This window comes from Arcticibacter svalbardensis MN12-7, from assembly GCF_000403135.1.
Taxonomy (GTDB): domain Bacteria; phylum Bacteroidota; class Bacteroidia; order Sphingobacteriales; family Sphingobacteriaceae; genus Arcticibacter; species Arcticibacter svalbardensis.
The window spans coordinates 1-57,671 of the sequence record NZ_AQPN01000125.1; the positions used below are offsets into that span (position 1 = coordinate 1).

Annotated in this window: 63 protein-coding genes (1 of these 63 running past the window's edge); 19 read left to right on the plus strand and 44 right to left on the minus strand. The window is 38.7% G+C overall.

Annotated features, from left to right (window positions below; translation table 11 throughout):
• Positions 1-53: 53 nt before the first annotated feature.
• Complete coding sequence (locus tag ADIARSV_RS16735) at positions 54-482, plus strand: CBS domain-containing protein (RefSeq protein WP_040300463.1); 429 nt, start codon at positions 54-56, stop codon at positions 480-482.
• A 1-nt stretch (position 483) separates the two neighbouring features.
• On the opposite strand, the gene ADIARSV_RS16740 is transcribed toward ADIARSV_RS16735, so the two are convergent.
• Positions 484-816 carry a (2Fe-2S) ferredoxin domain-containing protein gene (locus ADIARSV_RS16740; RefSeq protein ID WP_016196823.1) on the minus strand — a complete coding sequence of 111 codons (333 nt, stop codon included), beginning with the start codon at positions 814-816 and terminating at the stop codon, positions 484-486.
• Between the two features lie 38 nt (positions 817-854).
• Between ADIARSV_RS16740 and ADIARSV_RS16745 the strand changes: the two genes are divergently transcribed.
• The 3 genes from ADIARSV_RS16745 to ADIARSV_RS16755 all read left to right on the plus strand — a co-directional run bounded on the left by ADIARSV_RS16745 (position 855) and on the right by ADIARSV_RS16755 (position 4,050).
• Positions 855-1,769: a TIGR01777 family oxidoreductase gene (locus tag ADIARSV_RS16745; RefSeq protein ID WP_016196824.1), complete on the plus strand. Its 915-nt coding sequence runs from the start codon at positions 855-857 to the stop codon at positions 1,767-1,769.
• A complete protein-coding gene (locus tag ADIARSV_RS16750; protein ID WP_016196825.1) occupies positions 1,759-3,075 on the plus strand; it encodes a cryptochrome/photolyase family protein in 1,317 nt (438 codons plus the stop codon). The genes ADIARSV_RS16745 and ADIARSV_RS16750 overlap by 11 nt, the downstream gene beginning before the upstream one ends.
• A 75-nt stretch (positions 3,076-3,150) precedes the next feature.
• Positions 3,151-4,050 carry a nucleotidyltransferase family protein gene (locus ADIARSV_RS16755; RefSeq protein ID WP_016196826.1) on the plus strand — a complete coding sequence of 300 codons (900 nt, stop codon included), beginning with the start codon at positions 3,151-3,153 and terminating at the stop codon, positions 4,048-4,050.
• Positions 4,051-4,313: 263 nt separating this feature from the next.
• Here the strand turns inward: ADIARSV_RS16755 and rplQ are convergent, their stop codons facing one another.
• The 29 genes from rplQ to rplC all read right to left on the minus strand — a co-directional run bounded on the left by rplQ (position 4,314) and on the right by rplC (position 19,265).
• The gene (gene rplQ / locus ADIARSV_RS16760; RefSeq protein ID WP_016196827.1) at positions 4,314-4,841 is read right to left on the minus strand and encodes a 50S ribosomal protein L17; all 528 of its coding nucleotides are present in this window, start codon (positions 4,839-4,841) and stop codon (positions 4,314-4,316) included.
• Between the two features lie 79 nt (positions 4,842-4,920).
• Positions 4,921-5,913 (minus strand): DNA-directed RNA polymerase subunit alpha, encoded by a 993-nt coding sequence (locus ADIARSV_RS16765; RefSeq protein ID WP_016196828.1) that lies wholly within the window; start codon positions 5,911-5,913, stop codon positions 4,921-4,923.
• A 68-nt stretch (positions 5,914-5,981) separates the two neighbouring features.
• Positions 5,982-6,590: a 30S ribosomal protein S4 gene (rpsD, locus tag ADIARSV_RS16770; RefSeq protein WP_016196829.1), complete on the minus strand. Its 609-nt coding sequence runs from the start codon at positions 6,588-6,590 to the stop codon at positions 5,982-5,984.
• Between the two features lie 64 nt (positions 6,591-6,654).
• A complete protein-coding gene (gene rpsK / locus ADIARSV_RS16775) occupies positions 6,655-7,044 on the minus strand; it encodes a 30S ribosomal protein S11 (RefSeq protein WP_016196830.1) in 390 nt (129 codons plus the stop codon).
• A 12-nt stretch (positions 7,045-7,056) separates the two neighbouring features.
• A complete protein-coding gene (gene rpsM / locus ADIARSV_RS16780) occupies positions 7,057-7,434 on the minus strand; it encodes a 30S ribosomal protein S13 (RefSeq protein ID WP_016196831.1) in 378 nt (125 codons plus the stop codon).
• A gap of 95 nt (positions 7,435-7,529) precedes the next feature.
• The gene (gene rpmJ / locus ADIARSV_RS21295; protein WP_008506259.1) at positions 7,530-7,646 is read right to left on the minus strand and encodes a 50S ribosomal protein L36; all 117 of its coding nucleotides are present in this window, start codon (positions 7,644-7,646) and stop codon (positions 7,530-7,532) included.
• Between the two features lies 1 nt (position 7,647).
• Positions 7,648-7,866 carry a translation initiation factor IF-1 gene (gene infA, locus ADIARSV_RS16785; RefSeq protein ID WP_016196832.1) on the minus strand — a complete coding sequence of 73 codons (219 nt, stop codon included), beginning with the start codon at positions 7,864-7,866 and terminating at the stop codon, positions 7,648-7,650.
• A 91-nt stretch (positions 7,867-7,957) separates the two neighbouring features.
• On the minus strand, positions 7,958-8,743 hold the full coding sequence (gene map / locus ADIARSV_RS16790; protein ID WP_016196833.1) for a type I methionyl aminopeptidase: 786 nt from the start codon (positions 8,741-8,743) through the stop codon (positions 7,958-7,960).
• Between the two features lie 7 nt (positions 8,744-8,750).
• Entirely contained in the window at positions 8,751-10,091 is a 1,341-nt protein-coding gene (gene secY, locus ADIARSV_RS16795; RefSeq protein ID WP_016196834.1) for a preprotein translocase subunit SecY, read from the minus strand.
• 7 nt (positions 10,092-10,098) lie between these two features.
• Positions 10,099-10,545: a 50S ribosomal protein L15 gene (gene rplO, locus ADIARSV_RS16800; protein ID WP_016196835.1), complete on the minus strand. Its 447-nt coding sequence runs from the start codon at positions 10,543-10,545 to the stop codon at positions 10,099-10,101.
• A 2-nt stretch (positions 10,546-10,547) separates the two neighbouring features.
• A complete protein-coding gene (gene rpmD, locus ADIARSV_RS16805) occupies positions 10,548-10,727 on the minus strand; it encodes a 50S ribosomal protein L30 (protein WP_016196836.1) in 180 nt (59 codons plus the stop codon).
• A 4-nt stretch (positions 10,728-10,731) separates the two neighbouring features.
• Positions 10,732-11,250: a 30S ribosomal protein S5 gene (rpsE, locus tag ADIARSV_RS16810; protein ID WP_016196837.1), complete on the minus strand. Its 519-nt coding sequence runs from the start codon at positions 11,248-11,250 to the stop codon at positions 10,732-10,734.
• An 11-nt stretch (positions 11,251-11,261) separates the two neighbouring features.
• Complete coding sequence (gene rplR / locus ADIARSV_RS16815; RefSeq protein ID WP_016196838.1) at positions 11,262-11,615, minus strand: 50S ribosomal protein L18; 354 nt, start codon at positions 11,613-11,615, stop codon at positions 11,262-11,264.
• 4 nt (positions 11,616-11,619) lie between these two features.
• Positions 11,620-12,177: a 50S ribosomal protein L6 gene (gene rplF / locus ADIARSV_RS16820; RefSeq protein WP_016196839.1), complete on the minus strand. Its 558-nt coding sequence runs from the start codon at positions 12,175-12,177 to the stop codon at positions 11,620-11,622.
• A 17-nt stretch (positions 12,178-12,194) separates the two neighbouring features.
• Positions 12,195-12,593 (minus strand): 30S ribosomal protein S8, encoded by a 399-nt coding sequence (rpsH, locus tag ADIARSV_RS16825; protein ID WP_016196840.1) that lies wholly within the window; start codon positions 12,591-12,593, stop codon positions 12,195-12,197.
• 102 nt (positions 12,594-12,695) lie between these two features.
• Positions 12,696-12,965 carry a 30S ribosomal protein S14 gene (gene rpsN, locus ADIARSV_RS16830; protein WP_016196841.1) on the minus strand — a complete coding sequence of 90 codons (270 nt, stop codon included), beginning with the start codon at positions 12,963-12,965 and terminating at the stop codon, positions 12,696-12,698.
• Positions 12,958-13,527 (minus strand): 50S ribosomal protein L5, encoded by a 570-nt coding sequence (rplE, locus tag ADIARSV_RS16835; protein ID WP_016196842.1) that lies wholly within the window; start codon positions 13,525-13,527, stop codon positions 12,958-12,960. Before rplE ends, rpsN begins: the two co-directional genes overlap by 8 nt.
• Positions 13,524-13,868 (minus strand): 50S ribosomal protein L24, encoded by a 345-nt coding sequence (gene rplX, locus ADIARSV_RS16840; protein ID WP_016196843.1) that lies wholly within the window; start codon positions 13,866-13,868, stop codon positions 13,524-13,526. The genes rplE and rplX overlap by 4 nt, the downstream gene beginning before the upstream one ends.
• Before the next feature lies 1 nt (position 13,869).
• Positions 13,870-14,238, minus strand: a complete 369-nt coding sequence (rplN, locus tag ADIARSV_RS16845; RefSeq protein ID WP_016196844.1) for a 50S ribosomal protein L14 — start codon at positions 14,236-14,238, stop codon at positions 13,870-13,872.
• On the minus strand, positions 14,238-14,495 hold the full coding sequence (rpsQ, locus tag ADIARSV_RS16850; RefSeq protein WP_016196845.1) for a 30S ribosomal protein S17: 258 nt from the start codon (positions 14,493-14,495) through the stop codon (positions 14,238-14,240). Before rpsQ ends, rplN begins: the two co-directional genes overlap by 1 nt.
• A gap of 13 nt (positions 14,496-14,508) precedes the next feature.
• Positions 14,509-14,736: a 50S ribosomal protein L29 gene (rpmC, locus tag ADIARSV_RS16855; protein WP_040300468.1), complete on the minus strand. Its 228-nt coding sequence runs from the start codon at positions 14,734-14,736 to the stop codon at positions 14,509-14,511.
• Positions 14,737-14,817: 81 nt separating this feature from the next.
• The gene (rplP, locus tag ADIARSV_RS16860) at positions 14,818-15,240 is read right to left on the minus strand and encodes a 50S ribosomal protein L16 (protein WP_016196847.1); all 423 of its coding nucleotides are present in this window, start codon (positions 15,238-15,240) and stop codon (positions 14,818-14,820) included.
• 34 nt (positions 15,241-15,274) lie between these two features.
• On the minus strand, positions 15,275-16,234 hold the full coding sequence (rpsC, locus tag ADIARSV_RS16865) for a 30S ribosomal protein S3 (RefSeq protein ID WP_016196848.1): 960 nt from the start codon (positions 16,232-16,234) through the stop codon (positions 15,275-15,277).
• A 5-nt stretch (positions 16,235-16,239) separates the two neighbouring features.
• Positions 16,240-16,623: a 50S ribosomal protein L22 gene (gene rplV, locus ADIARSV_RS21650; protein WP_016196849.1), complete on the minus strand. Its 384-nt coding sequence runs from the start codon at positions 16,621-16,623 to the stop codon at positions 16,240-16,242.
• A gap of 3 nt (positions 16,624-16,626) precedes the next feature.
• The gene (rpsS, locus tag ADIARSV_RS21655; protein ID WP_016196850.1) at positions 16,627-16,893 is read right to left on the minus strand and encodes a 30S ribosomal protein S19; all 267 of its coding nucleotides are present in this window, start codon (positions 16,891-16,893) and stop codon (positions 16,627-16,629) included.
• Complete coding sequence (gene rplB, locus ADIARSV_RS16880) at positions 16,893-17,717, minus strand: 50S ribosomal protein L2 (protein WP_016196851.1); 825 nt, start codon at positions 17,715-17,717, stop codon at positions 16,893-16,895. Before rplB ends, rpsS begins: the two co-directional genes overlap by 1 nt.
• A 7-nt stretch (positions 17,718-17,724) precedes the next feature.
• Entirely contained in the window at positions 17,725-18,015 is a 291-nt protein-coding gene (gene rplW / locus ADIARSV_RS16885) for a 50S ribosomal protein L23 (protein ID WP_016196852.1), read from the minus strand.
• Between the two features lies 1 nt (position 18,016).
• A complete protein-coding gene (gene rplD / locus ADIARSV_RS16890) occupies positions 18,017-18,646 on the minus strand; it encodes a 50S ribosomal protein L4 (protein ID WP_016196853.1) in 630 nt (209 codons plus the stop codon).
• A 1-nt stretch (position 18,647) separates the two neighbouring features.
• Positions 18,648-19,265, minus strand: a complete 618-nt coding sequence (gene rplC / locus ADIARSV_RS16895; RefSeq protein WP_016196854.1) for a 50S ribosomal protein L3 — start codon at positions 19,263-19,265, stop codon at positions 18,648-18,650.
• Between the two features lie 473 nt (positions 19,266-19,738).
• Here rplC and purN point away from each other — a divergent pair, with 473 nt between their 5' ends.
• The gene (gene purN, locus ADIARSV_RS16900) at positions 19,739-20,326 is read left to right on the plus strand and encodes a phosphoribosylglycinamide formyltransferase (RefSeq protein WP_016196855.1); all 588 of its coding nucleotides are present in this window, start codon (positions 19,739-19,741) and stop codon (positions 20,324-20,326) included.
• Between the two features lie 147 nt (positions 20,327-20,473).
• Here purN and ADIARSV_RS16905 read toward each other — a convergent pair whose 3' ends face one another.
• Complete coding sequence (locus ADIARSV_RS16905) at positions 20,474-20,752, minus strand: Txe/YoeB family addiction module toxin (RefSeq protein WP_040300471.1); 279 nt, start codon at positions 20,750-20,752, stop codon at positions 20,474-20,476.
• A gap of 3 nt (positions 20,753-20,755) precedes the next feature.
• Positions 20,756-21,031 (minus strand): type II toxin-antitoxin system Phd/YefM family antitoxin, encoded by a 276-nt coding sequence (locus ADIARSV_RS16910; RefSeq protein WP_016196857.1) that lies wholly within the window; start codon positions 21,029-21,031, stop codon positions 20,756-20,758.
• A gap of 264 nt (positions 21,032-21,295) precedes the next feature.
• On the opposite strand from ADIARSV_RS16910, the gene ADIARSV_RS16915 reads away from it, so the two are divergent.
• The 9 genes from ADIARSV_RS16915 (at position 21,296) to rodA (ending at position 31,904) form a co-directional block, all read left to right on the plus strand.
• Complete coding sequence (locus ADIARSV_RS16915; RefSeq protein ID WP_016196858.1) at positions 21,296-22,111, plus strand: SDR family oxidoreductase; 816 nt, start codon at positions 21,296-21,298, stop codon at positions 22,109-22,111.
• 17 nt (positions 22,112-22,128) lie between these two features.
• Positions 22,129-23,103: a helix-turn-helix domain-containing protein gene (locus ADIARSV_RS16920; protein WP_016196859.1), complete on the plus strand. Its 975-nt coding sequence runs from the start codon at positions 22,129-22,131 to the stop codon at positions 23,101-23,103.
• A gap of 496 nt (positions 23,104-23,599) precedes the next feature.
• Positions 23,600-24,583, plus strand: coding sequence for a hypothetical protein (locus ADIARSV_RS16925; RefSeq protein WP_016196860.1), 984 nt, complete (start codon positions 23,600-23,602; stop codon positions 24,581-24,583).
• 103 nt (positions 24,584-24,686) lie between these two features.
• The gene (purH, locus tag ADIARSV_RS16930) at positions 24,687-26,213 is read left to right on the plus strand and encodes a bifunctional phosphoribosylaminoimidazolecarboxamide formyltransferase/IMP cyclohydrolase (protein ID WP_016196861.1); all 1,527 of its coding nucleotides are present in this window, start codon (positions 24,687-24,689) and stop codon (positions 26,211-26,213) included.
• 57 nt (positions 26,214-26,270) lie between these two features.
• Positions 26,271-27,293, plus strand: a complete 1,023-nt coding sequence (locus ADIARSV_RS16935) for a rod shape-determining protein (protein ID WP_016196862.1) — start codon at positions 26,271-26,273, stop codon at positions 27,291-27,293.
• 77 nt (positions 27,294-27,370) lie between these two features.
• A complete protein-coding gene (mreC, locus tag ADIARSV_RS16940; protein ID WP_016196863.1) occupies positions 27,371-28,210 on the plus strand; it encodes a rod shape-determining protein MreC in 840 nt (279 codons plus the stop codon).
• Complete coding sequence (locus ADIARSV_RS16945; protein ID WP_016196864.1) at positions 28,203-28,718, plus strand: hypothetical protein; 516 nt, start codon at positions 28,203-28,205, stop codon at positions 28,716-28,718. The genes mreC and ADIARSV_RS16945 overlap by 8 nt, the downstream gene beginning before the upstream one ends.
• On the plus strand, positions 28,718-30,661 hold the full coding sequence (mrdA, locus tag ADIARSV_RS16950; protein ID WP_016196865.1) for a penicillin-binding protein 2: 1,944 nt from the start codon (positions 28,718-28,720) through the stop codon (positions 30,659-30,661). Before ADIARSV_RS16945 ends, mrdA begins: the two co-directional genes overlap by 1 nt.
• Positions 30,645-31,904 carry a rod shape-determining protein RodA gene (gene rodA, locus ADIARSV_RS16955; protein ID WP_016196866.1) on the plus strand — a complete coding sequence of 420 codons (1,260 nt, stop codon included), beginning with the start codon at positions 30,645-30,647 and terminating at the stop codon, positions 31,902-31,904. The genes mrdA and rodA overlap by 17 nt, the downstream gene beginning before the upstream one ends.
• 1 nt (position 31,905) lies before the next feature.
• Here the strand turns inward: rodA and ADIARSV_RS16960 are convergent, their stop codons facing one another.
• Complete coding sequence (locus ADIARSV_RS16960) at positions 31,906-32,790, minus strand: prolipoprotein diacylglyceryl transferase (RefSeq protein ID WP_016196867.1); 885 nt, start codon at positions 32,788-32,790, stop codon at positions 31,906-31,908.
• A 93-nt stretch (positions 32,791-32,883) separates the two neighbouring features.
• Between ADIARSV_RS16960 and ADIARSV_RS16965 the strand changes: the two genes are divergently transcribed.
• Positions 32,884-33,462 carry a thymidine kinase gene (locus ADIARSV_RS16965; protein WP_040300474.1) on the plus strand — a complete coding sequence of 193 codons (579 nt, stop codon included), beginning with the start codon at positions 32,884-32,886 and terminating at the stop codon, positions 33,460-33,462.
• Here ADIARSV_RS16965 and ADIARSV_RS16970 read toward each other — a convergent pair whose 3' ends face one another.
• The 3 genes from ADIARSV_RS16970 to ADIARSV_RS16980 all read right to left on the minus strand — a co-directional run bounded on the left by ADIARSV_RS16970 (position 33,463) and on the right by ADIARSV_RS16980 (position 38,805).
• Positions 33,463-36,240 (minus strand): S8 family peptidase, encoded by a 2,778-nt coding sequence (locus ADIARSV_RS16970; RefSeq protein ID WP_016196869.1) that lies wholly within the window; start codon positions 36,238-36,240, stop codon positions 33,463-33,465. It abuts the gene before it with no gap.
• Positions 36,241-36,268: 28 nt separating this feature from the next.
• Complete coding sequence (dacB, locus tag ADIARSV_RS16975; RefSeq protein WP_016196870.1) at positions 36,269-37,678, minus strand: D-alanyl-D-alanine carboxypeptidase/D-alanyl-D-alanine endopeptidase; 1,410 nt, start codon at positions 37,676-37,678, stop codon at positions 36,269-36,271.
• Positions 37,679-37,809: 131 nt separating this feature from the next.
• Entirely contained in the window at positions 37,810-38,805 is a 996-nt protein-coding gene (locus ADIARSV_RS16980) for an aspartate-semialdehyde dehydrogenase (RefSeq protein ID WP_016196871.1), read from the minus strand.
• 48 nt (positions 38,806-38,853) lie between these two features.
• On the opposite strand from ADIARSV_RS16980, the gene ADIARSV_RS16985 reads away from it, so the two are divergent.
• The 4 genes from ADIARSV_RS16985 (at position 38,854) to ADIARSV_RS22950 (ending at position 42,244) form a co-directional block, all read left to right on the plus strand.
• On the plus strand, positions 38,854-40,434 hold the full coding sequence (locus ADIARSV_RS16985; protein ID WP_016196872.1) for a T9SS type B sorting domain-containing protein: 1,581 nt from the start codon (positions 38,854-38,856) through the stop codon (positions 40,432-40,434).
• A 127-nt stretch (positions 40,435-40,561) separates the two neighbouring features.
• A complete protein-coding gene (locus ADIARSV_RS16990; protein WP_016196873.1) occupies positions 40,562-41,287 on the plus strand; it encodes a YebC/PmpR family DNA-binding transcriptional regulator in 726 nt (241 codons plus the stop codon).
• 13 nt (positions 41,288-41,300) lie between these two features.
• Positions 41,301-42,110, plus strand: a complete 810-nt coding sequence (locus ADIARSV_RS16995) for a hypothetical protein (RefSeq protein ID WP_016196874.1) — start codon at positions 41,301-41,303, stop codon at positions 42,108-42,110.
• An 8-nt stretch (positions 42,111-42,118) separates the two neighbouring features.
• Positions 42,119-42,244: a hypothetical protein gene (locus tag ADIARSV_RS22950; protein ID WP_016196875.1), complete on the plus strand. Its 126-nt coding sequence runs from the start codon at positions 42,119-42,121 to the stop codon at positions 42,242-42,244.
• 4 nt (positions 42,245-42,248) lie between these two features.
• Here the strand turns inward: ADIARSV_RS22950 and bglX are convergent, their stop codons facing one another.
• The 8 genes from bglX to ADIARSV_RS17035 all read right to left on the minus strand — a co-directional run.
• Positions 42,249-44,498, minus strand: a complete 2,250-nt coding sequence (gene bglX, locus ADIARSV_RS17000; protein ID WP_235048439.1) for a beta-glucosidase BglX — start codon at positions 44,496-44,498, stop codon at positions 42,249-42,251.
• Positions 44,499-44,576: 78 nt separating this feature from the next.
• Positions 44,577-46,355 (minus strand): family 43 glycosylhydrolase, encoded by a 1,779-nt coding sequence (locus ADIARSV_RS17005; protein ID WP_016196877.1) that lies wholly within the window; start codon positions 46,353-46,355, stop codon positions 44,577-44,579.
• A 1-nt stretch (position 46,356) separates the two neighbouring features.
• On the minus strand, positions 46,357-47,703 hold the full coding sequence (locus tag ADIARSV_RS17010) for a glucoamylase family protein (protein ID WP_016196878.1): 1,347 nt from the start codon (positions 47,701-47,703) through the stop codon (positions 46,357-46,359).
• A gap of 50 nt (positions 47,704-47,753) precedes the next feature.
• A complete protein-coding gene (locus ADIARSV_RS17015) occupies positions 47,754-49,259 on the minus strand; it encodes a RagB/SusD family nutrient uptake outer membrane protein (RefSeq protein ID WP_016196879.1) in 1,506 nt (501 codons plus the stop codon).
• A gap of 10 nt (positions 49,260-49,269) precedes the next feature.
• Positions 49,270-52,329 (minus strand): SusC/RagA family TonB-linked outer membrane protein, encoded by a 3,060-nt coding sequence (locus ADIARSV_RS17020; protein WP_016196880.1) that lies wholly within the window; start codon positions 52,327-52,329, stop codon positions 49,270-49,272.
• Between the two features lie 241 nt (positions 52,330-52,570).
• The gene (locus ADIARSV_RS17025) at positions 52,571-55,480 is read right to left on the minus strand and encodes a ligand-binding sensor domain-containing protein (RefSeq protein ID WP_016196881.1); all 2,910 of its coding nucleotides are present in this window, start codon (positions 55,478-55,480) and stop codon (positions 52,571-52,573) included.
• Positions 55,481-55,643: 163 nt separating this feature from the next.
• Positions 55,644-56,624, minus strand: coding sequence for an oxygen-dependent tRNA uridine(34) hydroxylase TrhO (gene trhO / locus ADIARSV_RS17030; protein ID WP_040300476.1), 981 nt, complete (start codon positions 56,622-56,624; stop codon positions 55,644-55,646).
• 56 nt (positions 56,625-56,680) lie between these two features.
• Positions 56,681-57,671, minus strand: the 3' portion of a protein-coding gene (locus tag ADIARSV_RS17035) for a S8 family peptidase (RefSeq protein WP_016196883.1). 737 nt of this gene lie beyond the right edge of the window; only the last 991 of its 1,728 coding nucleotides appear in the window; the start codon falls outside the window, past its right edge; its stop codon occupies positions 56,681-56,683.

The window sequence follows — 57,671 nt, forward strand, 5'->3', positions numbered from 1 at the left end:
TTAAATTTAACAATTGCCTGAATTTAACTTAAATTTATGCAAAACAACCCTTTATGAAGACCGTAAGCAACATTTTAAAACAAAAACCATCTCATCTTTTCTCAATTAATTCATCGATATCAGTATTTGATGCGCTAACAGTAATGATGGAAAAGAACATCAGTGCACTACTCATCATCGAGCAAGATCAACTCAGAGGAATTTTTACTGAAAGAGATTATGCACGAAAAATTGTATTGCAGGGGAAATCTTCAAAAGATACTCAGGTAAATGAAGTGATGACGGCTGATCCGCTAACTATCTCTCTTAATGATGGGTTGGAATATTGCATGAATTTAATGACTGACAAGCACATCCGCCATCTGCCTGTTATTAACGATGGAAAAGTAGTCGCTATGATCTCCATAGGCGATTTGGTAAAAGCAATCATTGATTCGCAAAAAGATACAATCAAACAACTGGAAGGATATATTAATAGTTAAATCAGGATTTTAATTCACGCAGTTTATCGAAATCCATTACAAGCCTGGAAACAATCCGATTATGCTCCAGATGCTCAGTAACGATTTCATCAACATCCTCTAACTGTACATGAGCGTAAAAAACACCTTCTGGATAAACGACTAATGAAGGGCCCATTTCACAGGCTTCCAGGCAACCTGTTCTTTGTGCCCTTATTTCAGTTTGAAGTCCTTTATCTTTAATTGCCTTTTTGAAAGCGGCAACTAAAGCCAGACCATGACTTTCTCCACAACATACACGGGAACCCTCAGGACGTTGATTAGTACATATAAAAATGTGTTTTGCGTATAACATATCAAACAAATGTACAACTCTTCAGTTAAGATTTAAATATGTCTGCAACAGTTTTAATTACAGGTGCGAGTGGATTGATTGGAAAGCCACTGATCAAACTAATACTTAATCAAGGATATCAAATTCATGTATTAAGCAGAAAAGAACCTCAATATAATCCATCTTTTAAAGAATTTAAGTGGGATGTAAAAACTGGATATATAGATAAAAACTGTATGGCAAATGTTGATACAATTATACATCTTGCAGGTGAAGGTATCGCTGAAAAGCCTTGGAGAAAAGAACGTAAACAAGCAATTATTAGTAGTAGAGTTGATTCTTTAGGACTTATTTTTAAAGCATTGAAAGATAATCCTCAGTGTCAGGTAAAATCACTTATATCAGCTTCGGCTGTTGGTTACTACGGCGACCGAAATGATAAATTTCTTGATGAAAACAGTGATCCCGGAGAAGGATTTCTATCTGAGGCTTGCGTCTTATGGGAAAAAGCAGCAGACATGGGCCTCGATTTAAATATGCGGGTAGTTAAACTTAGAACAGGTGTTGTACTAAGCTTACAGGGTGGCGCACTTCCTCAAATAGCGGGTCCCGTGAAATATAATTTAGGAACTGTTTTAGGTTCAGGGAAACAGTGGATTCCCTGGATCCACATCGACGATATGGTTAACGCTTATCTATTCGCCTTGCAAAACAATTCCATGACAGGGACTTATAATCTTTGCGCCCCTAATCCTGTTACGAATAAGGAATTTACTAAATCTATTTCCACTGTTCTTAATAAGACACTTTGGCTTCCAAATGTTCCAGCCTTAGCTCTTCGGATTTTTTTAGGTGAAATGAAAGCCGTAGTATTGAGCAGTACCCGAACGCGTTCAGATAAAATCAGAGAAACAGGCTTTAAATTTAAATTTGAACATATCAAAGAAGCCTTAAAAGAATTATATGCCAAATAATGATTCTATAAATATATTCTGGTTTAGGAGAGACTTACGCCTGGAGGATAATGCTGGATTATATCATGCTTTAAAATCAGGTGTACCTACTTTGCCTATTTTTATATTTGACCCTGAGATCTTGTCTAAATTAGTTGATCAGGACGATTCCAGATTAACGTTCATTTACAATTCATTAACAACACTTAATGATGAATTAAAAAAACAAGGATCATCCCTTCTTATTCTTCACAAGAAACCTACAGATGCCTTTTCAGATCTTATAAGGAATTATAAACTTGATACTGTTTATACCAATTCTGACTATGAGCCTTACGCCAAAGATCGGGATACTGCTATTCAAAAACTCTTAAAGGACAATTCAATTGAATTTAAAGAATTTAAAGATCAGGTTATTTTTGAAAAAGATGAAATACTTAAGGACAGTAAAGAGCCCTATACAGTTTTCACTCCTTACAAAAACAAATGGTTAGATCAATTGAAGCCTGCATTTCATCTTAAATCATACCCTACAGAGAAATATTTTGACAATTTTCATCGCTCTGATTTTCCCGTCCCTACCCTTGAGAGTATTGGATTTACTTATAGTAAAATTAAATTCCCTTCTATTGATTACCAGCAACGGATTCAGGACTATGCCAATACTCGTGACATTCCTTCCGTTGATGGAACCTCAAGAATGAGCGTTCATCTAAGATTTGGTACAGTCAGCATTCGTGAACTCGCCCGATATGGTCATTCTTTAAAAGATGACAAGTGGCTATCAGAATTGATATGGAGAGATTTCTATGCTATGATTCTATGGCATTTCCCACAAACCATACACGAATCATTTAAAAAGCCATATGATAACATCACCTGGCGCAACAATGAAGATGAATTTAAAGCTTGGTGTAGCGGAAATACAGGATACCCAATAGTGGATGCAGGAATGAGACAACTCAACGCAATAGGTTGGATGCATAATAGGGTACGGATGATCACTGCCAGTTTCCTAAGTAAGCATTTATTAATAGACTGGAGATGGGGAGAAGCTTACTTTGCCAGAAAATTAATCGATTACGATATGGCAAGCAATATTGGGGGTTGGCAATGGGCAGTGGGCAGTGGTAATGATGCCGCTCCATATTTTAGGATATTCAGCCCTGATTTACAAACTAAAAAGTTTGATCCGCAACTCAAATATATAAAACAATGGGTGCCCGAATTCACGGATCCCTTTAAATATACGAAACCAATAGTGGATCATAAATTTGCCAGAGATCGAATATTAAAAGAATTTAAGCATGCACTCTCTGCTCCATAATAATATTTTTATCACTTTACGAATATCTAATCAATACTTCTTGTTACTTGACATCATAATATTTATTTTAGACGAATGAAACCAACACTCCTTATTTTAGCCGCTGGTATGGCCAGCCGCTACGGAAGCATGAAACAAGTTGACGGATTTGGACCCAATAACGAAACTATTATCGATTACTCTATATACGATGCGGTTCGTGCCGGATTCGGCAAGGTAAGTTTCATTATCCGTGAAGAATTCCTTGATAGTTTTAAATCCATCTTTGAGCCTAAACTCAAAGGTGTTGTTGAAACAGACTATATATTCCAAACTTTCGATCTTGAAAAATATGGAATTGACAAAATCATTGAAAGACAAAAACCTTGGGGAACTGGTAATGCAGTTTTAGAAGCTTCAAATAATGTAAAAGAACCATTTTGCGTGATTAACGCAGACGATTTCTACGGATATGATGCTTTCAAGAAGATGGCAGATTTCCTTACTACAGATGTAAGAGAAGACAATTACTGCTTAATAGGATACGAAGTAGATAAAACGCTATCCGAATATGGTGCTGTCTCCAGAGGAATCTGTCTTGTAAATGAAGAAGGTAATCTTCAGGAAATTAACGAGAGAACCAAAGTATATGCTAAAGATGGTCAAATCGTTTATGAAGAAGAATCCGGTAACATTACACCGCTTCATGAAGACGCCCGTGCTTCAATGAACTTTTGGGGTTTCACACCTGCTGTATTCGAACAGGCTAATCCTATGTTTAAACGGTTTGTAGAGGCTAATGAGGCTAATCCAAAATCAGAATTCTTCATACCTCTTATTGCGGAAGAACTAGTTAAAACTGGCAAAGCTAACTTTAAAGTTATTCCTACTTCTGCAAAATGGTTTGGGGTCACTTATAAAGAAGATAAACCTATTGTACAAAAAAGTATCGCTGCTTTAATTGCAAACGGAACTTATCCTTCGAAACTTTGGTAAAATGTATTTAAGCTTGAATAAAAAGAAGGGGCAGTCTCAATAATAGGAGAGTTGCCCCTTTTTCTTGTATTTATTCGGATAAGTGTTGAAGAACTGTTAGCCATTTACAACAGTTTACATTTTACGCTTTCAATAACCATTTTATAGTATACATTAAGATAGAATGCCATTTATTCACATAAAAGCTAATAACTCTTTTCCCCATAAAAAAGGCAAAAAAAAACCGCTTGGATTGAATCCAAGCGGCCTTTTGTAAAAGAGAATTACTCTCCTTTTGCTTCTTCAATAGTTGTATCAGCAGCAGGTGTTTCTGCTTCTGCAACAACTTCTTCAGTACCAGCAACAGTTTCATCTTTCTTTGTTTTTGATGAACCACCACGTCTACGTGTTGATTTCTTTTCAGCAGGAGCAGATGCTTCTGATTTGTAAACTGTGTTGTAATCAACTAATTCAATCATTGCCATCTCAGCATTATCACCCATACGGTTAGATAATTTGATAATACGAGTATATCCACCTGGACGATCACCAACTTTCGCAACTATATCACGAAACAATTCAGTTACTGTTTCCTTATTTTGAAGGTAACTAAAAACTGTTCTGCGTGAATGAGTAGTATCATTTTTAGCTTTTGTAATTAAAGGCTCAACGTACATACGCAATGCCTTAGCTTTAGCTAAAGTAGTTGTAATACGCTTGTGCTCGATAAGCGAAGAAGCCATGTTTGACATCATCGCTTTACGATGACTATTTGTCCGGCCTAAATGGTTAAATTTCTTTCCGTGTCTCATTGTTTGTTATTTTTCCGTGCTTATACCGTTCCATTAAAAGGAGGAATTATAAACACGTCGCTTATTAAAAATAAGAAGATTACTCTTCTTCTAACTTGTATTTTGATAGGTTCATACCAAAAGAAAGTCCTTTTGATTTTACTAAATCCTGAATTTCAGTAAGAGACTTCTTACCAAAGTTTCTGAATTTAAGCATATCCGCTACATCATAAGAAACAAGATCTGCAAGTGTACGTATGTCAGCTGCTTTTAGGCAGTTTAATGCACGTACTGATAGATCTAGATCGACTAACTCAGTTTTAAGGATTTTGCGCATATGAAGAATTTCTTCATCAACTTCCTTAGTCTCTTCCTTAGCCTGTGCTTCCAACATGATGTTCTCATCAGAGAACAACAAGAAATGGTGAATCAAGATCTTTGCTGCTTCCTTCAATGCATCTTCAGGATGAACTGAACCATCAGTTGTAATATCAAGAACTAACTTTTCGTAATCCGTCTTTTGTTCAACACGGTAGTTCTCAATAGTATATTTAACGTTCTTAATGGGAGTAAAGATAGAATCAATAGCGATAACGCCTACATTAGCATCTGGATTTTTATTCTCCTCAGCTGGAATATAACCGCGACCTTTATTAATTGTAAGCTCTATTTCTAGAGTTACAGTAGATTCCATATTACACAAAACCAATTCTGGGTTCAGTACAGTGAAGTTGGTAGAGAATTTTGTGATATCTCCTGCCATAAACTGCTCCTGGCCATTAATGACTACATATACTTTTTCATTATCACCAGCATCGCCGGTTTTCTGAAAACGTACCTGCTTTAAGTTCAGGATTATTTCAGTAACATCTTCAACAACACCTTTGATGGTTGAAAACTCATGAGAAACACCTGAAACACGTATAGACGTAATTGCATATCCCTCTAGAGACGACAATAGAATACGACGTAAAGCATTACCGATGGTAACACCGAAACCCGGTTCTAACGGACGAAATTCAAAAGTACCATCGAAATCCGTTGATTTCTGCATGATAACTTTATCTGGTTTCTGGAATGCTAAAATTGCCATTTATATTCAGTTAATGTTTAAAACGGTATAAAGCAGTCCTGAAAAAATCAGAACTGCTCAAAAACTTATTACTTAGAGTATAATTCGACGATTAGATTTTCCTTGATATTTTCAGGAATCTCATCACGACTAGGATAGGTTAGGAACTTTCCGGTGAAAGAATTTGCATCCCACTCTAACCATGCATATCTATTGATCTTACGACCAGCGACAGAGACCGTAATCGCTTCAAGTGATTGAGAGCGTTCACGAACTGCAACAACGTCACCAGCACGTAAAGAGTATGAAGGAATATTTACAACTTCACCATTTACAGTAATGTGTTTATGACCTACTAACTGACGAGCACCAGAACGTGTCGGAGAAATGCCTAAACGGTAAACGGTATTATCCAAACGGGCTTCAAGCAATTTCAAAAGCAGTTCACCTGTAATTCCTTCTTTAGCAGAAGCTTTGTGAAATAAGTTCTCGAACTGACGCTCTAAAACACCGTAAGTATATTTTACTTTTTGTTTTTCCATCAACTGGACAGCATATTCTGATTGCTTTCCACGACGCTTTGAAGCCCCGTGCATTCCAGGTGGATAATTTTTTCTTTCTAATGCTTTATCAGGGCCGAAGATGGGCTCTCTGAATCTACGCGCAATTTTGGATTTTGGACCAGTATATCTTGCCATTTTTGTTCTGTTTAAAGTATCAAGCAACCCTTAGTTGCCGAATCTTATCTTTAAAATCGATTAATTAAACTCTTCTTCTTTTCGGAGGACGACATCCGTTGTGTGGAAGTGGAGTGATATCTCTTATTGTAGTAACCTCTATACCTGTATTCTGAAGAGTACGGATAGCTGATTCACGACCGGATCCCGGACCTTTTACAAGTACTTCTACTTTACGAAGACCTAAATCGAACGCCACTTTACCACAATCGGCAGCAGCTTGACCTGCAGCATATGGAGTGTTTTTCTTAGAACCTTTAAAACCCATCTTACCTGCAGAAGACCATGATATAGCCTGTCCTTGTAAATTAGTTAAGGTAATAATGATGTTATTAAAAGTAGCGTTAATGTGTGCCTCGCCAATTGGCTCGATTACAACGATACGCTTCTTGGTTACTTTTTTTGTTTTAGCCATTACTTATTGGTATTATTTAGTAGCCTTTTTCTTGTTAGCGACTGTTTTACGTTTTCCCTTACGGGTACGAGTGTTGTTCTTGGTACGTTGCCCACGAACAGGAAGTCCCTTACGGTGACGCAATCCTCTGTAACATCCAATATCCATTAAACGTTTGATGTTTAACTGAACCTCTGAACGTAAAGATCCTTCAACCTTAACAGAATCATTAATGATTGTACGGATCGCTGTCAATTGATCATCGTCCCATTCTTCTACTTTCACATCATGACTAATACCAGCTTGATCTAATATGCTCTGTGCTGTAGCCTTGCCGATACCGAAAATGTAAGTAAGTCCGATCTCTCCTCTTTTTTTATTTGGTAAATCAATACCTGCTATTCTTGCCATATTTCTTTGAATGATTGATTGATTGAATGATAAACAGATTGAAGTTTACAGTTTTAACACCGATCATTCAATCCTCCAACACACAACAAATTATTTTATCCCTGGCGTTGTTTATACTTAGGGTTCTTCTTGTTAATTACATAAAGTTTTCCCTTACGGCGAATTATTTTGCAGTCCGCACTGCGCTTCTTTATGGATGCTCTAACTTTCATCTTATTTGTATCTGTAAGTAATTCTTCCCTTTGACAAATCATATGGGGACATTTCGAGCTTCACCTTATCTCCAGGTAAAATCTTAATGTAATGCATCCGCATCTTTCCGGAGATATGAGCAATGATCTCATGACCATTTTCTAATTCCACACGAAACATAGCATTTGATAATGCTTCCTTTATGATCCCGTCTTGTTCAATAGAGGCCTGTTTAGCCATATTTTATTGATTTCTATTTAATTAACTCCCACCATTTGGGGTTGCAAAATTAAATAAAATATTTAGTTATTTGCAGTTATTGTAATAATTATTATATACTAGTTTTTAATACCTCATCCACATAGTCAAATGTGGATAAAATATCAGCCTTTCCTTTGCGTATTGCGACTGTATGTTCAAAATGAGCAGAAGGTTTGCCATCAACTGTACTAACCGTCCATCCGTCTTTCCAAAACTTCACTCCGGCTCTGCCGAGGTTAATCATAGGTTCGATCGCAATCACCATCCCTTCCTCCAGTTTCATCCCAGTCCCACGTTTACCATAGTTAGGTACTTCTGGCTTCTCATGTAGTTTGAATCCTACACCATGCCCCACAAGCTCCTTCACTACGCCATAACCGTGACTCTCTGTATAATCCTGAATCGCAAAGCCTATGTCCCCAATCCTCGATCCTACAACAGCCTTCTCAATCCCGCGCAATAAAGATTCACGCGTTACATCCAGGAGTTGTTGAATTTCTGAAGCTATTTCCCCTACTGCAAAAGTAAAGGCCGAGTCACCATAAAACTTATTAAGGATCGTCCCACAATCAATTGATATTATATCCCCTTCCTTAAGTTCGTCATCACCTGGAAAGCCATGAACTACCCTATCGTTCGTTGATATACACAATGAATATGGAAAGCCACTATAATTTAAAAATGCAGGAATACCTTTATTATCTCTAATAAAGGTTTCCGCATATTTATTTAGGTCAATTGTTTTAACACCTGGTTTAACCAATCGTCCAACTTCTGCCAGTGTCCTTGAAACGAGCAATGAACTTTCCCGAATCAATTCAACCTCTTCAGCCGTTTTTAAAATCAACTTAGACATATTCAGATTAAATCACAGACCCTGAAGCGCCGGTATCAGCTGCTATAGGGGTACGGCCTTTCAATCTACCTGTCTTCATCAATCCGTCGTAATGGCGCATTAGCAAATGGCTCTCTATTTGCTGAAGGGTATCTAAAACAACACCAACCAGAATAAGTAAAGATGTGCCACCATAGAAATGTGCGAAATTACTATTCACGCCAAGTATTATGGCAAACGAAGGTAATATCGCTATCATAGCCAAGAAAATTGAACCAGGCAATGTAATCTTTGAAATCACTCCATCAATATATTCCCCCGTTGCTTTCCCGGGTTTAATACCAGGAATGAAACCACCATTCTTCTTCATATCATCCGACATCTGAACAGGATTAACTGTGATAGCCGTATAAAAGAAAGTAAATGCGATGATTAAAATTGCAAACGTCAGGTTATAAGCAACAGAAGTATAATTACTCAATGAAGCTAAAACCGGACCTTGTGCAGCCGGAAAAAACTGTCCCAGTGTAGAAGGAATAAACATCAATGCCTGAGCAAAGATAATTGGCATTACACCTGCAGCATTAACCTTTAGAGGTATATACTGGCGAACACCACCATATTGTTTGTTGCCTACTATCTTTTTAGCATACTGAACCGGTATTCGACGAACACCCTGAACAACAAGAATCGTAAAGATAATAACAAAAAACAATGCGGCTAATTCTACTAAAAATGGGATAATTCCACCCAAACCATTCAACCTTGAATCAAATTCGGTAATAAATGCTCCAGGTAACTGTGCAATTATACCGATCATGATGATTAATGAGATCCCATTACCTATCCCCTTATCAGTTATTTTCTCTCCAAGCCACATTACAAATAATGTACCAGCGGTAAGGATAACCATAGAAGAAATGGTGAATAATGGTTCTGCAAGCAATCTAGCTTCAGGTGTAATTTGAGTACGAACATACCCAATGGCTTGTAAAAGAGTAATTCCTACAGTCAGGTAACGGGTAAGCTGTGTAAGTTTTTTCCTACCACTGTCCCCTTCCTTTTGCATCTTTTGAAAATAAGGGACAGCAATGCCTAAAAGCTGTACCACAATAGATGCAGAGATGTAAGGCATAACCCCCAGGGCAAATATAGATGCCCGGGCGAATGAACCGCCTGCAAACATATTTAATAATCCCAGGATTCCTTCCCTGGCTTGTTGATTATCCAATGCTGCGGCACTAACACCGGGAAGCACGATAAATGATCCTACTCGGTAAATTAAAAGAAATAAGAGTGTGTTTAAAATACGCACTCTTAAGTCTTCAATTTTCCAAATATTGGAAAGGGTAGTGAATAACTTCTTCATTAATCAATTATAATTTAACAATTGCACCACCAGCTGCTTCAATTGCTTTTTGAGCCGTAGCTGTAAAAGCATGAGCAGTAATTTCTAATTTAGTTGTCAGTTCTCCTCTTCCAAGGATCTTAACAAGATCGTTTTTAGAAACTAGTCCGTGCTGCTTTAATGCTACAAAATCAATTGTTGTTAAGCTAAATTTTTCAGCAAGGGCTTGAATAACATCAAGGTTTACACCTATGTATTCAATACGGTTGATATTCTTGAAACCAACCTTAGGGACACGGCGCTGTAATGGCATCTGACCACCTTCAAAACCAATTTTGTTTTTATGGCCTGAACGTGAACCAGCTCCTTTATGACCACGGGTTGATGTTCCACCGCGACCAGAACCGGTACCACGGCCTATCCTCTTTTTATTTTTTGTTGAACCTTCTGCAGGTTTTAAATTACTTAAGTTCATGATTAAATACTTTCTACTGCTACTAGATGATTAATTTTTCTTACCATCCCGATGATTGACGGGGTAGCTTCAACTTCTACAGAGTGGTTAATCCTTCTTAAACCTAAAGCCTGCATAGTTCTTTTCTGGCGCTCGCTTCTATCGATAACGCTTTTAATCTGAGTGACCTTTATCTTCGCCATGTTCTTATCCGTTAAAAACTTTATTAAGATCCACACCACGGTGCTGAGCTACTGTATACGCATCTCTCATTTGAGACAATGCTGAAACTGTTGCTTTTACCACGTTATGCGGGTTAGATGATCCTCTTGATTTTGCTAATACGTTATGTACACCGGCACTTTCAAGAACCGCACGCATTGCTCCACCAGCAATAACTCCAGTACCATTTGCAGCTGGTTTGATTAAAACAAACCCACCTGAAAACTTACCATATTGCTCATGAGGTACTGTTCCGTTAATGATCGGAACCTTTACTAAATTCTTTTTCGCATCATCGATACCCTTTGCAATTGCCTCAGTTACCTCTTTTGCTTTTCCTAATCCGTAACCAACTACACCATTTTCGTCGCCTACAACAACTATGGCTGAGAAACTGAATGTACGACCACCTTTAGTAACTTTAGCAACACGCTGTATACTTACTAAACGATCTTTTAATTCAATTTCGCTTGATTTAACTCTTTTTATATTGATTGTTGACATCTATTCTCAGATTAAAAGTTTAAACCAGCTTCACGTGCACCTTCTGCAAGAGACTTAACACGACCGTGGTATAAATAACCATTTCTATCAAATACTACCAGGCTTACACCGGCAGCAATAGCTTTTTCAGCTACTAGTTTTCCAACAGCTTTAGACTGCTCTACTTTGTTTCCAGTTCCTGAAAACTCTTTAGATGCTGAAGATGCTGAAGCTAATGTTTTTCCAGTAACATCATCTATAACCTGAGCATAAATGCCCTTATTACTTCTATATACTGACAAACGAGGACGATCAGTAGAACCAGACAGTCTCTTTCTTATGCCTTTTTTTATGCGTTCTCTGCGAGATAATTTTATTCCTGACATGATACTATTTCTTAGCTGCTGATTTACCTGCTTTTCTTCTTAATATTTCACCTACAAACTTGATACCCTTACCCTTATATGGTTCCGGTGCACGTAGCGAACGAATCTTAGCTGCAACTTGTCCTAACAACTGTTTGTCGATACTTTCTAAAATGATTGTTGGGTTCTTTCCTTTCTCTGCAGTTGTTACTATAGAGATCTCTTTAGGCAATTCAAACACATAATGGTGAGAATAACCTAAAACAAGGTCAAGTGTATTACCTGTGTTTGTAGCACGGTAACCAACACCAACTAATTCCTGTTGCAATTTGTAGCCTTCTGTTACACCCTTAACCATGTTGTTAATTAGTGAACGGTATAAACCGTGAAGTGCTTTATGACGCTTTTGTTCTGTAGGGCGTTCTACTGTTAATATTCCGTCTTCCTGAGATACCGTGATATCACCATCCAGATGCTGAAATAATTCGCCTTTAGGTCCTTTAACCGTTACTACATTCTCTGCAGAAACCGTTATCGTTACACCTGAAGGTATTGTAATCGGGGTTTTTCCTATTCTTGACATCGTTTAATCCTCTTTGATTAATGAACGTAACATAATACTTCACCACCGATGTTAAGGTTGCGGGCTTCTTTATCAGTCATAACTCCCTTAGAGGTTGATACTACTGCAATTCCCAAACCATTTAATACACGTGGCATGCTGTCTACACCTGAATATTTTCTCAAACCAGGCTTACTCACACGTGTTAGAGTGCGAATAGCAGGAACTTTAGTTACAGGATGGTACTTCAACGCAATTTTAATTATGCCTTGAACTGTTGTGTCCTCAAACTTGTAGTTCGCGATGTAACCCTTATCAAAAAGAACTTTGGTAATTTCTTTTTTAAGGTTTGATGCAGGAATTTCCACAACCCGGTGGTTGGCCTTAATGGCATTCCTTACTCTTGTAAGATAATCTGCTATTGGATCTGTATTCATTACTTGTTTATTGTGATAGTGGTATCCACTTAGGGGACCTGCTATCGGTTAATTGTTTATATTTTATTGGTTTTGTTGGGAGACCAGCTCCCAACTTTTATGCTACCAACTTGCTTTTTTCACTCCTGGAATCTTTCCAGCTAAAGCCATTTCACGGAATGTTACACGTGAAATACCAAACTGTCTCATATATCCACGAGGACGACCAGTCAATTTACAACGGTTGTGTAAACGAACCGGTGAAGAATTCTTAGGTAATTTATCTAATCCTGCGAAATCACCAGCAGCTTTTAAAGCAGCTCTCTTTTCGGCAAACTTAGCAACCATCTTCTCACGCTTAACTTCGCGTGCTTTTATTCCTTCTTTAGCCATTATTTACGGGTGCTTGATTTTTGAACGGTAAACCAAATTGTTTTAATAACTCTAATGCTTCAACGTCATTTTTTGCGGAAGTTACGAAAGTAATATCCATACCCATGATTTTATTGATTTTATCAATATTTATCTCTGGAAAAATGATCTGCTCAGTGATACCTAAAGTATAATTTCCATGACCATCAAAGCCTTTATCATTAATACCCTTGAAATCACGGATACGTGGTAACGCAACAGCTATTAAGCGGTCAAGAAACTCATACATCTGATTGTCACGTAAAGTTACACGAACACCAACTGGCATTCCCTTACGCAATTTGAAATTTGAGATATCCTTTTTTGACTTCGCAGCTACAGCTTGTTGACCAGTAATAGTAGTCATATCAGCAATAGCACTATCAATTAGCTTTTTATCAGTAGTTGCAGCACCAACACCTTGGTTGATCGCAATTTTCTGAAGCTTAGGAACCTGCATCACACTCTTATACTGAAATTTATCTTTCAGTGCTGTGCGGATATCTTCCTTATACTTCGACTTTAATCTTGGTACGTAACTCATAGCTTAATTTCCTCCCCTGACTTTTTAGAAATTCTTACAAATTTCCCTTCTGCGTTCTTTTGCTTTCCTATACGAGTTGGTTTGCCTGTTTTAGCATCTACTACCATTACGTTTGAAACGTGGATAGCAGCTTCTTTCTTGACAATTCCTCCATTAGGATTAGCTGCATTTGGCTTGGTATGACGTGAAACCATGTTCGCGCCTTCAACTATAACCCGGTTCACCTTAGTTAAAACCTCAACGATTTTACCTTGTTTTCCCTTTGAGTCGCCAGCTATCACCTGTACTAAATCTCCTTTACGGATCGTCAGTTTAGGTATAATTAAATTCTTCTTTTGCATGTTATAATACCTCCGGTGCTAATGATACGATTTTCATAAATTGTTTTTCACGTAGCTCTCTTGCAACCGGACCGAAGATACGGGTACCTCTCGGCTCGTCTTGGTTATTTAACAAAACTGCTGCGTTATCGTCGAAACGGATATATGAGCCATCTTTGCGTCTTACTTCTTTTCTTGTTCTAACAACAACTGCCTTTGTAACAGTTCCTTTTTTCACATTTCCAGAAGGAATAGCACTTTTTACGGTAACAACAATTTTGTCACCAAGAGAAGCATACCTTTTACCAGTACCTCCCAGAACACGGATCACTAAAACTTCTTTAGCTCCGCTATTGTCTGCGACATTTAGTCTTGATTCCTGTTGTACCATTATTTCGCTCTTTCTAAAATTTCAACTAATCTCCAGTTCTTAGTCTTACTCAGAGGACGAGTCTCCATGATCAACACTGTATCACCGATACCGCAAGTGTTGCTTTCGTCATGAGCCATAAATTTGGTAGTTTTATGAACAAACTTTCCGTAGATCGGATGTTTCACTTTCCTTTCTACAGCAACAACGATAGATTTTTCCATCTTATTGCTCACTACCAACCCTGTACGGGTCTTTCTTAATTTTCTTTCTTCCATTTCGATTCTAAAATTATTCAGTTTCAGAAGCGGACTGTTTCTCAGCAGCAGCGGCCGCTTTGCGCTTAGTCAATTCTGTGTTCAAACGTGCGATTTCTTTTCTTACCTTACTAATACGAGATGGATTCTCTATGGCAGAAACTGTATGCGCAAATTTTAATTTAGTGAGATTGGTTCTTTCTTCGCTCATGCGGGAAACAATCTCTTCAGTTGATAGCTCTATTATTCCTGAGGGTTTCATCTTTTCTTCTTTCTTGATTGTGAACTGCAAGTTGTCTGTCGATAGTTATTATATAACACACAACTTGCAACCTACAAATAATTATGCTTCTACGTAATCCCTACGTACTACAAATTTTGTTTGAACCGGTAATTTTTGAGCTGCTAACCGCAATGCTTCTTTGGCAACTTCCATAGGAACGCCTTCTGCTTCAAAAATCATTCTACCCGGGCGAACAACTGCAACCCAGTATTCGGGAGCACCTTTACCTTTACCCATACGTACTTCCGCTGGTTTCTTGGTAACCGGTTTGTCCGGGAATATACGAATCCACACCTGGCCTTCACGTTTCATAAAACGTGTAACCGCTATACGTGCAGCTTCTATCTGACGGCTGGTTATCCATGCCGGTTCCATCGATTTTATTCCGAAAGATCCGAATGAAAGTTCTGCTCCGCGAGAAGCTAACCCTTTCATTTTTCCTTTTTGCATCTTTCTGAACTTCGTTCTTTTTGGCTGTAACATCTTTTCTGTTTATCTATTTTTTGATGTTTGACAATTATTTCTTAGGGCGAAATCCTGCACCACCAGCGCCACCGCCGCGGTTAGCACCTGGAGCTCCAGGACGACTTCCACCTTGACCGCCTGGACGGTTACCACCTTGGCCACCAGGTCCACCAGCGCTTCCACCACGGGGATTACCACCACGATTTCCACCTCTGCTATCTCCACCAGCACCTGGTCCGTTACCCGGTCCACCGCGTCTGTCGTTAGTACGTCTATCGTTTCCGCCTCTTCTCTCTCCTCTTTCGCCAGCACCATAAGAAGAATTACCTTCTCCTGCTCTGCCTCTTACTCCGGTTGTTTGACCGATGTTTGGAGATAAATCACGTTTGCCATAAACTTCACCTTTACAGATCCATACCTTAACACCAATCTTACCATAAGTAGTAAGAGCTTCTGCCAATGCATAGTCAATATCAGCACGGAATGTATGCAATGGAATTCTTCCATCTTTATATTGTTCCGTACGAGCCATTTCAGCACCACCTAAACGACCTGAACACATGATCTTGATTCCTTCTGCACCTACACGCATTGTTGATGCGATAGAGGTTTTCATTGCACGACGGAAAGAAATACGCGCTTCAAGTTGTTTCGCTATACCTTCAGCTACTAATTGAGCATCAAGTTCCGGACGTTTAATTTCAAAGATGTTAATCTGAACTTCCTTTTTAGTCAGTTTCTTTAACTCTTCCTTGATCTTATCAACTTCCGCTCCACCTTTACCAATTACTATACCTGGGCGAGCTGTGTGTACTGTTACAGTGATTCGCTTTAATGTACGCTCGATAACTAATTTGGCAACGCCACCTTTAGCTATACGTACAGAAAGATATTTTCTGATCTTTTCATCTTCAACTAGTTTATCGGAATAGTTGTTGCCACCGAACCAGTTAGAATCCCAACCTTTGATGATTCCTAGTCTGTTACCTATTGGATGTGCTTTTTGTCCCATTTTCCTTAATTAGTTACTGATTCAAGGTTCTCAATATTCTCTGCCACAGTCTTACTGTCCACTACAAGGGTAACGTGATTTGAACGTTTACGGATTCTATGACCACGGCCCTGAGGCGCTGGTCTAAGTCTCTTCAACTGACGTCCGCAATCAACAGTTATTGTTTTTACAAACAAACCGCTATCTTCCGGGCGTTGACCCTCATTCTTAGCTTCCCAGTTTTTGATCGCTGACAACAAAAGTTTTTCAACTCGTTGTGCAGCTTCCTTATTGGTAAACTTTAATATATATAGTGCCTTTTCAACACGTTCACCACGGATCAGGTCAACAACCAATCTCATCTTACGAGGAGAGGTAGGGCAATCATTTAATTTTGCTACTGCTTCCATTCCTTATTTCTTCTTTTCAGAGTGACCTCTAAATGTTCTTGTTGGAGCAAATTCTCCCAACTTGTGACCAACCATGTTTTCAGTTACATACACCGGAATAAACTTGTTACCGTTGTGAACTGCAAATGTATGTCCTACGAAATCCGGAGAAATCATTGACCGGCGAGACCAGGTTTTGATTACAGACTTCTTGCTAATCTCGTTCATAGTAAGCACTTTGCTTTCTAAATTATGATCGATGTAAGGACCTTTTTTAATTGAACGTGCCATTATTTCTTTCTCCCTTCAATGATGTAACGACTCGAAATTTTCTTCTTGTTTCTAGTTTTGTAGCCCTTAGCTAACAATCCATTTCTAGAACGAGGATGTCCACCTGATGATCTTCCTTCACCACCACCCATAGGGTGATCGACTGGATTCATGGCAACACCACGAACACGAGGACGACGTCCCAACCAGCGTTTTCTACCAGCCTTACCTAACACTTCGTTAGATCTTTCTGCGTTAGAAACCGATCCGATTGTTGCCATACAAGTTGACAAGATCATACGAGTTTCGCCTGAAGGCAATTTAATGATAGCGTACTTTCCGTCACGGGCAGATAGCTGAGCATATGTTCCTGCACTACGTGCAATGATCGCTCCCTGTCCCGGGTTCATTTCAATGTTGTGAATAATTGAACCCAATGGAATGCTCTTCAAAGGAATTGCATTTCCAACTTCCGGAGCAGATGCTTCACCAGATACCACGGTTTGTCCAACCTTAAGTCCTGTTGGTGCTATAATATAGCGTTTCTCTCCATCTACATAATGAAGTAATGCTATACGAGCTGTACGATTTGGATCGTACTCAATTGTGGCAACTTTTGCGGGGATATCTTTTTTATCGCGTTTAAAATCAATCAATCGGTACGACTGTTTATGTCCCCCACCGAGATAACGCATAGTCATTTTACCGGTATTATTTCTACCACCTGAATTCTTGATGGAAACTATTAACGATTTTTCAGGAACGTTTGTAGTAACATCAGAGTAATCGCCTCCTACGCGGTGACGAGTACCAGGGGTAACCGGTTTAAATCTTTTAACTGCCATGTTCTATTTAAATATTGCTGTAAAAGTCAATAGTTTCTCCATCCTTAAGCGTTACAATCGCTTTTTTGTACTTAGGCATACGGCCTGATACAAATCCAGCTTTAGTGTAACGATTCTTTGCTTTACCAGATACCACCATGGTGTTTACAGCACTAATGCTAACACCAAACATTTTTTCAATTGCACCTTTAATCTGCAATTTGTTGGCTCTGTGATCTACTTTAAAAGCATATCTGTTAAACTTTTCAGTTAATGCAGCTGCTTTCTCCGTTAATATAGGCTTCTTTAAAATTTCCATACTACTTGGCAAATGCCTCCTCTAATGTTTTAACAGATCCAGTAGTCAGAATTAGCTTTCCTGCGTTTAACACATCATATGTGTTTAACTGATCGGCAGTAATTACTTTCGCTGATTTAATGTTTCTGCTTGATAAATACACATTATTATTCGCAACTGCTAAAACCAATAGTGTTTTCTCAGATGCCACCTTCAAATCTGTTACCAGTTGAAGATAATTCTTAGTCTTCACTGAATCAAAAACAAAATCTTCCAGTATCACGATACTGTTATCTTTCGCTTTATAAGACAAAGCTGACCTGCGAGCAAGTTGCTTTAACTTCTTATTCAGTTTAAAACTGTAATCACGGGGTTGAGGACCAAATACACGACCACCACCATTGAATAATGGAGATTTTATACTACCAGCACGTGCACCACCTGTACCCTTTTGCTTATATAACTTGCGGGTTGAACCTGCAATCTCATTACGCTGTTTTGATTTATGTGTTCCCTGACGTTGATTAGCAAGATATTGCTTAACGTCAAGATAAATCGCGTGATCATTAGGCTCAACGCCAAAAATCGCATCAGACAGTTGCACCTTGGCTCCTGTTTCTTTACCTGATATGTCTACTACGTTAATTTCCATCTTATTTATCAACGATTACGTAAGAACCCTTAGCTCCCGGAATTGAACCGCTTACTACCAATAAATTTTGCTCTGCGTATATTTTCAAAACCTGAAGATTTTGAACCTTAATACGTGAACCACCTGTACGACCAGCCATGCGCATACCCTTGAATACACGGGAAGGCCATGAAGAAGCACCTAACGAACCTGGAGCTCTCAGTCTGTTGTGCTGACCGTGAGTGGCCATACCAACACCGGCGAAACCATGACGTTTCACTACACCCTGAAAACCTTTACCTTTAGATGTACCAACGACATCAACGAAGTCTCCTTCAGCAAAGATCCCAACGGTTACTGTGTCTCCCAGACTTTTCGCATCTGTAAACTTCTTAAACTCTACAAGTTTGCGCTTGGGAGTTGTGTTTGCTTTTGCGAAATGACCTTTCAGCTGCTGAGTAGTGTTCTTTTCTTTCTTCTCATCGTAAGCCAACTGAATTGCTTCGTAACCGTCAATTTCAGTGGTACGAAGCTGCGTAACAACGCAAGGGCCAGCTTCAATTACCGTGCATGGAATGTTTCTTCCATCGGCATCGAAAATGCTGGTCATTCCTACTTTTTTTCCAATAATACCTGACATTTTTATTTAATTCTTTTTTAAGCCCATCGAAGCAGTAGGGCTTCGTTCAAGGCAATGTAAATCCCTCGAAAGGGACGGCAAAGATAGGAATGTTTAATTAATTATCAAACACTTAGCGGTTTATTTTTAAAGAAATTTACGTATATGCACCCTTAATAGAATCAGATCACGTTTAAAACCCGATTACACGAAAACAAACAAGCACATTTATCACAGAATTACCTTATCCTCAATGACTTTCAATCCTGCCCTTTTTTGAAATATCTGCGCCATTTTCATAATTTTAATTGAATCTGTCAGGTCTGCCTCTGCGAATTAAAATTGCACCAGGAGTAGCCGCTTACCCAATACTACATTTATACCGACCACTTGCACTGATTTTGAAAATTATTTTCATCCCCATCAAAAGGAAAACCGACGTTAATTCGCTTCTTCCCAACTTAAAATATATCTTTGATCTTAATCATTCAAATATGCCACTCAAAAAACGGATTGCAATTTTTGCTTCAGGTTCAGGGTCTAATGCTCAAAAGATAATGGAACATTTCAATAAACATCCTGAAGCTGAAGTAGCCCTTGTTCTCTGCAATAATCCCAGTGCCTATGTCATTCAACGTGCCGACAATTTTGAGATCCCCTCTCATGTGTTTGACAAGTATGAATTCACCAAAACGGATACGATCCTTAAGCTCCTCAAATCGATGGAAATTGACCTGATTGTTCTGGCAGGTTTCCTCTGGCTCATTCCTGAAAATTTATTAAAAGCGTTTCCCAACCAAATTATCAATATCCACCCTGCCCTGCTCCCTAAATACGGAGGCAAAGGCATGTATGGCGATCGGGTTCATCAAGCCGTTCTCGATAATAAGGAAACAGAGTCAGGCATCACCATTCATTTTGTGAATGAAAATTTCGATGACGGTGAGATCATTCATCAATCCCGTTATCGGATCGATAAAAATGACGACATCGAGATGATTAAATTTAAAGGTCAGCAACTTGAACACCTTCATTACCCCAAAGTAGTGGAAACCCTGGTTAAAAAAATGAAGTCTTTATAAAGTTTAATGTCTAATAAAACGGAATAATGGTAATTTTATGCTCAAATAAACAGGCATTCAATTCTGATCACCAAAATACAGCTGAATAGCATGTAAGTAGATTAGTAGGACTGTTTTACTGTTTTCTGCTCCAAAATTACCCCTACTTTATTTATCATCATAATGAAACCGGCATTGAATAATAGCGCATTGTTGGTCTTTACCCTTGGTTCCTGACACCTGATAAACCAGGCGATGCTCACCGATTATTCGTCTGGACCAAAAGCCTTTTAGATTATGCTTTAAAGCTTCAGGCTTTCCCAATCCATGAAATGGCGTCCTTTTTATTTCTCTCAATAAGTCTCTAATTTTTTTTTCTGCATCTTCATCATTGTCCATCCAATATTCAAAATCTTCCCAGGCTTCAGGCGTAAATACTATATTCATAGTCTATGCTTTCACATTGCTATCCTCATTGAGAGAAAATAACTTTGTATCGCCTTTTTTTAGATTTTCAATAGAATGTTCAAGTCGTTTACGATTTGCTTTTGTTGACATCAGGTGCGAAGTTTCTACAAGGGCATTATATTCCTTGATGGAAATTACCACAACGGCATCGTCCTCATTGTTGTTACGTGGAACAATCAAAATATCTTCACTCTCACTTACTTCATCAAAGTAGGCTTTCATGTTTGTTCGTAAGGAGGAAATAGTTACTGCCTTCATAGCTATATTAAAAGTACATTCAAATGTACGTTATCTTGTACATTAAAGCAAATATAACAAATTACGCAAATTCCTTATAACACATCTTCCCTGATCTCAACGAGAGCCTAACACAAGCGGCATATTCAGCATTCAATAATCATCACCGTTAATTCACTTGCATTAACATAAAGATCAGTAAAAACAATACAAATCTCCTGAATTCGTCTTATCTGCCATCAATTTATTGATACGACCTTTACACTGCAATTTAAAATCAAGAAAATGAGAAAGACAATTTTAATAACAGGAGCAAGCAGTGGGTTAGGAAAAGAAACAGCAAAATTATTTCAGCGGGAAGGTTGGAACGTAATTGCCACCATGCGTAAACCTGAAAGTGAAACTGAATTAAATTTATTAGAAAACATTCTGGTAACCAGGCTGGACGTTTTGGATTTAGATTCAATTAAAAACGCTGTAAATAAGGGTATCGAAAAATTTGGAAGAATTGATGTCCTACTCAATAATGCGGGTTATGGTGCCTATGGTCCTTTAGAATCTTTTCCAAGAGAGAAAATCATCCGTCAGTTTAATACAAATGTGATTGGGCTTTTAGATGTTACCAAAGCATTGCTACCACACTTTCGTGGAAATAGAAGCGGTACAATCATTAACATTTCTTCTATTGGAGGCAAAATGGCATTTCCGTTAGGTGCTTTGTATCATGGAACTAAATTTGCCGTGGAAGGGATTTCTGAATCCTTGAAATATGAAGTTGCAGAATTTGGAGTGAAAATTAAGATTATTGAACCGGGTGCTATAACTACTGACTTTACGGGGCGTTCCCTTGATTTTAGCAACAATGAAACCCTTATAGAATACCAACCCTTGATTGGAAAGATCATGTCAGGTATGCAGTCCTTATTTCAAAATGCTTCACCAGCAAGTGTTATTGCTAATGTCGTTTACCAGGCAGCCACAGATGGCACTACGCAATTGAGATATACAGCAGGCGATGATGCGGAATCAATGATCGCAAATCACAAGCAGAATGATGATGAATCTTTTGAGGCAGGGATAAAAGACCAATTTGGAATTTAGTCCCTTTAACCGGATTATTGGAACCATTGCATTGTAATGGTTCCAATAATTATGATATTTACGAAAACCCCAATGACAGGATGAGTACATTTATTCATTTACAAACGATCTCAGAGATATTTTTATTATTCGGACTGCCCAACGATATTCATCATCCTTTAGTTGGTGTGGTCGACTTTAGCAAAGTGAATCTGCAGATAAACGATGAGATAAAACTTTCTGCTGATTATTACTCCATTATGTTCAAAAACTACCCCAGTAATAAGTTTAAGTACGGGCGCAAGATCATTGACTTTCAAAATGGCAGTTTGATCTGTATGGCGCCCAACCAGGTCATTGAAATTGATAAGGATGAGCAAGCGTCAGAAAACATAAAGGGTTGGGGATTATTCTTTCATCCTGAACTAATCCGGGCAACTTCGTTAAATGACAAAATAAAGAAATACAGCTTTTTTTCTTATGAAACTTCAGAAGCACTTCACTTGTCTGAAAAGGAAAAACAGGTTTTATATGACTGTATATCTAAAATTAACACTGAACTTGAAGAAAATATAGATGTCCATAGCCAAAATATTATCGTCTCGACGATTGAATTGCTGCTTAATTATTGCAGCCGTTTTTACGGACGGCAATTCATAACCAGGAAGAGTTCTAATAATTCAGTACTCGTTCAGCTTGAGAAAATTCTTACCGAGTATTACAATCCCGATAATAAACAAGAAAAGGGCTTGCCTACTGTAAAACATCTATCAGATCAGGTGCATTTATCACCTGGATATTTAAGCGATTTACTCAAAAAAGAAACCGGTAAAAACACTCAGGACCATATCCATTTTTATTTAATTGAGGAAGCTAAAAGCAAGCTTATAAGTACAAATAAATCTGTTAGTCAGATCGCGTATGCATTAGGTTTTGATTATCCTCAATACTTTAATAAACTGTTCAAACAAAAGACAGGAAAAACCCCTATTGAATTCAGGAATATGAATTGACGCCAGCAATATAAAAAAAATAGTAAAATTAAGGGGACGTTATGCAGATTTCGATATCATCAACTTATTAAATAAAATAAGCAGTGCGGAATACACAGTTGGATTATTTTCGGAAAACCGTGGAATAGGATATCCTATACAACACCAAGTGTATTTCCTTCTGTAAAGAATCACATAAGCCTCTGGTATCACTCCGATTATGGCTAATTAAAGTCGGACTCAACACAGATAAATATTGCTTTATTTTTGCTTTTAGTACAATGTCCGTTTATCTGATACTCAGTAGTTGGATATTTATAACCTATCTCGTATTCTAGCAATATTGAATGTTTCAAGAGATCAAAGTGCTACGGGTACAATTAGATCGAGCAAAGATTACTGCGATCTGCTCTTTATTGCGTATTTCTGTCGTATAAGAGAAGATATTGGAAGATTTCATGTTTCTTTTGTTATTAGATTTCCTAATGGAGTACTTTGCCTGAATAAATTATATGACATGGCAACTATAGATCAAAAAGGAATGGTTCACGGAACCGCAGGTTCAGTAATATACCGAGGGTATCGGGGAAAGAACATCATCCAGGGTAAACCAAAGGCATTTAGGCAAACGGAAAAAACAATCAGGAGCGCTACTGAGTTTGGACTTTCAAGTTCTGCTGCAGCGGTTATCCGGACAGCATTTGAACCGGCTTATTTTTTTAAAGATGGAACGGCAGCTTACAGAAGCACCCAACTGGTGTATCGGTCAATATTGAACAATGTAAGCGGAGAGAAAGGAAAAAGGGATCTGCATGATGGCGACCTTTCTTTTTTACAGGGATTAGACTTCAATGCAAATAGCAAACTGCATGAAGTGCTGCAAATGAGCCATGAAGTTAATAAAAGCACAGATGGTGTTTTGAGTGTTACCCTTGGTTCCTTAAATACAAGGACAGACATCAAAAGGCCAAAGAACGCAAGCGGAGCCTATATGAAATACCGCATCCGACTCATGCTTATAGCTTTCAACTTCAGGGAAGAGTATTATGAAAACCTGGGCGTACAGGATATCGATCTGGAAGGATATCAAAGTGTAGAAGGACGGGTCATTTCCTTTACAGAAACAGTTCCAGAGGATTGCTTGGCAATGATTAGCATGTCGCTGATGCTCTATTCCTCTATAAATCAAACCAATGAAAACATCTTAATAAACAGTTCAACATATAGTCCCTGCGCAATTATCGGTACCTTTCAATCTGAAAACCCTTCAGAATACCCTGTAGGAGCGGTGAATACACAGCCATCTGACTATCCGGGCCGGGAAGAAAAGATCAAACAAATGAGTTATGTAGGCAATCTCCTGTTGTTAGGAATGGATGCCAAGGTTATGAAACTGACCAGTTCAACTGACAAACAAACCCTTCTGACCAGCAAAAAGCTCATTATAGATAAATTAGATCCGGATACGATTCTCAAAGGCAAGATTTCTTTTAAAAAATAATTAGATTTAAAACTAAAAATATTCTATTCCTCAGTTTTACTATTAAATCCTATAGGAAATTACGTCACAAAAAGCCTATCTTTGCCGCTTAATTTTCCCATAAATGAGCCATCCTGTTAAAATAAAAAACGCTTTAATATCAGTATATTACAAAGACGGACTAGAACCGTTGATTAAAAAACTTCATTCTTTAGGTGTTACCTTTTATTCTACAGGTGGAACAGAGCTCTTTATTCGCGAGCTGGGATTCGACGTCATCCGCGTAGAAGACCTTACAGGGTACCCTTCTATATTAGGTGGACGCGTAAAAACATTACACCCGAAAGTATTCGGTGGCATTTTATCCAGAAGAAATCTGGAAGAAGATAAAATACAATCCGCAGAATATGATATTCCTGAAATAGACCTTGTCATTGTAGATCTTTATCCTTTTGAAGAAACGGTACGGGCAGGTTTTGGCGAAGATGAGGTAATTGAAAAAATTGATATAGGTGGTATATCATTGATCCGTGCAGCTGCAAAGAATTTCAATGATGTCGTGATTCTTTCCTCGAAAGATAACTATGAAGAATTAAACACGATTCTGGATGAAAACGATGGTGTGACTTTATTGTCGCATCGTAAAGAGTTTGCTAAAAAAGCATTCAATACTTCATCTCATTACGACACCGCTATATTTAATTATTTCAACCGCGAAAATCCTTTACCTGTTTTCAAACAGAGCGAACAGAAATCGTCCACACTTCGTTACGGAGAAAACCCACATCAGAAAGGTTATTTCTATGGTGATCTGGAAGCGATGTTCGAAAAGCTGAACGGAAAGGAATTATCTTATAATAACCTGGTAGATGTTGATGCCGCAGTTGCTTTGATAGACGAATTTGATGAACCTACATTCGCGGTTCTTAAACATACCAATGCATGCGGAGTTGCTTCTAATCCTAGTTTATATGAAGCATGGAAAATTGCTCTTGCCTGCGATCCTATTTCTGCTTTTGGAGCAGTGATCATTTGCAATGGTGAAGTAGATGCACAAACTGCCCTGGATATCAACTCACTTTTCTTCGAAGTACTGATTGCGCCTGCCTTTAGCAAAGAGGCTATCAAAATTCTTACACTGAAGAAAAACAGAATCCTGTTGCTGAGAAAAGAAACAGCCCTTCCTACTAAAATATTCAAGACACTGCTGAATGGCGTGATTGAACAGGAAAAAGATGGTACCATGGAAGGTCCGGAACAAATGACTCCGGTTACCGATGTGCTTCCTACTACTGACCAGCTAACAGACCTACACTTTGCCAACAAGCTAGTCAAACATACGAAGTCAAATACAATTGTAATTGCTAAAAATAAGCAGTTAATAGCCAGTGGCGTAGGTCAGACTTCCAGAGTGGACGCTCTTGTGCAGGCTTTAGAAAAAGCAAAATCATTCGGATTTAATGTTGAAGGGGCCGTTTTAGCTTCCGACGCTTTTTTCCCTTTCCCAGACTGTGTGGAGATTGCTGCAAACGCAGGAATTAAGGCTATTTTACAACCTGGAGGATCAATAAAAGACAAACTTTCGGTCGACATGGCCAATGATAAAGGTGTTGCAATGGTAATCACAGGGGTTAGACATTTCAAACATTAATATAGTACTAAACATTTTACTACATTTGCATACTTTTAACAATTTAAAACGTCCTTAATGGGTTTATTTAATTGGTTTACACAAGAAATCGCTATTGATTTGGGTACGGCAAATACGCTGATCATACATAATGATAAGGTGGTTGTTGACGAACCATCAATTGTGGCTTTTGACCGTACTACAAATAAAATTATTGCAATAGGCCGTCAGGCTATGCAAATGGAGGGTAAAACCCACGATAATATACGTACTGTTCGTCCGCTGAAAGATGGTGTAATTGCCGACTTTAATGCGGCGGAGCACATGATCAGAGGAATGATCAAAATGATCAATAATGGCAAGGGCTGGTTTTTCCCATCCTTAAGAATGGTGATCTGCATTCCATCCGGTATTACTGAAGTTGAAAAGAGAGCTGTTCGTGATTCTGCTGAAATAGCAGGAGCAAAAGAAGTGTATCTGATTCATGAGCCTATGGCTGCTGCAGTTGGCATCGGGATTGATGTAGAAGAACCCATGGGAAACATGATCATCGATATAGGTGGGGGAACAACTGAGATTGCAGTGATCGCTTTATCAGGAATTGTTTGCGACCAGTCTATCCGTACTGCAGGTGATAACTTCGATAGCGATATCGTGCAATACATTCGCCGTCAGCATAACATCATGATTGGAGAACGTACTGCTGAAAAGATCAAAATAGAAGTTGGTGCTGCCCTACCTGAATTAACTGATCCACCTGCAGACTTTGCTGTACAGGGTAGAGATTTAATGACAGGGATTCCGAAACAGATCACTGTATCTTATACCGAAATTGCACATTGCCTGGATAAATCAATATCTAAAATTGAAGAAGCGATTTTAAAGGCATTGGAAATTACTCCTCCAGAGTTGTCGGCAGACATCTATCAAACCGGGATCTATTTAACCGGAGGTGGAGCTTTACTTAGAGGATTGGATAAACGGGTTGCTGCAAAAACAAAATTGCCGGTTCACATTGCCGAAGATCCTTTGAGAGCAGTGGTACGCGGTACCGGTATTGCGCTTAAGAATATTGGAAGTTATAAATTTTTAATGCAATAATACTATTAAAGACGGTAAGCTTATGACTAATGCTGTGATCGTAAGTTTACTGCCTGCAACGCTTAATTTAAATATGTATGCGTAACCTCTGGGTATTTATCAGTAAGTACAACGCATTCTTCCTTTTTATCATCTGTTTTATCATTTCCATTACTTTGATTATTCGAAATAATTCATTTCAAAGATCAGGAGTGTTTAATTCATCCAACGAAATTGTAGGCGAAGCTTATAGCCGCATTAATAAGGTACAGCGTTATCTTCGGCTTGCTGAAGTGAATGACAGTCTGGCCAAAGAAAATGCAACCTTAAGAAAGGACCTCAAAATGTCGCATTTTGATGATAGTCTGGTTCAACAATCTGTGGTAGATACCATCTCACGACAGCAGTACACCTATATTGTTGCCCGCATAGTCAATAATTCCATCCATCAGAAGAATAATTACATCACCATCAACCGGGGAAGCCGCCATGGCATCCTTCCTGGAATGGGAGTTATTTGCTCATCCGGCGTTGTAGGAATCGTAAAAGATGTGTCTGCCGATTATGCTACGATTTATTCTCTGTTGCATAGCGACACAAAGATCAGCGCAAGCATTACCGAAAATCAGGCATTTGGTTCATTGGTATGGGGTGAAGGAAATTCGGATCCCAGAACTGCTGTACTTCAGGATATCCCCAATCATATTCAGGTTAAGATCGGTCAGCATGTAGTTACATCCGGTTATTCTACTTTATTTCCCGAAGGCTTACCTATTGGACGAATTCTGCGCACCAAAGAAAAAGGAGGCGAGAGTTTCCCGGAGATTGTAGTGCGACTGGATACTGACTTCTCCACCCTTCAGTATGTATATGTGATTAAGGATCTTTTCGGTGCTGAAAAGGAAATTTTAGAAAAGCAGAGTAAAAAAGATGGGTAGAACGATATTAATAAATATAGTCCGCTTTGTGTTGCTTATTTTCATTCAGGCATTTTTGCTGAAGAACATTGGCTTTTACAACCTATCTATACCCTTTCCCTACATTTTATTCATCATGCTGTTGCCCTTTGAGGTACCAAACTGGTTATTGTTTCTGTTGGCTATGGCTACAGGATTAACGGTGGATGCATTTTATGATACGGCTGGTCTAAATGCGGCAGCCTGTGCGGTTCTGGCATTTGTAAGGATCGTGTTTATCAATGTAACGGTAGAACGACAGGGTTTTGAGAATGAACCGGAGCCCAAACTTGGGATTATGGGATTCCGTTGGTTTTTTATATATACGGTAGTATTGACATTATTCCATCATGTTACCCTGATTTTCCTTGAAGCATTTGGGTTTTTTGATATAAGGGATATACTAACCCGTGTATTCTTCAGTTCTCTTTTTACCATATTTCTAATTGTAATTTCAGAGTTTATATTTTTCCGTAAGAAAGAGCGTTAATGAATAGTTTTTTTCAACGTAAATATGTTGTACAGGGTATTTTTATTGCAGTAGCACTAGTTTTACTGGCCCGCCTTTTCTATATACAGGTTATTGATAAAAGCTACTTTTTATCAGCGAACAATAACGTACTCCGAAAAGTAGTCATTTACCCCGCCAGAGGTATCATACTGGATCGGAAGGGCCGGATACTGGTCCAAAATGAACCGGTGTATGACCTGATGGTCATTCCACGTGAAGTAGTTCAGTTTGACACGCTTGAATTTCTTCGGCTGATTAAGCTGGACAAGAAAGGTTTTGATAAACGGCTTACCAAGGCTCGAAACTTTTCGCCTTATCGTGCTTCGATTTTTGAGAAACAGCTATCGGCACAAACCTTTGCCGCACTGCAGGAAAAGCTTACTCAGTTTCAGGGCTTCTATGTTCAAAAACGTTCCGTACGGCGTTATCCCGATAGTATTGCATCGCAATTCTTTGGGTATATCAATGAAGTAGTGCCATCGGATATTACCCGATCTAGAGGGTATTACAAAGCGGGTGACTATATTGGCCGTACCGGGGTAGAAAAGTCTTATGAAGATCTTCTAAGAGGGCAAAGGGGGGTAGAAAACCAAATGGTTGATGCCTTTAACCGGCCTAAAGGGCACTTTGCTGAGGGAGCCTATGATACGCTATCCGTTACAGGTAAAAAACTAATTTCCTCGCTGGATAGAGATATACAGATTTTAGGGGAGAAATTGATGGTCAATAAGATTGGAAGTATTGTCGCCATTGAGCCTTCCACTGGAGAGATCCTGGCTTTTGTGAGCAGCCCAACTTATGATCCGAACTTAATGGTTGGAAGGGAGAAGGGAAACAACTATATGAAGTTGTTGAGAAACCCTTCAAATCCACTTTTTATTCGACCTATTATGGCTGAATACCCCCCGGGATCTATCTTTAAGGTCATAAATGCGCTGGTAGCCCAACAAATGGGAAGGATAAATGCAGAGACCCGTTTTTTCTGTCCGGGTGCTTATTACTATGGAAGACGCGGTAAAATGGGTTGTACACATGCTCATGGATCTTTAACGCTTGCCCAATCCATACAGTTTTCATGTAATACCTATTACGGAAATGTATACAAACAGATGATTGACCGTTCAGGGATGCGTTCTGTAAATGCTTATCGAAAATGGCATGATATGGTAAATCATTTTGGGATTGGCTCCAAGCTTGGTGTAGACATGCCGAACGAAAAGAAAGGCCTCCTCCCTACTGCAGAATTTTATACCCGGCATTTCAAAAGCGACCGCTGGACTTCAGCATATAATATATCACTTTCTATTGGTCAGGGCGAACTAGGAATCACCCCATTACAAATGGCTAATGTAGCTGCTACAGTTGCCAATAGAGGCTATTATTATACTCCTCATTTAATTCGGGGCATTGGTGAAGATCATATTGTTAAAGCAGCCTATACGAAGAAAAACTACTCGGGTGTTGATGCCCGATACTATGGTCCGGTAATTGAAGGCATGTTCGGGGCAGTGAATAAACCCGGAGGAACTGCCTATCCTATTGCACAGATCCAGGGAATAGAGGTATGTGGTAAAACTGGTACAGTACAAAATCCACATGGGGAAAATCACTCTGTATTTTTTGCTTTTGCTCCGAGAATCAATCCAAAGATCGCTATTGCGGTAGTGGTTGAGAATGCGGGTTATGGAGCGGTATGGTCTGCTCCTATCGCCAGTTTATTGATTGAACAATACCTCAAGGGTAAAATAACACGTCCGAAGTATTATACTGACAGGCTTTATAATGCGAACCTGCTTCCCGGCCATAAAGCCAAACAAAAGGTTTCACCGCGCAAGCAGACAGATAGTATTCCGAAGATCGAGATTAAACCAATAGTGCCCATTACGCCAAAATCAATAGTACCACATGATCAATCAACGTAGTCTTTTTTTCAACGTAGACTGGATTCTGATCCTGATCTATCTGAGTCTTTGTACGATCGGATGGTTTAACATTCATGCTGCAGTATACGATCCCTTATTCCCAGGAATAATGGACATGAATACCAATTATGGAAAGCAGTTTATGTTTATCATTTCAGCAATCATTCTTGGTGTGGTGATCCTATTGCTTGATTCAAAGTTCTTTAGTACCTTTTCGCCGGTTTTCTACGGAATTACTTTGTTGCTTCTCGTCCTTGTACTGATCGTTGGGCGAAATGTAGGTGGCAACCAGGCATGGATCCCTATTGGAAGTTTCAGGCTTCAGCCATCCGAGTTTGCCAAGTTTTCTACCTGTCTGATCCTCGCACATTATATCAGTTCTACTACCTTAAAAATGAATGAGTTTAAAATGATTGGCATATGTGTCATTCTTTTGCTTATTCCTACGAGTCTGATTATGCTTCAGCCGGATACGGGATCGGCATTAACTTTCACTTCGTTGGTATTTGCCTTATACAGAGAAGGACTTTCCGGTTATATTTTAGTGATCGGAGCCATACTTATTACCTTGTTTGTATTGACATTGGTGATTAATAAATTTTTGCTGGTCGGCATTATCATCGGGTTAATGCTCCTGGTGCTTTTTGTTTTCCGCGAAAGCAGGAGACATATTCAGCCTATTTTAGTATCCATAACTGTGGGGATAGCCTTTATCTTCTGCGTAAATTTTGCGTATCAGAATATTCTTCAAACGCATCAGCGAAATAGAATTGATGTTATACTGGGGAAACTGGATGATCCGAGGGGCCAGGGTTATAACTTAAACCAATCTAAGATAGCGATTGGTTCAGGGGGACTGTGGGGCAAGGGATATCTTCAGGGTACGCAGACTAAATATGACTTTGTGCCTGAACAAAGTACTGACTTTATATTCTGTACTGTAGGAGAAGAATGGGGTTTTGTGGGCAGCTTAGTTGTTATAAGTCTTTACCTGATTATGCTATTACGCATAGTTAACATTGCAGAGCGGCAACGTGCATCATTTTCACGCATCTATGGCTATGGAGTGGCATCGATCTTTTTCTTTCACTTCTTCATCAACATCGGTATGACAATAGGACTTGTGCCCGTTATTGGCATACCCTTACCATTTTTAAGTTATGGCGGTTCCTCACTCTGGAGTTTCACCATTTTATTATTTATCCTGTTGAAATTAGATTCCAACAGGATGGGAGTGATATAAACTAGCGCGAAAACCTTCTGTGAAGAATTTCGTAGAACTTATCTACAGAACTCTGCTTACCAATCCAATTATTTTTAACTGCATAATTAGATTGAAGAAAGTGTTCAGCGGAATCAAATGTCTCAAAACGATTTAATATTTCTATTGCTTCACTGTATGCCAGACTGTATCCATTAAATAAGTCTTTAATAAATAACAACTTATCATTTAAACTGATGCTGGACTTCAGATCGCCTATGGCAGGTTGTTTATTTAACTGACCGGATACAGCTTGTTTAGATTTCTGTGAAGAGATCAGATCATTGATACTTTGAACACGGGGTGGCTGAGAGTTGGCTTGCGGAGCTGAAACAACGGGAAGGGGTTCAGGAATCGGGGCTGGTAGAGGCACAGATGGGTACCTGGAATCAATTACATCAGAAGAAGAGGGTGCTGTAGATTTTACTTCCGGAATTTGAGCAACAGGAAGGGGTTTGGGAACAGGAACAGATAAGGGGGCTTCAACCTGAGCTTTTTCATCTTCCTCATGTTCTGCTTTTTTATCGTTAAACCAGGTTTCGGATACCAGTTCTTTTTTCTCAGCAACAGGTACTTTTTCCTGAACAGGAGTTATTTCCTCAGGATGTTCCAATAAAGCAGAAAGAGAGACCTCTTTGTCAACTTGCTCTTCATGGTTTTCTGTACCGGAAGCAGATCGCTCTGCTTTTTTTGCATTAAACTTTCTTAGTACTCGTAAATTCTCTGCAAGGAAATCAGCGTTCGCTGAGAAAAGTTCTAATTCTAAATCATTAAGGGCTCTTGGATTCTCTTCAATATATTGATACTGCTCGTTTAATTCAATGAGAATATATCCTGCCTTTTTAAAAATTTCTCCTTTGTTAATCATAATGAATAGCCAAATTTAGATATTGATTTGTTGGTAACTCGGTTCTCAAAAGTAGCATTAAATTCTGATATTAGCCGCTCGGATAAGCGAGATATGTTGTTTAGTGAATTTCATTTTAGGTCTAGAAATGATCGTTGTGGTAGTATTGAAGTGATCTGTGGATCGATGTTCTCCGGAAAAACAGAGGAACTTATCCGCCGTTTGCGTAGGGCAAAAATAGCAAAGCTTAATGTGGAGATATTTAAACCTAAAACGGAGATCCGTTATCATGAAAGTGATGTAGTATCGCATGACTTTACCTCAATGCCTTCTACTCCAATAGACAACTCCTCTTCTATTTTATTATTTGGCTCCAATACGGAAGTTGTTGGAATAGATGAGGCCCAATTTTTTGATGATGGACTACCTGAGGTTTGCGTCATCTTAGCCAATAAAGGAATAAGGGTGATTGTTGCTGGTTTGGATATGGATTTTCAGGGTAAGCCATTTGGCCCTATGCCTGCTTTAATGGCTATAGCCGAGGATGTAACCAAAGTACATGCTATATGTGCGCAGTGTGGTGCTCCTGCAACCTATTCCTATCGTACAGTAGCAAACGATGAAACTTTTTATCTGGGAGAAAAGGAAAGTTATGAACCCCGTTGCAGAGCCTGTTTTGTTCGTAAAGAATAATTATTTCAATACACTTATTTTATGGGAAGAGACCTTTCCATTGTAACTGAGCCTGAGAATGTAAATTCCGGGATTTAAGTTCGCCATGTTGTAATAAAGGGTATGTGCTCCTTTTGAAAAGGATGTACCACTAATGAATGTATTTACTTTTGATCCAAGCATATTGAATACTTCTAGAGTAATGGGCGCATCTTCCGGCAGATTAATGACCACCGCAACGTTGTTATTATTATTTGGTGTGATTGGATTGGGGTAGCTTGAGAGAATAGCTGTTATTTGCTGACCTCGAATACTCAGGTCATATGCCTCTTGTGCATCAACAGCACTATTTTTTAAACCATCCAGATTATCAGCACCAATATAGGCAAAAGCCACTTTCACAGATCCATTGGCAGGAATGGAATAAGGACCATATCCGGAAACAAAAGAAACATCACGACCATCAGTACTGGAGCCAATACCAGGTGAACTTATACCGGAAGATAATGTCATAAATTTTTCTGCTGCGGTGAAATTATCATTTAGTATGGATTCAGTAGCAGACAAGAATAAGGGGTAATAATTCAGAGGAGCGGAAGTACTTAATAACTTCACGCCGGCATAAGGAAATTCGGCATTTGTACTATACACATATCCTAACTTGGTTGTAGCATCATAAGCGGTAGCATTTGAAGCCCCTCCGTCTATATCCCAGTCTGTAAACATGCCAATGTAAACTCCTGTAAGATCTGTTGCATTCCGGTTTACAACTTCATATTCTGCAACAATGTAATTGTCCTTACCCGTTTGTTTATCAGCAGTTACCGTATGGTTAACATCTACCGAAAGACCGCTTAAATTACCTGTATCATTAAATTGAGCATAACCAACAATTTTAGTATCAGTGATAGATTCAGCAATCGAACTCTGTTTTACAAAATGAGTGTTAATAACGCCATCAGTGGTTCGGGCATTATCTGATATGGCATTTGCAGACCTACCGATCATCAGTGAAGACTCATAAAGAAGTTTGTTGTCTTTATATATAAAACCCAGTCCATCCGTTTCATTAGCTGAACCATATCCTATTTTACCTATGCTGGAGGCCGAGGTAGTCAGGTTATCGGTAATGATATTCATATAGTCGCGGGCAACAACGAGGGTAAACGTTTCATAATCGGCATAGGTACCTCCATTAGCTTTGTAAGCGATTCTAAATTCGACAGGCGTATTTTCAGGAGTGCCCGGATTAACCGTTACCTTAAAGGCCCCAATGCCTGTTTTTTCATCAAGGGTACCCATCTCTGTAATTAGTTGAGTTGCATTGGAAATCGTCACGTTTGTATTTGTACTTTTCAGTGTCACTTCAATTCCAGTTGCAGGCAACAGGTAATTGCGCAGATCCATAAAGACATCTATGGTATTGCCAGCCCGGTAAGTTCCGGCATGCTGATCATCAAAAGTAAGTTTGATAGTTCGGATTGCAGGTGCGCTTTCTGTTAAAGCCCTGAAAACGTTAAGTCTGCCATTCCCTATCATGCCAGCATAGGTTGAGTTTACCCCATCGACATTATCAGCTGTTACACGCAGCAGTTCGCCCACCTGAGCCATGGAAAGAGCAGGATAGTATGCCTTTACCAAGGCTGCAGCACTCGATACAATTGGCGTAGACATAGAGGTTCCTGATTTAACACCATAGGTATTCGAATAAGTTGTACTGTAAATATTAGTACCCGGAGCAGAGATCCCAATGTAACCGCCGTAATTGGAAGACGAAGCTTTTACATCGTTCGACATGACATTGGCAACCGCTAATACCCCTTTATATCCCGCAGGATAATCAGGAACGTTATTACCCTGGTTGCCACCAGCAGCAATAATCAGACAGTCCCTACTGATGGCATAATTTACCACATCTTCCTCATAGAGGCTTCTGATTTCCCCTCCCCAGGAGCAGTTAATTACTTTTGCCCCATGATCAGCGGCGTAAATGATCCCCTCATATCCATTATAGATGTCGCCGGGCGAGTCGTCAGCGGCAACCTTTACAATAAGAAGTTTTGCATTCGCAATGCTTGCAATTCCTTTGGCATTATTTGAAGCGGCTGAAGCAAGACCACTTACATGAACGCCATGATCACTGGCCACATTTTTAACATTTGCATCATTGTCTTCTACAAAATTTGCGGACGAGCTACCGATTAAGTCGATACCGGCTATGATATTCGAGCCTAGATCCTCATGAGTCTTTTCGGAACCAGTATCTACAATTCCTATAATTATGCCTGAGGCATCGCGTATAATATCCCATGCCTGTTGTGCTTTAACCTGGCTGAGATAACTTTGCTTTGTTGAAAATTGCGGATCGTTTGGAATAAATGAGGTATGATAGACATACGCCGGCTCGGCATACTCAATGTTCTTCTTTGCTGCTAGTTCATCTATGACCGTCTCTATGGCTGCATTCCCCGAATATTTAAGTTCATAGATTCTATTTAACCCAATCCGGTCAGACTCTGCAGATGTAGTTATCCTGGCAGTTGAACTAACATCAGAAAATTTAACATGCAGACTTTTAACAGTAGCAGATTTGAGTTCGAGCGTAGGACTTACAGATTTGGACTTTATATTGGAGGATGCTACTGCTTTAAACTTGATGATTACAGTATTGGGGATATAGTCTTTATCACTTAGCGTAGATGAACCGCGGGAAGATTTAATATTCCCATAATAATTAGTTTGAGAAAAAGACGAATAGGAGATACTAATTAATAAAACAATAAGTATGAGTTTATTCATCTGATTTAATTAACCAAAAATAATAAAATCATTTGAGCGTATCGAGAACTCTGAACATTTTTTGTTTGATGGAAGATGTGCTGCCTGAGTAATTGTTAGTAATGAATGAAAATACCAAAGGGGTACCTGAAACACTCATTTCATAACCGGCATAAGCAAGAACATTGCGGATGCTGCCACTTTTCATTTTCATATTATTGTACACTGGCAGACTTGCATAAAAATCAGGAAACCAATCCTCTGTTTTTGCGGAATTTAGGATCTTTGCCATCACAGCTGTTGTAATTCTATTTTCGGGTGCTAGTCCACTCCCATCAAGAATAGAAATCGCATTAGAATCAATACCAAGCCGCTTATTCCAATAGGATGTTAAGGTAGAAACGCCGTTTTGAAAGGTAGCGGGTTTATCTGATTTTAAGGCCATTGATTTTAAGATATTTTCAGCGTAAAGGTTCAGACTTTTCTGATTTAACCAATATACAATCTGAGAAAAACCAGGGGAAAGATAACGATCAATAGTAATTGATGCCAAAGGTCGATAGTTATTTTCCATACTCAGCCTTCTTGTGGTACTGGTTTTACCATTGATAGTGATGCCGGCTTTGCTTAGATGTGCCTGCAATTGAGAGGCTAATAGATAGGCTGGGTCGGCCATTGAGATGACAATTCTCTTTTTTAAATCAATCGCGTAAGTACCTCTGAGGTAAGTCAAATCAGTAAAGGGAGCAGAAAAGCCATAGACCTGATCACCACTGCCAGATATTCCTGTTTTTAATTCATTGATTAATCGCAATCCTTCCACTTCAGGATCCCTGTTTTTAATTTGTACAGGCATTCCAGTTTTAGAACCTGGAATGATGGTTAGTTCTATTTCATTTTCACGCCAGTTTAGTGATGTGGCTCCGGCACCGTAATAGTTTCCAATGTCGCCCCAAATCCATCCATCAGGAATAGTTTGTGTTCCAAAAAGCAGATCATCGGCAATCACGCGCCCTTCAATTTTAGCAATACCGGCCTTTTTTGTGGCTTCCAACCATCTGTTGAGTAAAGTACCACTTTTAGTGTTCGTATACCGATCACTACCCAATGTAGGGTCTCCCGTGCCTTTTACGATAAGGTCACCATAAAGCACACCTGCTTTGATAGACCCGGTATAGGCTAGTGTCGTTTCCCACTTATAATCGGGTTTCAATATATTATATCCGGTGATGCTGGTGATGGTTTTTAAGGTCGATGCAGGAGCAAGACCGGTATTCCCATTTTTAGAAAACACCACTTCACCAGATGCTGAATTCAATACCGTTAACGAAGTTAAGCCGTATTGAAGCTGGCCATCACGCTCAAATTGGGCGAAGGCTTTTGCTATTTTGTCGGGCAATGACTGCGCAGAGAGCATTTTGCTGATTGCTAAAAGGACGATTGTACATGCTATTTTCATTAAGCTATTGTTTAAAAGAAATTTAAAAGCATAAAAAAAGAGGCTGCATCATGTATGATTTCAGCCTCTTTTTTTTCTTGTATTTTAATTTATGTATTTATTTTACAGCCGTCTGTTTGGAATATATACACCTAAGCTGGCAATAATCCTTCTTTTAATAAATACTCTGCAATTTGTACGGCATTGGTAGCGGCTCCTTTACGAAGGTTATCTGCCACAACCCACAGGTTTAATGTATTATCCTGAGATTCATCCCTGCGGATACGTCCAACAAACACTTCATCTTTGTTATGAGCATCCTTTGGCATTGGATAAACCAAGTTTGCAGGATCGTCCTGCACAATTACACCTTGTTGAGCCTCTAATAAGCTACGTACTTCAGCGAGATCAAAATCATTCTCAAACTCAATGTTCACGGCTTCAGAATGGCCTCCCATTACAGGAATACGTACCGTAGTGGCCGTAACCTTAATGGAATTATCACCCAATATCTTTTGCGTTTCAAGGATCATTTTCATCTCTTCTTTGGTATATCCGTTATCCTGGAAAACATCTATCTGAGGAATAACGTTTAAGTCAATAGGATAAGGATAAGCCATTGGACCTTCAATACCATTCCGTTCGTTCATTAACTGATCAACAGCCTTAACACCAGTGCCAGTAACCGATTGATAGGTAGAAACGACGACCCTTTTAATCTTATATTTCTGATGAAGTGGTTTTAGAACCACCACCATTTGAATAGTCGAACAATTAGGATTAGCAATGATCTTATCATTAACGGTAAGAACATTTGCATTTACTTCAGGAACAACTAACTTTTTTGTAGGATCCATGCGCCAAGCTGACGAATTATCAATGACTACAACACCTGCATCTGCAAAACGCGGTGCTTCTGCAAGAGAAGTATCTCCACCTGCGGAGAACAAGGCAACATCGGGTTTCATTGCAATTGCATCATCCACTGTTACTACCTTATACTTCTTACCCTTGAATTCAACTTCTTTACCTGCGCTTTTGGCAGATGCTACGGGAATTAATTCAGTAACCGGGAAATTACGCTCTGCTAATACTTTTAACATCACTGATCCTACTAGACCAGTAGCGCCTACAACTGCAACTTTCATCTTGGTTTGGTATAAATGTGTACTATATAAATTATTAATCCGGCAAATATGAAAAAATGTTTACTGCTTTACGCTATTTTTTATTGGAATTTTGCTGAATGTCAGGTTAATGAAACGTTTAATGACGGTAATTTTACTTCTTCGCCTACCTGGGGAGGTGATGTTTCGGCATTTAAAATCAATTCAAGTGGTAAGCTTCAATCCATGAAGAGTGATTCTTCAGGTTCGAAGTATTTGTCAACTCCCAATTCGATGGGAAGTGATTGCACCTGGGAGTTTACGGTTGAAATGGGGTTTGCGCCGACTTCATCTAATCTGACACGGATCTATATGATTGCCGACAAGGCTGATTTAAATGTAGCTTCAAATGCGTATTTTATTCAGATAGGAATAGATGGCTCAACTGATTCTTATGATCTGTACAGGCTTAAAGGAAGTACTTTAACTTTGCTGATTAAAGGTGTAGAAGGAAGAGCATCTGCGTCTTCATTAAACACAAGAGTTAAGATAAACCGTTCAAGCACTGGCAAATGGGAGTTGTGGAGTCGCAATAGGGAGGAAACTGCTTTTAGTAAAGAAGGAGAGAAAACGGATGCCTCACCTATTTTAAGTACATCATGGTTTGGAGTTCAATGTGTATTCACGAAAACACGCTCTGACTTATTTTACTTTGATGATTTCATGATCAAGAAGTTAACGGCTGAAGACGCTAATCCAACAGTTGTTGTCCCGGTTGATAGCACTAGCATTCCTGAAACTGGAGGAGGAACTGTTCCTGTCGCTGCTATAGCTAAAAACGAAATATTGATCAATGAGCTTCTTTTTAATCCTAGGGGAGATGGGGTTGACTTCCTGGAGATTTATAATAATTCTGACCGCAGCATTAATTTAGGAAATCTATCGGTAGCCACGATTAAAAAAGATACACTTTCCTCCATAAAGCGCATTTCTACTTCCGGAGTTACAATCCTATCTCATTGTTACCTGGCTTTAAGTAGTGATCCAGATAATATTAAGGCGGAATATTTCACAAAAGATGCAAATGCTTTTCTTAAAGTACCCGCACTGCCGGCTTTTAGCAATGACCTGGGTGTTGTGGTATTATTGTCAGATAGTAGTATCATTGATCAATTCAATTATTCAGAAAAACTGCACTCTCCTTTAATCAATAATCCAGATGGGGTATCCCTTGAACGCTTGAGTTTTACCACGGCAACCAATGAACCAGGCAATTTCATTTCAGCAGCAGGTGCAGTAGGATATGCAACACCGGGTTATAAAAATTCGCAATATAAGGGTGATGATGAGGTTAGCGATGCTGTTACGTTGGTTTCTAAAACATTTTCTCCTGACAATGATGGAGTAGAAGATCAGCTAATTATTCGATATGTATTAAATAAACCAGGAACGTTGGCGAATATTACCGTATATTCAAGTGGAGGAATGCAGGTTAAACAAATTAGCAAAAATGTAACGTTAGGTACCGAGGGTGATCTCATATGGGATGGGGCTGATGAAAATGCTTCATTGATGCCTACGGGAATTTATATCTTATACATCGCTTTAACCGACATGAATGGGCATACACAGAAATACAGAAAGGCCTGTGTTCTAGCCCATAAATTTTAATTTTTACTTAAAATCATGATATTGCAATCCTGATCAGGGGGATTTCTTTCATATTTTGTAAATTTGAACCGATAAGCGCTGTTTGCTTGAATCAATTTAAAATATCTATTAAAACAACTTTACATATATGGGAAGAGCATACGAATTCCGTAAAGAAAGAAAATTTAAACGTTGGGCTAAAATGTCCATCCAGTTTACTCGTCTGGGCAAGGAAATTGTAATGGCTGTAAAATCGGGCGGACCACATGTTGAAACAAACTCCCGTCTTCGTACAGCTGTCCAAAATGGAAAGGCTGTAAATATGCCTAAGGATCGTATTGATGCGGCCATTAAAAGAGCAATAAGCAAGGACGAAACGAATTACGAAGAAATTGTATATGAAGGATATGCCCCTCATGGAGTTGCTTTATTAGTAGAAACAGCTACGGATAATACAAACCGTACGGTGGCTAATGTTCGAAGTTATTTCAACAAAAATAATGGTGCACTTGGAAAGACTGGTGCGCTTGATTTTATCTTTCACCGGAAATCTGTATTTCAATTTGATCCTCAGGAACGCGATCTGGAAGAACTTGAGTTTGAACTTATCGACTCAGGGCTGGAAGATATCTTTGTAGAAGAAGATGAGGAAGGTAATGATGTAGCTGTACTACATACTTCTTTTGAAGATTTCGGAAAGATGCAACGGGCATTGGAAGAAAAGGGAATTGAAGTGAAAAGCGCGAAGTTAGAACGCGTGGCTCAATCTTTTATTGAAGTTTCGGAAGAACAGGCCGTTGATGTATTGAAGCTAATTGACAAATTAGAAGATGATGACGACGTTCAGGCTGTTTATCATAATATGGCTGAATAATTAAAAAATTAAAATGACTTTTGAAGAGTTTTTTACTAAAAAGAGGATCAATTTGGAGTTGATGGCGGAAGCCGATCCTACGCTTTACACTGAATTCAAAAGTCATTTTAATTTAATGGGTGAAAAGAGTTTTGATCATTCAAAAAAATTCTGGTTCAATAAATTAAGGCATTTATATCACCTGGCTATAGTGCCTAAAGATAAACCGGTGGTTATTGAGCCCAATCTGGCTGCTCAGGCTGAGCCTCTTCAGTCACCAACAATTGAGATTACCCAACCTGTTGCTAAGCCAGGATTTAAACCTCGACATTTAAAAGCACCTTCTTTAATTTCTGATGAAGTAAAAGATCCTGATGCCAGGCCGGGAACGAATGCTGTTACTGATCCTTTTGCTGCTGCTATTTCGAAAATTGATGAAGCTGAAGGTTCTATTGAGGTAAAAAAGCCTGCTTTTAAGCCACGTTTCAGTAGTAAAGTTGTTGTAAAACCTGCTGTAGAAGAGGTGGCACCTGTAGCTGATCTTACTCAAAAGAATTTTCCAGAAACCCGTTTACAAGAGATTGATCTGCCTGAAGCGGAAAAGCTTGCTGATGAAGAAAAGAAAGACATTCCTAAACCAACTTATAAACCAAGATTCAGTGCTAAAGTTATCGCAAAGCCTCCTGTAGAAGAGATTGTGCCTTCAGCTGATCTTACAGAAAAGAATTACCTGAGATTGATCTGCCTGATGCGGAAAAGCTTGCTGAGGAAGAAAAGAAAGAGATTCCTAAACCAGCATATAAACCAAGATTTAGTGCTAAAGTTATCGCAAAGCCTCCTGTAGAAGAGATTGTGCCTTCAGCTGATCTTCCAATTGAGGAAAAACCAGCTGTTAAGAAGGATAAAGATGACGCTCCTAAACCTGCTTATAAACCACGTTTTAGTGCTGGCACTATGAAACCTAAAAAAGAAGATTAATTACTTATTGCAAAGTAAATCCTACTTCTTTGACATCCTTACTATTGGTACCAATAAACAACTTGAAGGTTCCTGGCTCAGCTACATAATTTAAATCACTGTTATAAAACTTGAGGTCTTCTTCAGTAATAGTAAAAGATACCACTCTAGATTCACCTGCTTTTAAGCTAATTTTCTGAAATCCTTTCAATTCTTCAACCGGTCGCGTAATTGATCCTACCAAATCTCTGGTATAGAGCTGTACAACTTCCTGTCCATCTCTTGAACCTGTATTTTTTACAGTAATATTGGCTTTTATGGATTGTCCCTTTTTCAATAGGGTATCACTTAGTTGAATAGCACTATAATCAAATGTAGTGTAACTCAGACCATAACCAAAGGGGTATAATGGATCGTTGGAAACATCCAGATAATTGGATCTGAATTTCTGAAACCACTTTCCTTCAGCTAGCGGTCTCCCTGTGTTTTTATGATTATAATAGATAGGCACCTGACCTACATTTTGAGGGAAGGTCATGGTAAGCTTTCCTGATGGGTTGACATCTCCAAAAAGAACATCAGCAATTGCATCTCCAGCTTCGGATCCGCCAAACCAAACATTTAATATCGATGGTGCATTTTCACTTTCCCATTTTAATGCTAAAGGCCGGCCAGTAAATAATACCAGTACAACAGGCTTACCTGTCTTCAATAACGCAGCTAAAAGATCTTTTTGAACTTGAGGGATAGTAATATCTGAACGACTTGAGCTTTCTCCGCTCATTTCAGCTGATTCTCCAAGAGCAGCTACAATAACATCAGCTTGTTGAGCAATTGCCAATGCTTCTTTTAAAAGCACATCTGCAGAACGAGGATCTCTCCCTAATGATTTGCCAAACATAGTAGATCTTTCTTCGAGAGCACTGTCAGCGGTTAAGTTTGCTCCTTTTGCATAACTAATTTTAGTATTTTTTCCCCCAATGCTTTTTAATCCACTCAGCACAGATACTGACTTCTTGAAATCAGCTGCTACACTCCAGGTACCAGTCATATTTTCGGTTGCATCAGCGAGTGGACCAATAAGAGCAATTTTGCCACCTTTTTTTAATGGTAATATATGGTTATCGTTTTTTAGCAGAACAAAGCTTTGCGCAGCAGTTGCCCTGGCTTCTTTTCTATTGGCAGGTGTAAGAATTTCCGTTTTACTCCGTTTAACATTACAATACCGGTAAGGATCATCAAAAAGTCCTAACTTATATTTCGCCTCCAATATGCGTTGGCAAGCCATGTCTATTTCCTGTTGGGCAATCTTTCCTCCAGTTAAAGACTGTTTTAAAGTGGTTAAAAACCCTTCTCCTACCATATCCATGTCTACACCTGCTTTAAGTGCCAGTGCTGATACAGTTTTTAAATCACCTAATCCATGCTCAATCATTTCATTTATGGCTGTATAATCAGTCACAACCATTCCATTGAAGCCCCATTGTTTACGCAATACATCAGTCATCAGCCATTTATTTGCACTTGCAGGAATGCCATCAACCTCATTAAAGGAGGTCATCACGCTTCCTGCCCCAGCATCTACTGCTGCTTTATAGGGCGGAAAATATTCATTATACATTCTAAGCCGGCTCATGTCCGTGGTATTATAATCACGGCCAGCTTCTATGGCTCCATATAAAGCAAAGTGTTTCACACAAGCTAAAATGGTATTGTTCCGACTCAGATCATCACCCTGATACCCTTTTACCATCGCTTTTGCAATCTGAGATCCGAGGTACGGGTCTTCACCCGATCCTTCAGATGCTCTGCCCCAACGGGCATCACGTGAAATATCTACCATAGGAGAAAATGTCCAGTTAATTCCATCAGCACTTGCTTCGATAGCAGCAATTCTTGCACTCCTTTCAATAAGTGCCATATCCCAGGTGCAGGATAAGCCTAATGGTATTGGAAAAACAGTTTGGTAACCATGGATAACATCCATTCCAAAGATTAAGGGAATTTTCAATCGGGATTTTTCAACCGCTATCTTCTGAACATCCTTAATCTTTTCAACAGTTTTAATGTTAAATAACCCTCCAATTTTTCCGTCTTCTATCTTTTGGGCAATATCAGAACTGGATGCTTGTCCGGTAGTAATGTCCCCTGCTCCGGGAAGGTTCAACTGACCTAACTTTTCGTCCAGAGTCATTTTTTGCATTAGCGTAGATATAAACTTATTCATCTTAACATCTTGTTTTGTTTGTGCAGATGCACCTGTAACAACTGTCATGAATAAAAACAAACACTTTCTGAAAACTTTCATACGCTATAATTTTACTGTTAATTGGATTTATTTAGTACCAGAATTTTAGGGTTTTATTAACTTCTGGGGCTTAGTTCTTGCTGAAATTCCATTTTCATTAAAAGCCTCTATGGAGAAATAATAAGTTTGATCAATGGACAAACTCTTCAAGTTCAAAACATTAGTATCATACACCATCCATGAGTTATACAACTTATCGGGAGCAATTCCCCATAAAACATTATACCCCTGAACACCAGAAGCTTTATTCCAGGAGAGATCTGCATCCCGGAGGTCTTTATACTGCTTCACTTTAAACCCTTTTACAGGAGCAGGCTTTTTACCTTCACCTATTCCAAAGACACGTAATCCTGAGATGGAAAGGTTAGGTGTAGGAACATGAATGTTTTTATAACGAATGTATCTTACTTTTTGCGGGACGCCCAATTCTACATAATCGTTTGGCACATCTCTGTAGTTATCCTGACGGTCAACCAGTACGGTCCAGTTCTTTTTATCGGTTGATCCTTCAATTAAGTATCGCTGATAAAGACCAGGAAGCCTTCCGTAGAGATTTGATTTATAATCATTGTAATTCACCTGGATAGCACACACTTTTGCGGCTTTTAACAAATCAATCTCAATCCATTGCTGATCATCATTTTTAGCGGCAACCCAAAAAGATTTAATACTTTCATCCACTATATTCTCTGGTTTGAATTTATCCAAAGAGGAGGAAGCTTTAATGGGCTTGTTATAGGAAAGTAGCATCCAGCCTTTAAAATGTCCCATTTTTCCGGCTACCGATGGCGTATAATGAGGATAATCGCCAAAAGAAGTGTTCGAGTACATGAGGCCATCCTGATCAAAATAGGCTGGAAATAAACAAAGTCGCCTTTCCCAGTTTACATTTATTGAAACGGCCATCGAAGCAAAGTGCCAGAATTTATTGTCAGGACCAATTACTGTGCTTCCATGTCCGGATCCATTAGCAAATCCCCCAGGTTTATAAAAGACCGGATTATTAGGCGCATACTTATATGGCCCCAGTGGGGAATCGCTCATATAGACGCCATCGCCATATACATTAAATTCTGTTCCGGGAGCTGCGTACTGCATATAATATTTCTTGTTGTATTTAGTTAACCAAGCGCCTTCCATATAGCCTTTAAGTACGGTATCGGAATGATTTTCACCAAATCGTTCCCATCCATGCCTTTCACCATCAAGCTTAAATAGCTCAACTGTTTCATCAGATGCACGGAAACGATTCGCTTTATCCAGTTTCTTTCCTCTGAGCGGAAATGTATTGGAAGAGCCCCAAAACATATAGGCTTGTCCGTCATCATCAATAAATAAATCAGGATCCTGCAGATCATTGAGAATTGCAGGAACAGCCTTCCAATCGCCTTTTTTAGGATTATCGGTGTACAGGATACTCATTGAACCGGAAGGATCGCCTGCTACATACAATACAGAGTCTTTATAATTATGAGCTGCCGGAGCATTTGATCCCTGAAAATACCATTTTTCAGGAGTAATAAACGTCCAATTTGTTAGGTCTGTAGAATGCCAGTATCCTATAGAACGGGTAACAAACATATAATATTCACCCTTGAAGGTAACAACAGCAGGATCGGCACCCGAACGATAAGAAATATCACGGTTGGAATCGTAAACCATATACGTGTAATCTATATTGAGCGGATTACAATAGGTGGTCATTTGAGTAGTTTGCGCAACGGTATTGGATGAGAAAGCAATACCCATTAAAAAGCATATTAGTGCAATTATCTTAGATTTGTCTTTAGTTGAATAGTATTTAAATAATTCGTTCCCGATCATTTTATTGTTTTAAATAAGGACTTTCAAAGCCTAATTTCTTTAAGCCGCTTTGAACAGCTGTGTTACTCATGAATAACTTCCACAGCAATCCAGACCTTCCATTTTCAATCATCACAATTTCGGGACCCTGATCAATTGCCAGATAACGTTTTGGGTACCAGTTATCCGTTTCACTAAAGGCGTCATAAAATCCATATTTACCCCACACCTTTTCACCCAGATCCTGATATAAGTGACGAATGACCTCCATAGAATAAGTTGGTGTGTAAGGATAAGATGATAAAGCCGCTGTTGGAGAGATAACTCCCAAGTCATTATCAGGGGTATGTGCGCTATAGCCTTTTACAGAGTAACTGGCCGACAGTCCCCAAGCATTCTCCCCATATCCTTTATAGCCTTTTGGATTTTCAAGCGCATGCTTTCTGTGAATAAGAGTCTGGTTTTTATTGAGCTGCCAATAATCGGCATAACGATCCTTTAAGCCTTTTGGATTTAAGCCCAGATAAGAGTAATGTGCCCAGAAAAGTGGCCCCACATGTCCCTCTGCTCCATTGTAATTCAAAAGTACTTTATATCCTAACTGTTCAGCATCTGATTTGATAGCACCCTTTTTAGCCCAACCTTCATGATAAACCTCTGCAGGTATTCCATGTGAAGGAGATGAGGCTGCTAATACATACATAATCAGGCATTCATTATAGCCTGATACAGGAAAATTCATTGCCCACTGATATTTAGGACTCCAATGCCAGTAGAGTACGTTCTGGTTTCCATTACGGTACCAGCTCCAGTCTATTTCTTTCCAAAGATCTTCTGTATCTTTTGAAAGTTGCTGCTCATCAGCATTCCCATCTTTAAAATACTGACTCACACAAATAAGACCCTGAGCCATAAAAGCAGTTTCTACCAAATCGCCACCATCATCTTTAGTACCAAAGGGTTTTACTTTACCAGTAGGGCCATATAGCCAATGCGGCCAGGCTCCATGAAACCGATCAGCTTTGGAAAGAAAGTTTATAATTTTCCTGAGCCTATCTGCCCCCTGCTGTCTGGTAATAAATTTACGCTCTATGCCCACTAAAATAGCCATTACACCAAATCCACTACCACCAATAGTGACCACATCCTGATCATGCTCAGGATAGTCTCCATCGATGTGAATACGTTCTCTTGCCAAACCTGATGTTGGCTCAGCACCTTCCCAGAAATAATTAAAAGTCTTTTTTTGAACTAAGGTAAGTAAGGAATCATTAGAAACTTCAGGAGTAATTACATTTTTCGATTCTCTTTTACTCCTTGTACAACTACAGGCAAAGAGAATTGTAATAATCAGGAGAATATGCTTCATAATAAAAAAGTAAAGCAATTAGCCGGCATTCCGACTAATTGCTTGTTTAACTAGTATCCTGTATTTTGAGTTAATATCCCTCCAGTATTATCAATCTGATTTTGAGGAATAGGCATCACTTCATTTATTCCATCCTTAAAGCTTTTACCTAAAGCTCTCAGAATAGTACCAGCTCTTCCTTGGCGTACAATATCCCAGTAGCGATCATTTTCCATAGCCAACTCGATATGACGTTCCTGCCAGATCACGGTTCTAAATGCATCCTTATTTGTAAAAGCAACATCAGGAATTAATCCATTCAGTTGTGAGGCAACAAAGCCCCTGGCACGAAACCGTACTGCATTCACATCAATAGCAGCAGTAGCTCCATTTCCAAGTTCATTAGCAGCTTCAGCATGCATTAAAACTACATCTGCATAACGAAGGATCTTAATATTCTTGGCAGCATCCCCCATACCTTTAGGAGAGCGCTCGTCAGGCAACACATACGCTTTTTTGTTATAATAAGTATTTTCAGCAGAACTTGGTATTACCTGACCATCGGGCATAGTATCTCCCCTTTGAATAATAGTCGCTTTCAATCTAGGATCATTAGCCTCATAAGCATTTACCAAACTTTGAGAAGGAGTATTAAATCCCCATCCCCCTACTGAAATAGTAGTTCCTCGAACACTTTGAATCTCAGAGTATTGACTTCCACCGCCTCCTTGTGATAAAACAGCAGTTTGCACTTCAAATAAAGACTCTTTTGTATTATTCCCCTCCTTTGTCCAAATCTTATCATAAGGAGTCTTCAGATCATATTCATTAGAACTCATAATTTCACCTGTAAGCCTTAAAACCTCAGTCCAATTCTTTTGATACAGGTATACTTTTGCTAAAAGTCCTTTAGCAGCACCTTTAGTTGCTCTTCCCATATCTACAGCATCGTATGCTGATCGCTCTGGTAATACAGTAATCGCATCGTTCAAATCTTTGATTATAAATTCGTATGTAGCTTCCTTGGTAGCCCTGGGGGTTACAGGATCGGAGCCGTCAGCTGCAGGAACTGTTGAAATTAAAGGAACTCCTCCAAAAGTACGGGCCAGATTAAAATAAAAATAAGCACGCAGGAATTTCGCCTCTGCAATGTAACGCGCTTTTAGTGTCTCATCCATTTCAATGGCAGGTACTCTCTCAATTACCTGGTTTGCACGTGCTACTCCTTGGTAATATCCTATCCAGAAATCGTTAAAGGAACCCGAACTGGCGGAAAAAGTAAAAGCATCAAGTTGATCTTTATCAGATCCAGTATCGCCTGGACTACTTCCTTTATCCGCATCGTCAGATGTGATACTAGCAATGCCAATAAAAGAGAATACATGCACACTCCAATTGCGCATCTGGTTGTACACCGCATTTGTTGCCCTTAAAGCACCATCAGGAGTTGCAAAGAAATCTTCAGAAAGTTCTACACCTCCGGGTTTCCGGTCAAGGTAATCTTTTTTACAAGCAGCTGTTACCGTTAAGAGTAAACTAAATCCTGCTATATATGTATATTTTAGAAAGCTTTTCATATTTAATATTTTAAATACCTACGTTTATACCGAATGTAAAAGTCTTAGTAACCGGAATAATGGAATAATCAACACCACGTGCCAAATCCGGATTATTACTATTATCAACTACCTGACCTGGGTTCTGTGCTCCAGAAAGGCCCGATCCAACTTCTGGTGAGAAACCGGAATAATTGGTAAAGGTGAATGGATTTAACGCATTTACATAAACCCTGAGGCTATTCACTTTGAGCCTGTCTAATAACGACTTAGGAAGCGTAAAGCCTAATTGCAAAGTCCTTACCCGAAGGAAAGACCCATCTTCAACATAATAGGACGAAACCGGTACTACACTATTCGTAATACGTGGATCCGTATTTGTTGACCCTTCACCTGTCCATCTGCTTAGTCTGGAAGCTTCAAAATTTTCGTTACCGAAACGTACTGCTCGCTTTCCATTATAAATTTTATTTCCTCCAACACCTTGAAAGTCTGCTGCAAGATCTATGCTTTTAAAGGAAACAGTGGTATTCAGAGCATAAATAATCTTAGGTATAGAGGATCCCAGATTAACTCGGTCATTATTCAGATCTATAATACCATCCTGATTAACATCTTTGAAGATTAAGTCTCCGGGTTTCGCGTCTTTTTGAGGAGAGGCATCCACTTCAGCTTGATTCTGAAAAACGCCTTCTGTCTGATATCCCCAGAAAGAGGCAATTGGTAATCCTACCTGAGTAATGGTTGCGGTTGATCCATTACTCAAACCACCACTATAAATTGGCCTACCTCCATTTCCAAGGCTAATCACCTCATTTTTAACAGTTGTTAAATTTCCGTTAATTGAATATTTCCAATCCTGCCCTACATTGTCACTCCAACCTGCGGTGAATTCAAATCCCTTATTTAAAATATTTCCTGCATTTACTGTAAGAACATTACCACCTTGTGGAGCATTCACCTGAACAACGGCATCAGTCGTTTCGCGGCGATAGTAATCTGCTTCAAAAGTCAGACGGTTCTTAACCATTCCCATTTCAAACCCAATATCTAACTGATTTACCTTCTCCCAAAGCAAGTTAGAGGTGCTGGTATTTGTTTCTGTTGCACCTTGATTAAGTGTAGGTGTCGTTCCAAATATAGCACCCAAACTTGTACTTGCATCATTTGGGTCAGTTTGTGATGTAATACGCGCTAGATATAAATAATCTGGAATATTCGTATTCCCCAGCTTTCCATAACTCGCTCTCAACTTTAAATTATCAAGCCAAGCCACGTCTTTAAGGAATGGTTCTTCAGATATTCGCCATCCTAACCCTAAAGCAGGAAAGAAACTATAGCGGCTATCTACTGGAAAACGTGAAGATCCATCAGAACGCATACTTAACGTAAGTAAATATCTATCTAATAACGAGTAATTCACTCTAAAGAGATAGGATAGGTAAGCATATTCATTAGCATATCCACTAGAGGTATTATCTGTACCCGTGTTTAAATATTTAACATCCTCATTATATGCAGGAACATTTAGAGCTTTACCTCCCGCATATTCAGCACGCTGAGTCTGTGAAGTAATACCCGCTATTGCATTTATACGATGAATCTTATTGATTTCTTTAGTGTATGCCAGGGTATTTTCCCACAATAAATTTGTAAACTGATCTTTATTAATAGTCAGATTACTGACATCGTTCCTTTGTTGGCTACTTACTACATATTGAGGAACATAGACCCTCCCGTTCTGGTAATTCAGATCCGTGCTGAAGCTGCTTCTAAATTTAAAATCCTTCAAAATGGTAAGTTCACCGAAGAAGTTACCTACAAAACGATTTCCCTTATCCCAATCATCATTGTAAAATAACTGAGCAACTGGATTTGCCACATTATTAATAGTTCCGGGGGTAGAACCAAAAGACCCATCGGGATTAACAGGAGCATAAATTGGAGCGGACAAATAAGCATTTTGAACTACAGAACCCGGTTGATTAATTGTTTTGGAGGTTGAAAACGCTAGACTATGTCCGAATTTAAAATTTGCAAAGGGATTGTACTCGTTATTTGCTCTAATATTAAGTCTTTCAAAACTTGTCCCTGTTACAATTCCTTTTTCTTTCGAATAACCTGCACTTACATTGTAAGATACTTTATCAGATGCTCCTGAAATTGATACCTGGTGGTTTTGTATGGCACCAGTTCGGAGTACCTCATCAAACCAATCCGTTGAGGTAGATGCAGGAGTAGTAATAACAGAAGGAATAGCAGCTGTGGGATCTGTATTCTTGATCGCCTCGGCTGTTAGCAACTGGTATTCTGCCGCATTAGCCATTTTAATTTTCTTGGCTACATTTGTAATTCCATAATAAGATTCAACAGTTATGCTTGCTTTTCCTACTTTTCCACCCTTTGTTGTAATTAAAATAACTCCATTTGCACCTCTTACCCCGTAAATAGCAAGAGAAGATGCATCTTTCAATATTTCAAAGGATGCAATATCGGATGAGTTAAGGTAATTAATATCATCGGCAAACACCCCGTCAACAACATATAAAGGATTACTGTTCCCTATAGTTCCAACACCTCTAATTCGTACCGAAGGTGTACTTCCAGGAGCTCCACTATTAGAAGACACTTGAACACCAGCCGCTTTTCCTTGTAAAGCTTGTGTAGGTGACATCACCGAACGGTTTGCAATGTCTGCAGCTTTAACTGAGGTTATTGCCCCGGTTACATCTGACTTCCTTTGTGTACCATAACCTACTACAACTACTTGCTCTAACGACTGTGCTGAACTTTTTAAACTGACATTGATAGAAGGGCGATTACTGATGAGAAGTTCTTGAGAAGTAAATCCTATATAAGTCAGTACAAGTGTTCCGTCTGGAGGTGCACTAATTGTAAATGTTCCATTTACATCAGTAGATGTTCCCTGATTCGTTCCTTTAACCTTAATGCTTACACCAATTAACGCTTCATTAGTAACAGCGTCGGTAATCTTACCCTTAACTGTTATATTCTGTTGCGCAAAAGCATTTCCGGAAATGAAAAGTAATACGAGAATACAACCTGATAGGTTTGTAAATAATTTTCTCATAAATCTAAAATTTAAGTTAATTAGTATGTAGTTAGCTATTAACACAAATGTGAGGCGAATGTGCTGTGACAAAAGAATAATTTTATTTCACTTTACTACATCACTTAAGCTAGGGATCACTACAGAATATCAATAGGTTAATAAATAATTATTAACCTATTGATATTCAGTTTATACAGATTCTAATATAACTATCACCAACCAAGTTTCTAAAAGATCTTTGAGAGGTAATGATGTAGTATTAAAGTTCAATAAAGAACTCTGCAAGATTTTTATCATGATCTAAATTGAGCTTTTTACGCAATCGGTACCTTCTGATTTCCACTCCTCTTAACGAAATATTTAGGAGAGAGGCAATTTCCTTGCTGCTCATATTCATGCGCATATAAGCACAAAGTTTCAGATCATTCGGAACAAGATTAGGGTGTTGAGATTTTAGCTTCTTGAAAAAGTTTTCATGAGCATCATTAAAACTCTTTTCAAAAATATGAAAGTCCCGTTCATCATTTAATCCTTCATCAATTACATGCTCTATACGCTTTAATTGATTCTCTCCTAATTTTGATCCCGAGTTATCTTTAAGTTTATGCAGTTCATCTCGAATTTTCTGTAACAGTTCGTTCTTAGAAACAATGTTCATCGCTGAACTAGCCAGCTCTCTGCTTTTACTTTCAAGGTCTGTCTGCAACTGCTTATTCTTAATGTTTATTATTTTTTGCTCTGAAAGTATAGATTCTTGTTTCAAATGCTCTTCTTGTTCATGTTTAAGCTTCTGACCTATCCTTTCCTGATGTCTTCTTATGTTGGCAAAATAAAGTTTTCTTAAAAGCAAAAAGGCCCCAATATGTATGGCTATATAAAATAGTAATGCCCAAAAACTCAAATACCAAGGAGGAAGTATGGTAAACGTAAATGCTGAAACATCTGATTTTATCTTTCCATCTATTAAAGCCCTAACTTTAAAAGTATATTTACCCTGACTCAAATTTGTAAATTCTTTAGCTGCTTGTGAACTTAAGGGGGACCATTGATCTGAGTACCCTTCGAGATAGTATTGATAGCTAATTTTGGCTTGTCTATAATAGGGTAATGAGTAAGATATTTTAATATTATTTAATCTATAAGGTATTTCAGTGGGCCCTGAAGCAACAGTCTCCGATATAACACGGTTACCATACGTAATATTCTCTATAGCTCTTATTAACACTTTAGGTATATGACTAGGACTATAATCATTAGTATTATTTCCTGTATAAATAGCAAATCCTTCATCTATACTAATCAAATATAATGAACCATTAATCCGGCTAATATTTTCGTAATACTGCACCATACGACCATCCAGAACTGTAAAACGTGATGAGTCCACCTTAATTTTACCTGCTTCTTCAAAATTCACCAGCGCTACTTTCCCATGATTAATGAACCAATACTTCTTAGGTGCAGCTGAGATTATTTTATTTGAAAGTCTGAATAATCCTAAGCCCCGGTTGAGTTGTTGATATTTGGCAAAGCTGTTGCTAATTTCATCGAAAATATAAAAGCCTGAATCAGAGGAGAAAACAACCTGATTTTCTATCTTAAACACATTAATATGATAACTCCCTGGTAGACCATTTTTACGACTATAATAGTCAATTTTAATTACTTTCCGAAGGTCATTACTCAGTTGTAACTTATATAATCCCTTATAAGCATGTCCAACCCATATTTGTCCTTTATTATCTTGTTCGAGATATCTGGAGGGTTCATTAAAGCCACTAATTTTATGAGAATAAACCCACTTTCCACTCGTTCCTTTACGGTAAACAATCAATCCATTATAGGTACCTTGAATAAAATAGGCTGGATTTAAAGCTAGTCTTCGTATTATCCATCCACCACTAACTGAAGATATCTTGGTTAGTACATTTCCCGTCACAGCAAACGTCCCATCATTATGACCACATAATAACTGTCCATCAATTAAAGAGAGATCCCACACCTGCCCCTGAGAGTTAGGCACAAGTTGAAAGTCAAATAGCTGAAAGTTTGACAACTCTACTGTTGAATTTAAATCACTATAGAACAATCCATGATTTGTACCCAGATAGATTTTATTCTGATGAATTATACTGGAATAAACTGTTCCTATATCTCCTTTTTTGTCAAAATAAAAATACAAAGAAGAATTTAGTTCAATTCGATCAATACCGTTATCCAACCCTGCCCATAAATTTTGTTCGTTATCTGAATAAAGACTAAGTACCGTGTTATTCTGTAACCCACTGGATTTATTGATACGCTGCACGATACGACCAGATTCGTCCAATATCACTATTCCATTTAGAATAGTCCCAAACGCAAAGTATCTGCCCATAACCACACATCCATTGTTCAATTGATAAGTTTTTAAAAATACATCAGCTTGATTGACAAATGGTTTTATAGTGCTTCCATCATAAATAAATAACCCTTCTTTTGCTGTGCCTATTAAAAACCTATTACCGGAGAATGGTAATACGCTCAATACAGCAGCTGAGCCAAGAATTTCACTCCCATTAACATCATCCAATTTATTTCCCTTAAGTTCAAAGAAACCGTTTCCCATCGCCTTTACAAAGAAATGAGACCCTGCTTTTAAAAGAAAATAGAAAGGTGTCTTAGATTCAACTATATGGATTTTTCCACTTTCAAATATAAATATGGATCCAAATGATTGAAATATAACTCGTTTTCCATCAACAAAGATCTTCCAGATTTCATCTTTTAATGTATAATTTTCAGGAAGTAGTTTAAGGAAGGATGTGTACACAAATCGACCCCTAGTATTATAAGCCCAGTATCCAAATTCTCCAAAAGCACCTACATATACTTTACCTTTGCCATCGGCAGATACTGATCGAACAATTAAATGATTTGGCAGTTTATACTGTTGCCAGTAGTGTCCATCGAAAGAAAGCAAACCTTCAGAATTACCATAATACATAATCCCGCTTTGATCCTTAGTAATACACCAATTTTGATTTCCCGAATGATAAGTTGTTTTTGTGTAATTCTGAACGTATGGGACACCCAGACTTTTTATATCACTAGCTCTCGTGATTTCACTTGTCCATATAAGCATGACTGTGCACAATAGAAAAACTCCGGCATCCCTAAGTTTATGCATTAATGATTGGATTTAATATTAGTCAACACTTGAAGATAACAATTACTATTTTGATACCATTTTTTAAATAAAGAAAACTGCGAGAATAATAAAAAAGAAATTAAACCTACATTTTTACTCCAGCCACTCTCTTTAATTTAAAAGAGTTAAGCTTTTTGATCGATCAGATCTCAGGCTGAGTCACTTTAATAGAATAATTTCCTTTTAACCTTTTATTCAAATTAACCTGCATAGGAATCTTTACATAATATCCTGTACCATCGTAAAGTCGCTTTCTGGGATGAGCCTGGCAGTCTTCAGAACAACAGCCATCCAATTTAACGCCACATGCATCACATTGAGTAAAATGCTCATTGCACTCCGGATTAGCACAATTAATCATCTTAGCCGTTGTCTTTCCACAATTAGAACAAGTAGAAATCACAACAGGATTAACTTTATTTACATCAACAGCTACCCGATTATCAAACACGTAACACTTACCTTCAAAATCTTCACCTCCAGCTTCCTTTCCATACTTAATTATCCCTCCATGTAATTGGTACACTTCAGGAAATCCTTCGTGAAGAAGTAAGGCAGAGGCTTTTTCACATTTAATTCCACCCGTACAGTAAGTAATAATCTTCTTATCCTTATACTGAGCAAGCTCATTAATCATAGCAGGAAAATCGCGAAAATTATCAATATCCAGCGTAACTGCATTTTTAAATTTACCCAAAGCATGTTCATAATTGGATCGCACATCCAAAATAACCACATCATCCCTATCTTTCATCTCCAAAAACTCATTAGGCTCCAAATGAATCCCTGTTTTCTCCTGAGGATTTATAATACCTGGATCACGCAATCCGGAATGCACTATTTCCGACTTATACCGACAATGCATCTTAATAAAAGAAGGCTCCTCTACATCGTCAATTTTAAATTCCGCAGAATCAAAAATAGGATTAGCTTTCAAATGGTTCATATAGGCATCACAGGATGCTTTAGTTCCAGATACAGTTCCATTCAAACCTTCGTCGGCTACGATAATTCGGCCAACAAGTTTCAATGATTTACAAAATTCAAGATGATCGGTCGCAAATTGCCCGGCGTTCTCTATTGTCGTATAACAATAGTATAGTATAGTCTGATAGTGTGTCATATATTCATTGATACTGTTGCAAACAGCGTTAAATGCGGTGCAAAGTTAAAAAATTATTATTTATGCTCAAGCTTTTCTGCTAAAGCAACTGCATTATAAGCATTTACAATGCCCCCTGAAACACATACTTCAGTAAAATTAACCCGTTTACTCGTTCTTTCATCTTCCACTTTAACCTTCTGTTCCACTTTTGCGACAGACTTCATGAGAATATCCTTTACTTGTACAGCACTTAAAGAAGGAAAGTATGAACGTATCAAAGCCGCCACACCCGCTACTACAGGAGAAGCCATACTTGTACCATCATTCTCTTTATATTTAGACTTAGGAATCGTAGAATTAATTTTTACCCCGGGAGCAAAGATATCTACAGTACGTTTTCCATAATTTGAAAAGCTGGCTACTAAAGATCCATCATTTTTCCATCCTGAAGCACCTACTTCAATCCAGTTTGCAGCCTTTGGAAATGAATATTGAATCGTATCTGTTTCAATCTTCATAGGAGGAAGCGATCGCTGCCCCATAGGCATTTGGTTACCGCTTTGCTGAGGAAGAGGAATACGAAGAGGTTTGGGTGCATTCCAGAAATTTGGATCCTTATCATCAGCATAAAAAGGATTAGGAAAATTATTGGTAACATCTGTATTCACTCCCTCATTTCCTGCAGCATGTACTAAAAGCACATCTTTGGATGCTGCATAACGAACGGCACTATCTACTAGTTTTTTGTCCCATGAATACGACTTTCCAAAACTCATGTTGATCACTTTAGCACCATTGTCCACGGCATAAATTATTGCATTAGCAACATCTTTATCCCGCTCATCCCCATCTGGCACTGCTCTCACAGACATAATCCTTACATTATCTGCCACTCCTTTTATTCCAATCGTATTCGTCCTGTCTGCCCCGATAATACCAGCAACATGTGTACCATGCTCGGCATCTGGACCAGTTACATCATCGTTTCCATAATGATGTTCTTTCCCATTAGTATATATATCACCGATGGAATCACGAGGATCGTAATTAACGTTTAAATGATAA

Coding starts and splice junctions, on each gene's coding strand:
- ADIARSV_RS16735 (WP_040300463.1), top strand. CDS start 54: ATGAAGACCGTAAGCAACATTTTAAAACAAAAACCATCTCATCTTTTC.
- ADIARSV_RS16740 (WP_016196823.1), bottom strand. CDS start 816: ATGTTATACGCAAAACACATTTTTATATGTACTAATCAACGTCCTGAG.
- ADIARSV_RS16745 (WP_016196824.1), top strand. CDS start 855: ATGTCTGCAACAGTTTTAATTACAGGTGCGAGTGGATTGATTGGAAAG.
- ADIARSV_RS16750 (WP_016196825.1), top strand. CDS start 1,759: ATGCCAAATAATGATTCTATAAATATATTCTGGTTTAGGAGAGACTTA.
- ADIARSV_RS16755 (WP_016196826.1), top strand. CDS start 3,151: ATGAAACCAACACTCCTTATTTTAGCCGCTGGTATGGCCAGCCGCTAC.
- rplQ (WP_016196827.1), bottom strand. CDS start 4,841: ATGAGACACGGAAAGAAATTTAACCATTTAGGCCGGACAAATAGTCAT.
- ADIARSV_RS16765 (WP_016196828.1), bottom strand. CDS start 5,913: ATGGCAATTTTAGCATTCCAGAAACCAGATAAAGTTATCATGCAGAAA.
- rpsD (WP_016196829.1), bottom strand. CDS start 6,590: ATGGCAAGATATACTGGTCCAAAATCCAAAATTGCGCGTAGATTCAGA.
- rpsK (WP_016196830.1), bottom strand. CDS start 7,044: ATGGCTAAAACAAAAAAAGTAACCAAGAAGCGTATCGTTGTAATCGAG.
- rpsM (WP_016196831.1), bottom strand. CDS start 7,434: ATGGCAAGAATAGCAGGTATTGATTTACCAAATAAAAAAAGAGGAGAG.
- rpmJ (WP_008506259.1), bottom strand. CDS start 7,646: ATGAAAGTTAGAGCATCCATAAAGAAGCGCAGTGCGGACTGCAAAATA.
- infA (WP_016196832.1), bottom strand. CDS start 7,866: ATGGCTAAACAGGCCTCTATTGAACAAGACGGGATCATAAAGGAAGCA.
- map (WP_016196833.1), bottom strand. CDS start 8,743: ATGTCTAAGTTGATTTTAAAAACGGCTGAAGAGGTTGAATTGATTCGG.
- secY (WP_016196834.1), bottom strand. CDS start 10,091: ATGAAGAAGTTATTCACTACCCTTTCCAATATTTGGAAAATTGAAGAC.
- rplO (WP_016196835.1), bottom strand. CDS start 10,545: ATGAACTTAAGTAATTTAAAACCTGCAGAAGGTTCAACAAAAAATAAA.
- rpmD (WP_016196836.1), bottom strand. CDS start 10,727: ATGGCGAAGATAAAGGTCACTCAGATTAAAAGCGTTATCGATAGAAGC.
- rpsE (WP_016196837.1), bottom strand. CDS start 11,250: ATGTCAACAATCAATATAAAAAGAGTTAAATCAAGCGAAATTGAATTA.
- rplR (WP_016196838.1), bottom strand. CDS start 11,615: ATGTCAGGAATAAAATTATCTCGCAGAGAACGCATAAAAAAAGGCATA.
- rplF (WP_016196839.1), bottom strand. CDS start 12,177: ATGTCAAGAATAGGAAAAACCCCGATTACAATACCTTCAGGTGTAACG.
- rpsH (WP_016196840.1), bottom strand. CDS start 12,593: ATGAATACAGATCCAATAGCAGATTATCTTACAAGAGTAAGGAATGCC.
- rpsN (WP_016196841.1), bottom strand. CDS start 12,965: ATGGCTAAAGAAGGAATAAAAGCACGCGAAGTTAAGCGTGAGAAGATG.
- rplE (WP_016196842.1), bottom strand. CDS start 13,527: ATGAGTTACGTACCAAGATTAAAGTCGAAGTATAAGGAAGATATCCGC.
- rplX (WP_016196843.1), bottom strand. CDS start 13,868: ATGCAAAAGAAGAATTTAATTATACCTAAACTGACGATCCGTAAAGGA.
- rplN (WP_016196844.1), bottom strand. CDS start 14,238: ATGGTACAACAGGAATCAAGACTAAATGTCGCAGACAATAGCGGAGCT.
- rpsQ (WP_016196845.1), bottom strand. CDS start 14,495: ATGGAAGAAAGAAAATTAAGAAAGACCCGTACAGGGTTGGTAGTGAGC.
- rpmC (WP_040300468.1), bottom strand. CDS start 14,736: ATGAAACCCTCAGGAATAATAGAGCTATCAACTGAAGAGATTGTTTCC.
- rplP (WP_016196847.1), bottom strand. CDS start 15,240: ATGTTACAGCCAAAAAGAACGAAGTTCAGAAAGATGCAAAAAGGAAAA.
- rpsC (WP_016196848.1), bottom strand. CDS start 16,234: ATGGGACAAAAAGCACATCCAATAGGTAACAGACTAGGAATCATCAAA.
- rplV (WP_016196849.1), bottom strand. CDS start 16,623: ATGGAAGCAGTAGCAAAATTAAATGATTGCCCTACCTCTCCTCGTAAG.
- rpsS (WP_016196850.1), bottom strand. CDS start 16,893: ATGGCACGTTCAATTAAAAAAGGTCCTTACATCGATCATAATTTAGAA.
- rplB (WP_016196851.1), bottom strand. CDS start 17,717: ATGGCAGTTAAAAGATTTAAACCGGTTACCCCTGGTACTCGTCACCGC.
- rplW (WP_016196852.1), bottom strand. CDS start 18,015: ATGGAAATTTTAAAGAAGCCTATATTAACGGAGAAAGCAGCTGCATTA.
- rplD (WP_016196853.1), bottom strand. CDS start 18,646: ATGGAAATTAACGTAGTAGACATATCAGGTAAAGAAACAGGAGCCAAG.
- rplC (WP_016196854.1), bottom strand. CDS start 19,265: ATGTCAGGTATTATTGGAAAAAAAGTAGGAATGACCAGCATTTTCGAT.
- purN (WP_016196855.1), top strand. CDS start 19,739: ATGCCACTCAAAAAACGGATTGCAATTTTTGCTTCAGGTTCAGGGTCT.
- ADIARSV_RS16905 (WP_040300471.1), bottom strand. CDS start 20,752: ATGAATATAGTATTTACGCCTGAAGCCTGGGAAGATTTTGAATATTGG.
- ADIARSV_RS16910 (WP_016196857.1), bottom strand. CDS start 21,031: ATGAAGGCAGTAACTATTTCCTCCTTACGAACAAACATGAAAGCCTAC.
- ADIARSV_RS16915 (WP_016196858.1), top strand. CDS start 21,296: ATGAGAAAGACAATTTTAATAACAGGAGCAAGCAGTGGGTTAGGAAAA.
- ADIARSV_RS16925 (WP_016196860.1), top strand. CDS start 23,600: ATGGCAACTATAGATCAAAAAGGAATGGTTCACGGAACCGCAGGTTCA.
- purH (WP_016196861.1), top strand. CDS start 24,687: ATGAGCCATCCTGTTAAAATAAAAAACGCTTTAATATCAGTATATTAC.
- ADIARSV_RS16935 (WP_016196862.1), top strand. CDS start 26,271: ATGGGTTTATTTAATTGGTTTACACAAGAAATCGCTATTGATTTGGGT.
- mreC (WP_016196863.1), top strand. CDS start 27,371: ATGCGTAACCTCTGGGTATTTATCAGTAAGTACAACGCATTCTTCCTT.
- ADIARSV_RS16945 (WP_016196864.1), top strand. CDS start 28,203: ATGGGTAGAACGATATTAATAAATATAGTCCGCTTTGTGTTGCTTATT.
- mrdA (WP_016196865.1), top strand. CDS start 28,718: ATGAATAGTTTTTTTCAACGTAAATATGTTGTACAGGGTATTTTTATT.
- rodA (WP_016196866.1), top strand. CDS start 30,645: ATGATCAATCAACGTAGTCTTTTTTTCAACGTAGACTGGATTCTGATC.
- ADIARSV_RS16960 (WP_016196867.1), bottom strand. CDS start 32,790: ATGATTAACAAAGGAGAAATTTTTAAAAAGGCAGGATATATTCTCATT.
- ADIARSV_RS16965 (WP_040300474.1), top strand. CDS start 32,884: ATGTTGTTTAGTGAATTTCATTTTAGGTCTAGAAATGATCGTTGTGGT.
- ADIARSV_RS16970 (WP_016196869.1), bottom strand. CDS start 36,240: ATGAATAAACTCATACTTATTGTTTTATTAATTAGTATCTCCTATTCG.
- dacB (WP_016196870.1), bottom strand. CDS start 37,678: ATGAAAATAGCATGTACAATCGTCCTTTTAGCAATCAGCAAAATGCTC.
- ADIARSV_RS16980 (WP_016196871.1), bottom strand. CDS start 38,805: ATGAAAGTTGCAGTTGTAGGCGCTACTGGTCTAGTAGGATCAGTGATG.
- ADIARSV_RS16985 (WP_016196872.1), top strand. CDS start 38,854: ATGAAAAAATGTTTACTGCTTTACGCTATTTTTTATTGGAATTTTGCT.
- ADIARSV_RS16990 (WP_016196873.1), top strand. CDS start 40,562: ATGGGAAGAGCATACGAATTCCGTAAAGAAAGAAAATTTAAACGTTGG.
- ADIARSV_RS16995 (WP_016196874.1), top strand. CDS start 41,301: ATGACTTTTGAAGAGTTTTTTACTAAAAAGAGGATCAATTTGGAGTTG.
- bglX (WP_235048439.1), bottom strand. CDS start 44,498: ATGACAGTTGTTACAGGTGCATCTGCACAAACAAAACAAGATGTTAAG.
- ADIARSV_RS17005 (WP_016196877.1), bottom strand. CDS start 46,355: ATGATCGGGAACGAATTATTTAAATACTATTCAACTAAAGACAAATCT.
- ADIARSV_RS17010 (WP_016196878.1), bottom strand. CDS start 47,703: ATGAAGCATATTCTCCTGATTATTACAATTCTCTTTGCCTGTAGTTGT.
- ADIARSV_RS17015 (WP_016196879.1), bottom strand. CDS start 49,259: ATGAAAAGCTTTCTAAAATATACATATATAGCAGGATTTAGTTTACTC.
- ADIARSV_RS17020 (WP_016196880.1), bottom strand. CDS start 52,329: ATGAGAAAATTATTTACAAACCTATCAGGTTGTATTCTCGTATTACTT.
- ADIARSV_RS17025 (WP_016196881.1), bottom strand. CDS start 55,480: ATGCATAAACTTAGGGATGCCGGAGTTTTTCTATTGTGCACAGTCATG.
- trhO (WP_040300476.1), bottom strand. CDS start 56,624: ATGACACACTATCAGACTATACTATACTATTGTTATACGACAATAGAG.